Below are 57,671 nucleotides of genomic sequence, written 5' to 3' on the forward strand. Positions count from 1 at the left end.
GCTGAAAGCCACGCGGCAGCTTCAGTCCGCGTCGACCACGCTCCGCCTGGTAGTGGGTCAGGTCGGCGGGCTTGAGCGTCAGGTGGCGTTGACCGGCATGCAGCGTCAAGGGGGTGCCTGCGGGCAGCGCGGCCACGGCCACCACGAATTCGCTACGCTCTGCGCGCCGCGCCGTGGGTATGCCAATGATCTTGATGCCTTTGCCCTTGGCGAGTTGCGGTAGTTCGGCCAGCGGATGTAACAGCAGATGTCCTTCGCGTGTTACGGCGGCGACCCGGTCGCTTTGCAGGTCGGTGACGCGCGCAGGCGCCAGCACGGCTGCTCCCTTGGACGGGTTCAGTACCGCCTTGCCGCTCTTGTTTTTGCTGTAGAGGTCACCGAGCCTGGCAACGAAGCCATAGCCGGCATCGCTGGCAAGCAGGAAAAGATCGTCGGGATTCCCCAGCATGACCCCGGTGAAGGTCACGCCCGGTGGCGTTTGCAGCCGCCCGGTGAGCGGCTCGCCCTGACTGCGGGCCGAGGGCAGGGTGTGGGCGGGCAGGGTGTAGCAGCGGCCGCTTGCGTCCAGAAACACGGCAAGTTGGTTGCTGCGCCCGCGGGCCTCGGCCTGGAAGGCATCCCCGGCCTTGTAGCCCAGCTCGCGCGCATTGATGTCGTGGCCCTTGGCCGCCCGCACCCAGCCCTGAGTGGAAAGCACCACCGTCACGGGTTCAGTGGGGATCAGCTCGGTCTCGGCGATCGCCTGCGCCGCGGCACGTTCCACCAGTGGCGAGCGACGGGCATCGCCGTAGCGCTCGGCGCACTCTGTCAGTTCATTGCGGATGAGCGTTTTCAGACGCGTCTTGGAGGCCAGCGTCTTTTCCAGAGTACTGCGCTCGGTGGCGAGTTCTTTCTGTTCGGCCGTGATTTTGACCTCCTCCAGTTTGGCGAGGTGGCGTAACTTCAACTCCAGAATCGCCTCGGCCTGCGCGTCGCTCAGTTTGAAGCGCTTGATCAGTACCGGCTTGGGCTGGTCTTCACGGCGGATGATGGCGATGACCTCATCGATATTCAAAAACGCAATCAGCAGGCCGTCGAGCAGGTGCAGGCGCGCGAGTACCTTGTCGAGGCGGTATTGCAGGCGGCGACGCACCGTTGTGATGCGGAATTCCAGCCACTCCACCAGCACCGCGCGCAGATTTCTCAGGCCCGGGCGGTTGTCGAGGCCGATCATATTCATATTAACGCGGTAGCTGCGTTCAAGGTCGGTGGTGGCGAACAGGTGCGCCATCAGGGCTTCCACATCCACGCGATTGGAGCGGGGTGTAATCACCAGCCGGGTCGGATTTTCATGGTCGGATTCGTCGCGCAGGTCTTCTACCAAGGGCAATTTTTTGGCCAGCATCTGGCTGGCGATTTGCTCCAGTACCTTGGCGCCGGAGGCCTGGTAGGGCAGGGCAGAGATGATGATGTCGCTGCCTTCGATTTCATAGCGCGCACGCAACCGTACCGAGCCGGTGCCGGTTTCGTACAGGCGCAGGAGATCCGCGCGGGGGGTGATGATTTCGGCGTCGGTGGGGAAGTCGGGGGCCAGCACATGCTCGCACAGTTGCTGTACGGTCGCCTTGGGTTCATCCAGCAGACGTATGCAGGCCTGGGCCACCTCGCGGGCATTGTGCGGCGGGATGTCGGTGGCCATGCCGACAGCAATGCCGGTGGCGCCGTTCAGCAGCACATTGGGCAGACGTGCGGGCAGAAGCACGGGCTCATCAAGGGTGCCATCGAAATTCGGTACCCAGTCCACAGTGCCCTGCCCCAGCTCAGCCAGCAACAGCTCGGCGTAGGGCGCAAGACGAGCCTCGGTGTAGCGCATGGCGGCAAATGCGTGCGGGTCATCCAGCGAGCCCCAGTTGCCCTGGCCATCAATCAGTGGGTAGCGATAGGTGAACGGCTGTGCCATCAGGGCCATGGCTTCGTAACAGGCGGTATCGCCGTGCGGGTGGAATTTGCCCAATACATCACCCACGGTGCGGGCAGATTTCTTGTACTTGGCGGTGGCGGACAGCCCAAGTTCTGACATGGCGTAGACGATGCGCCGTTGCACCGGCTTCAGGCCGTCCGCGATGTGCGGCAGGGCACGATCGAGAATCACGTACATGGAATATTCCAGATACGCCTTCTCGGTAAAGGTGGCGAGCGGCAGGCGCTCGACGCCTTCGTAGTCCGGTGCGAGGGTTTTGGTCATGGTTTGCGGCGTCCTGTTTGGAATGGCTTATGCTTCGCTACACGGAAAAACAGGGTGGTATCACGTTTAGCGCAAGGATACAGCCGTGTACGGTAGGCAATCAACGTGCCTGCGGCCGGGCCTGCTGCCGTTACCGCTGGGAGGGTACCGCAAACCGCTGATCTGTGCGTGGGACGTGCCGGGGGCTGGAAAAAGAGGGGCGTGGTTACGGGTGGTAGCGCGCACTGAGTTCATGCACCGCAGCGATGAACGCTGCCGCATGTTCGGGGTTGACATGCTGATGAATGCCGTGGCCGAGGTTGAACACATGTCCGCTGCCACTGCCATAACTTGCCAGTATGGTCTCAACTTCGTCACGGATGCGTGTCGGCGCAGCGTACAGTACCGAAGGATCCATATTGCCCTGCAGGGCGACCTTGTCACCCACGCGCTTGCGGGCATCGGCGAGGTCGGTGGTCCAGTCCACGCCCAGGCCGTCGCAACCGGTGGCAGCCATCGCCTCCAGCCACTGACCGCCGTTCTTGGTGAACAGGATGACCGGTACCCGGCGGCCTTCATGTTCGCGTGTCAGGCCGCTTACAATCTGTTGCATGTAACGCAGCGAGAATTCCCTGTAGTCACGCGGCGTGAGTACCCCGCCCCAGGTATCGAATACCATGACCGCCTGTGCGCCCGCTGCAATCTGCGCGTTGAGATAGGCGGTGACGGCGCGGGCGAGCACGTCCAGTAACTGGTGCATGAGCTTTGGTTCATCGAACAGCATGCGCTTGACGTGGGCGAAGTCCTTGCTGCCTGAGCCTTCCACCATGTAAGTGGCGAGCGTCCACGGGCTGCCGGCGAAACCAATCAGCGGTACGCGACCATCCATCTCGCGGCGAATCAGACGTACCGCGTCCATCACATAACGCAGCTCGCCTTCCGGGTCAGGCACAGCCAGTGCAGCGATGTCCTCTGCTGTGCGTACCGGTTTTTTGAAGCGCGGGCCTTCGCCTTCGGAAAAATACAGACCCAGCCCCATCGCATCGGGAATGGTGAGGATGTCGGAAAACAGAATGGCGGCATCCAGCGGAAACCGGTCCAGGGGTTGCAGCGTGACTTCGCAGGCCAGCTCGGGGGTCTTGCACAGCGTCATGAAGTCGCCGGCCTTCTGGCGGGTGGCGCGATACTCGGGCAAGTATCTGCCGGCCTGGCGCATCATCCACACGGGGGTGACATCCACGGGCTGACGCAACAGGGCGCGCAGAAAACGATCGTTTTTGAGTTCAGTCATGAGCAGGGGGTGAGCGCCGTCGTTATACGTCGAGATAATCCAGTATCCCCTGGGCTGCTTCGCGGCCTTCGAACACCGCGGTCACGACCAGGTCCGAGCCGCGCACCATGTCACCGCCGGCAAAGATTTTGGGGTGGGTGGTCTGATGTTTGAAGGTTGCTTTGGCGGGGGCCTGGACGCGATCCTGTGCGTCCAGCTGGACGTTGAGGTCTGCGAGCCACGCTGCCGGGTTGGGACGAAAACCGAAGGCGATGATGACGCGGTCGGCAGGGATGATTTTCTCGCTGCCCGGTATCGGTTGAGGGGCGCGGCGTCCTCGTGCGTCGGCGGCGCCGAGTTCGGTAGTTACCACCTTCACGCCTTCCACTTTGCCCTTGCCCACGATCTCAACCGGCTGCCGGTTCCACAGGAATTGCACACCTTCTTCCTTGGCGTTGGCCACCTCACGGCGGGAGCCCGGCATGTTGGCTTCGTCGCGCCGGTAGGCGCAGGCAACGCTGGCCGCACCCTGCCGGATCGCGCTGCGGTTGCAGTCCATGGCCGTGTCGCCACCGCCCAGCACGACCACGCGCTGGTCTTTCATGTCGATGAAGTCGGCCGGGGTTTTTTCAAAACCCAGTGGCCGGTTGATGTTGGCGATGAGGTAGGGCAGCGCTTCATAGACGCCGGGCAGGGTCTCGCCCGGGAAACCGCCCTGCATGTATTTATAGGTGCCCATGCCGAGAAACACGGCGTCGTATTCATCGAGCAGTTGCTGGCAGGTAATGTCCTTGCCGATTTCAGTGTTGAGGCGGAATTCAACACCCATGCCTTCCAGCAGCATGCGCCGCGTCCGCACCACGTGCTTTTCCAGTTTGAATTCGGGAATGCCGAAGGTGAGCAGGCCGCCGATTTCGGGGTTGCGGTCATAGACCACGGCCTGTACGCCGTTACGCGTGAGGATGTCGGCGCAGCCGAGACCCGCCGGGCCTGCGCCGATGATGGCGACGCGTTTGCCGGTTTTTACGATGCCCGACATGTCGGGCCGCCAGCCCTGTTTCACGGCCTCGTCGGTAATGTATTTCTCGATCGAGCCGATGGTGACGGCGCCGAAGCCGTCGTTGAGGGTGCAGGCGCCTTCGCACAGGCGGTCCTGCGGGCACACGCGTCCGCATACCTCGGGCAGGGAGTTGGTCTTGTGTGACAGCTCTGCGGCTTCAAACAGGTTGCCTTCCTCAATCAGCTTCAGCCAATTCGGAATGTAGTTGTGTACCGGGCATTTCCATTCGCAATAGGGGTTGCCGCAGGCCAGGCAACGCCCGGCCTGTTCGCCCGCACCCTTGGCATCGAACTGGCCGTAGATTTCATTCGACTTGTGGATACGGATGACGGCAGGTGTCTTGGGCGGATCGGTGCGTGGAATGTCGAGAAACTGGAAGTGATTCGGCATGGTCAGTAGTCTTGTTTCAGTGGGCGTGTGAAACGGCCGCGCCGGTAGCGCGCACCGGACGTGCGTGGGCGCGGATCGGTGCATCGTGGATGGAGGCCGGGCGCGGCGCGAGCAGTGTGTCGAGCGCTGCGGCCTGGGCCTTGACCAGCCAGAACTTGTCGGCATATTCGGTAAAATTATCCAGCAGGCGCTGGCCCCAGGCGCTGTGGGTCTCGCTGACGAATGCCTCGATCAGTTGCCGTAAATGAGCGCAGTGTGCCTCCAGTGTGCTGATCCGGTGGGTGTCGATGAGTTCGGGGTTGTAGCGCACACTGAACTGGTCGTCGAGATCGAGCACATAGGCAAAGCCACCGGTCATGCCGGCGCCGAAATTGAGGCCGGTGGGGCCGAGCACGACGACTTCACCGCCGGTCATGTATTCGCAGCCGTGATCGCCTATGCCTTCCACCACGGCGCGAGCGCCGGAGTTGCGCACGGCGAAGCGTTCACCGGCCAGACCGGCGGCGTACAGCTTGCCGCCGGTGGCGCCATACAAACAGGTGTTGCCAATGATGGTCGTTTCATTGGACTTGAAGTGGCTGTTGCGCGGCGGATGAATCACAATCTTGCCGCCCGCCATGCCCTTGCCGACGTAGTCATTGGCGTCGCCTTCCAGTATCAGATGCAGTCCGCCGGCATTCCATACGCCGAGGCTCTGGCCCGCGCTGCCCGTCAGATGCAGGGTAATAGGGGCTTCATGCATGCCCTGGTTACCGTGACGACGTGCAATCTCGCCCGACAGGCGCGCGCCGATCGAGCGGTGGATGTTGCGTATCTTGTAGTTGAAGACGCCGCCGCGCTTGTGCTCAATGGCATCGAGTGTATCGCTGACCATGTGCTCGGCCAGCTCGCCCTTGTCGAACGGCTCATTGCGCTCTGTCAGGCAGTATTGCGGCGCCGTGTCGGGCACGCCGGCCTTGGACAACAGCGGTGTGAGGTCAAGCCGCTGTTGCTTGGGGGTGGTGCCGGGCAGGATGCGCAGCAGGTCGGTGCGACCTATGAGATCGGCCAGGCGACGCACACCGAGCCGTGCCAGCCACTCGCGTGTTTCGCGTGCAACAAAACGGAAATAATTTTCCACCATCTCGGGCAGGCCGATGAAGTGTTCCTTGCGCAGACCATCGTGTTGGGTGGCGATGCCGGTGGCGCAGGTGTTGAGATGACAGATGCGCAGATACTTGCAGCCCAGCGCGATCATCGGCGCAGTGCCGAAGCCGAAGCTTTCCGCGCCCAGCATGGCGGCCTTGACTACATCGAGACCGGTCTTGAGGCCGCCGTCGGTTTGCAGCCGCACCCGGTCGCGCAGGTTGTTGGCGCGCAGCACCTGATGGGTTTCCGACAGGCCGAGTTCCCACGGGCTGCCGGCGTACTTCACCGAGGTGAGCGGGCTGGCGCCGGTGCCACCATCGTAACCGGAAATGGTGATCAGGTCGGCATAGGCCTTGGCGACACCGGCGGCGATGGTGCCGACACCGGCCTCGGCGACCAGCTTCACCGACACCAGTGCGTCGGGATTGACCTGCTTCAGATCGAAGATGAGTTGCGCCAGGTCTTCGATGGAGTAGATGTCGTGGTGTGGCGGTGGCGAGATGAGTGCCACCCCGGGGCTTGAGTAACGCAGTTCGGCGATCATCTCGTTCACCTTGCCGCCTGGCAACTGGCCGCCCTCGCCGGGTTTGGCACCCTGCGCGATCTTGATCTGCAATACCTCGGCATGCACCAGATAGGTCGGTGTGACGCCGAAGCGGCCAGCGGCGACCTGCTTGATCTTGGAGGTCTTCTCGGTGCCGTAACGGCTTGGGTGCTCACCACCCTCACCGGAGTTGGAGCGACCGCCCAAGCGGTTCATGGCGATTGCCAGTGCTTCATGGGCCTCGGGCGAGAGCGCACCCAGCGACATGCCGGCGCTGTCGAAGCGCGGCAAGATGTCCTGTTCCGGTTCCACTTCGTTGATGGGGACGGGTGTGAGGTCGTCGCGCAATACCAGCAGGTCACGCAGGGCCGAGGCGGGACGCTCATTGACCAGCTGTGCGTACTCCTGGTATTTGGTGTAGTCGCCGCTCTTGACCGCAGCCTGCAGCGTGATAACCACGTCCGGATTGTAGGCGTGATATTCCCCGCCATAGATGAACTTGAGCAGCCCACCCTGGCTCAGGGTCTTGCGCGGATTCCAGGCGTATTTCGCCAGCCAGCGCTGGTCGGATTCGAGCTCGGAGAAATCGGTACCCTGCAGCCGGTTCACCGTGCCACGGAAGCAGAGTTCCACGACCTCGCTGTGGAGGCCGACGGCCTCGAACAGTTGCGCGCCGCGATAGCTGGCGATGGTGGCTATGCCCATCTTGGAGATGATCTTGTACAGCGCCTTGTTCACGCCCTTGCGGTAGGCGCCGAGTACCTTGTGGACGTCGGGGTTGGCAATCTCGCCGTGGCACATCATGTCACGCAGGCACTCATAGGCGAGATACGGGAATACGGCGGTGGCACCGTAGCCAATCAGTGCTGCGATGTGGTGCGGGTCACGTGCGGTGCCTGTTTCCACTATGATATTCGCGTCGCAACGCAAGCCGGCCCTGATCAAACGATGGTGTACAGCGCCGGTGGCGAGCAGGGCATGGATGGGCAGCGTATCCTTGCTTATGCTGCGGTCGGACAGTGCCAGTATGACCTTGCCGTTTTTTACTGCCTGCTCGGCTGCATCGCACACCTGCTCGATGGCCGCACGCAGGGTGTCGCTGACAGCGTAGTTGAGGTCGATGTACGCGACACCGTAGTCCGTATCGGTCAGACTGGTCAGCGCGGCGAACTGGCCTTCCGACAGCACCGGCGAGGCTACGCTAAGGCGACGGGCGTGTTCGGGCCGGGTCTCGAACAGATTGCGCTCGCGGCCGAAACAGGTCTGGAGCGACATCACGATCTGTTCGCGCAGGGGATCAATCGGCGGGTTGGTAACCTGTGCGAACTGCTGGCGGAAGTAGTCGTAGAGCGAGCGCACCTGCTGTGACAGCACAGCCATCGGCGTGTCATCACCCATGGAGCCGACGGCCTCCTGACCACTTTCCGCGAGCACGCGCAGTACCTGATCGCGCTCCTCGAAACTCACGTTAAACAGTTTCTGCTGAATGAGCACCGCGTCCTTGTCCAGCAATGGCTCGGGATTGTCGTCACGCGTCGTTGCCAGTACCTGTGCGAACTGCTGCAGCCAGGCGGCATAGGGATGGCGGTTTTTGAGCAGGGCATCGATGTCCGCCGGCAGCAGCAACTGCCCGGTGGCGGTATCGGCCGCGATCATCTGACCGGGCTTGAGGCGGCCCTTGGCCACCACGTCTTCCGGCGCATAGTTGTACACACCTACCTCGGAGGCCAGCGTGATGTGGCGGTCACGGGTGATCACATAGCGTGCCGGGCGCAGGCCGTTGCGATCCATGAGGCAGGCGGCGTAGCGCCCGTCGCTCATTACGATGCCGGCCGGGCCATCCCACGGCTCCATGTGCATGGCATGGTATTGGTAAAACGCGCGCAGCTCCGGATCCATGGTGTGGTCGTTTTCCCACGCTGGCGGAATCAGCAGCCGCATCGCGTGAAATAAATCCATGCCGCCCGCGATCAGTGCGTCCGCCATGTTGTCGAGACTGGAGGAGTCCGAGCCGGTCATGGAGACCAGCGGTCGCACTGCATCCATGTCGGGCAGCAGCGGGCTGCTGAATTTCATGCCACGCGCCACAGACCAGTTGCGGTTGCCCTGCACGGTGTTGATCTCGCCATTGTGGGCCAGGTAGCGGAACGGCTGGGCCAGCCGCCATTGCGGCCAGGTATTGGTAGAGAAGCGCTGGTGATAGACGGCGAGCGCGGACTCAAAGCGCTCGTCGCGCAGGTCGGTGTAAAACAGTGGCAGGTTGGCAGGCATCACCAGACCCTTGTAGGAAATCACCCGGCACGAGAGGCTGGGGATGTAAAAGGTGTCGTCGTCGCTGGTGGCCTTTTCGGCCCGGCGCCGGGCGATGTAGAGGTGGCGCTCGAAGCGTGCCTCGTCCCAGTCGTCGGGGGCGTTGACGAACACCTGCTCGATGTGTGGCAGGCTCTGCAGTGCTTCCGTGCCGCAGGCCTCGGCGTGGGTGGGTACGCGGCGCCAGCCGGCGATGCGCATGCCTTCTGTTCGCAAGGCCTGTGTCAGCGTGCTGCGCGCCGCCTCGGCACGGCTGTTGTCCTGATTCAGAAACACCATGCCCACGGCGTACTGCCGGGCGAGTGTCAGATTCAGTTCACCGGCCACGGTGCGGAAAAAGCGGTCGGGCTTTTTGATCAGCAGCCCGCAGCCGTCGCCGGTCTTGCCGTCGGGCGCGATGGCGCCCCGATGCGTGAGGCAGGCCAGCGAACCGATGGCCGTTTGTATCAGCCAGTGACTGGCCGTGCCGTCCATCTGGGCAATGAGACCAAAGCCACAGTTGTCGTGCTCAAATGCGGGGCGGTAGAGGCTGCTGTGGAGTGTGTCTTTAGTCTGCATGTCGTGTCGTTCAATGTCCGGCCCGGGTGATGCCGTAGGGGTCAAAGTGGCCCGCGACACGCAACCGGTCTGACAGTATAGCGCTGGCGGGGCCTCTGCTCAATGCAGGCTGTGGTTAGGGTGCCCTGTGGGCAGCAGGCAAATGCGTCTTGCGGTTAAGAGGACTCCGCGGGGTTGAACAGGCGATGGTATTCGGCAATGGCGTAGCGATCGGTCATGCCGGCAATATAATCCGCGACCGCGCGGGCGCGTCCGGCACTGCCGAGTGTGTGCTCCAGAGCCACCGCCTTGGCGGAAAATTCGGGCGGCAGCAGCCCGATGTCGGCCATCAAGGTCTCGAACAGTGCGCTCACGGTACGTGCGGCCTTGGTGGTCATGCGCGTGACGCGAAAGTGGCGATACAGCTGTTCACGCAGAAAGCGTTTCAGCTCCAGGCTGCGTTCACGCATGTCCGGGCTGAAGCCGATGAGGGGTTCGCCCTGCTGGCGTACCGCATGACTGTCGGCCGGTGCGGCTGCCTCCAGACGCTGGCGGCTGGTCTCGACCAGATCGACGATCTGGCGGTTGATCAATCGGCGTACCGTTTCGTGTATGGCGCGGCGCTCGGCCAGGGCGGGATGGGCGCGCAACACCTCAGTGTGTTGCGCGCGAAACAACTCGACGCTGTTGAGTTGTTCAAGCGTGATCAGCCCCGAACGCAGGCCGTCATCAACATCGTGGCTGTTGTAGGCAATCTCATCTGCGATATTGGCCAACTGGGCCTCCAGCCCCGGCTGGCGCTTGTGCAGAAAGCGCTCGCCGATCTCGCCCAGCTCACACGCCTTGGCGAGTGAGCAGTGCTTGAGTATGCCCTCGCGGGTTTCGAAGGTGAGATTCAGGCCGCAGAAATCGGCATAGCGCTCTTCCAGTTCGTCTACCACACGCAGTGATTGCAGATTGTGCTCAAAGCCGCCGTACTCGCGCATGCAGGCGTTGAGTGCGTCCTGTCCGGCGTGGCCAAATGGCGTGTGACCGAGGTCATGGGCCAGTGCAATGGCCTCGGCCAGGTCTTCGTTGAGCACCAGCGCCCGCGCCACCGAGCGCGCGATCTGCGCCACCTCGATGGAGTGGGTAAGGCGGGTACGAAACATGTCGCCTTCGTGATTGACGAACACCTGCGTCTTGTATTCAAGACGGCGGAAGGCGGCACTGTGGATGATGCGATCGCGGTCGCGCTGGTATTCGCTGCGGTAGGCAGGCGCGGCCTCCACATGCCGGCGACCGCGGGTTTGTTCCGGCTGCGCGGCGTAGGGGGCGAGCGTCATGCAGGTGCTGCGGCCAGCGGCTGCGCGGTGCGGCAGGTGTCGAGTGTTGCGTGCAGCAATTGCGGGTCAAAGTCGGCGCTGATGACGGCCTGACCGATGGCCCGTAGCAGTATCAGGTGCAATTTGCCGCCACTCACTTTTTTGTCGACGGCCATGAGCTCGAGCAGGCGCTCGCTGGTGAGTGCTGTGGGGGCCCGGGTCGGGAGCCGCGCCCGTTCCAACAGATCGACAGTACGTTGCTGGTCGGTGGCCGACAGCCAGCCCTGGCGGCGGGAGAGGTCGGCGGCCAGCGCCATGCCGGCGGCGATCGCCTCGCCGTGCAGCCAAGTACCATAGCCCAAGCCGGTTTCGATGGCATGGCCGAAGGTATGGCCGAGGTTGAGCAGTGCGCGCTCGCCGCTTTCGCGCTCGTCACGTACTACCACATCGGCCTTGTTGCGGCACGAGCGCTCGATGGCATAGGCCAGCGCGGCAGGGTCGCGTGCCAGTAGCGCTTCGATATTTCCCTCCAGCCAGGCGAAGAATTCAGCGTCGCGGATGAGGCCGTATTTGATGATCTCGGCGATGCCCGCGCCCAACTCGCGTTCTGGCAGCGTGCTGAGCGTCCCGGTATCGGCCAGTACCAGCCGTGGCTGGTAAAAGGCGCCGATCATGTTTTTCCCCAGCGGATGATTCACGCCGGTCTTGCCGCCGACCGAGGAATCGACCTGTGCCAGCAGCGTGGTGGGTACCTGGATGAAGTTTACGCCACGCTGATAGCTCGCGGCTGCAAAACCGGTGAGGTCGCCGATTACGCCGCCGCCGAGTGCAACCAGTGTCGTGCTGCGATCGTGGCGCTGGCTGAGCAGGGCGGTGAAAATTGTATTGAGGGTCTCCAGGGTCTTATACCGCTCACCATCGGGCAGCACCACGCTGTTGCACCGGAAATCTGTCAGCCCGGCCAGTGTCCGGTCAAGATAGAGTGGTGCCACGGTCTCGTTGCTCACCACCATCACCTGTTGCCCGGTAACGTAGGGTGCAATCGCATCCCGCTGGCCGAGCAGGTCAGATCCGATGCAGATCGGGTAACTGCGTGATCCGAGATCGAGATGCAGTGTGGGCATGGGTGTGTGTCTTGATGAGGGGCTTTATTTTACGTCATTCTGCTGCGGCTGTGGGCCGATGCGACGCAGGATTTCATTGACCACGCTCGGTGTCCGGCGGCGATGGGTTTCGATGACGAGATCAGCGACGTCACGGTACAGGGGGTCACGTTCCTGTATCAGCTGCTCAAGGCGCGCGCGCGGGTCTTCAGTGTGCAGGAGTGGCCGGTGGGTGTCCCTGCCGATGCGGCGGAGCAGGTGTTCGACCGGGGCGCGCAGGTAGATGACGGTGCCATGTGCGGCGAGCCCGGCGCGGTTGGCAGGGTCGAGTATGGCGCCGCCACCGGTGGCGAGCACCATGTGTTTCTGCTGCACCAGTTCGGCCAGCATGGCTTTTTCGCGGGCGCGAAATCCGGCCTCGCCTTCCAGTTCGAAGATGAGCGGTATGCTGGCGCCGGTGCGACGCTCGATCTCATGGTCGCTGTCATGGAAGCCGAGATGCAGGTGGCGTGCGAGTTCACGCCCGACGGTGGTCTTGCCAGCACCCATCGGCCCGACCAGGAACAGGTTGCCGCGCTTGAGTGGGGTGGCGTTCTGGGTCATGCGGCATCTTTGCCGGTATCGGCAGGGAAATCAAGCGCCCGCACCCCGGGCGCTTGCTGTTGCTGTGGGGCGGATTTATTACAGCCGCAGATTGTCCTCGAGGATTTTGGGTGTCACGAAGATCAATAATTCGTTTTTGTCGTTGGTATTGAGCTCCTGCCTGAACAAAAAGCCGATATAGGGCAGGTCGCCCAGGAACGGCACACGCTGCGTGTCTTTGCTGATGGTTTGTTCATACACGCCGCCCAGCACAATGGTTTCACCGTTGTCTACCAGCACCTGGGTGGAGACCTGCTTGGTGTTGATGGCGGGCACGGTGGAGCCGGCGAGGACAACAAGCTCGCCGCGCGAGTCCTTGTTCACCGTGAGGTCCATGATGATGTGGTTGTCGGGCGTGATCTGGGGCTTCACCGTGAGCGAGAGCACCGCCTTCTTGAAGGTAACTGTGGTGGCGCCGCTCGAGCTCGCCTCCAGGTACGGGATCTCCTCACCCTGTTCTATCCGTGCCTCTTTCTGGTTGGCCGTGACTACGCGTGGATTGGAGATGACCTCACCGCGCTTTTCCTTCTGCAGGGCGGAGAGCTCCAGATCCAGCAGGATACCATAGGGCAGGCGGGCGATGGCCAAGGCTATTGAGGGGGCTCCTGTGATGGGGAGATTCACGTTCAGGGGGCTGCCGCCTGCCAGTGCGCCGGAAAGCACGGAAGTGCTTACGGTGTTAGAGGCGCCGGGAACCGTGGATACGGTATCTGTCGTGGTACTGGTTGTTGATCGGCGAGTGGTGGGCAGTGTGCCTGAAATCACGGATTGGTAGCCACTCTGCGCGGCGGGGTTGGAAGTTCTACCGATGCCGAATTTCACGCCCAGATCCTTGCTGAAATTGTCGTCCGCGATCACCACCCGCGATTCAATCAGCACCTGGCGCTGGGGTATGTCCAGCGTGGCGACCAGTTTTCTGATCTCGGCCAGCTTGTCCGAGACATCCTGAATCAGCAAGGTGTTGGTGCGTTCGTCCACCGCGACATTGCCACGCGGCGAGAGCAGTGAATTTTCCGTGGCCTTGAGCAGGGCGGCAAGGTCCGAGGCCTTGGCGAAATTGACGCTGATAAATTCCGAGCGCAAGGGTGCGAGTTCCGCCACCTGCTTCTGTGACTCCAGCTCCAGCTTTTCCCGCGCAGCAATCTCCTCGCTGGGGGCGATCAGGAGCACATTGCCGTGCTGGCGCATGGCGAGGCCCTTGGTTCTCAGAATGATGTCAAGGGCCTGGTCCCACGGCACGTTTTTCAGGCGCAGGGTGAGGTTGCCCTGTACGGTATCGCTGGTGACCAGGTTGAGGCCGGTGAAGTCGGCAATCAGCTGCAGCACGGCGCGTACTTCGATATTCTGGAAATTGAGCGAAAGTTTTTCGCCGGTGTAGCCCTTTTCCTTTTTGGCGACGTCCTGCTGTTCCTTGGTGAGCGGCTTGACCTCGACGGTATAAATATCACCCGCCTGGTAGGCAAGGTGCTCGTACGCCCCCAGCGGCGTGATGGTCATGCGCACATTGTTGCCCTGTGCGGCGGTATCGATGGTCTGCACCGGGGTGGCGAAGTCAACCACATCCAGGCGGCGCTGCAGGTTTTCGGGCACGCTGCTGTTGAGGAAATCCACCAGTATCTTGCCGCCTTCCTCACGCAGGTCGACACCCGTGGACGGATCAGACAGCGTTATCAGGATGCGCCCCTCGCCCTTCTCGCCGCGGCGAAAATCAATGTTGGTGATGGCATGCCGCGCGCCGCCGGTGTTTGTCGCTGTCGTAGGCGCGGGCTTGCCGGATGTCGCAGCTGTGCTGGCCTGTGCCTGTGCAGCAGCGGGCGCAGCTTCGAGTGTGAGGTAGACGTCATTGCCCTCAATGCGTGTTTCATAGGTGGAAAGCCGTACCATGTTCAAGACCACGCGGGTGCGGCCCTTGGCCTCGGCGATGTTGATGCTCTTGGCCAGGCCGACATCAATGGGTTGGCTGTTTTTGCTCAGCGTATGTGTGGTGTGAGGGAAGTCGAGCACGATGCGTGCCGGGTTGTCGATGGTGAAGCTGATCGGTGGTGGCGGTGCGCTGTCCATGCGGAGCTTGAGCTGCACGCGGTTGCCGGACAGGGTGGTGACACTGATGTCTTGCAGGGTAGTGGTCGGTTCCGCTTCCGCAGCCTGCGCGGGAATGGAGGTCGCCAGACCGGCGCCAACGAAGAGGAGCATGAAACCATACGCCAGGAGAGGCAGCGCGCGACTTTCCCGGCTGCGGGTGTTCAGGGTGTTGTGCATGGTTGTCAGGGTCATTTTTTACCCCCCTCTGTTGTGTCGTCGCTGAGTGTCAACGAGGCCTGGCGTTCGATCCAGCCGCCCTGCCCGTCTTCGATGAGTTCGATCAGTTCGATGGCCTGATCGGTGACATGGATGATGTGGCCATCGTTCTGGCCCAGATAGTTACCCTTGCGCACACGGTGTACGGAACTGTCCGGTGCCTTGATGAGCGACCACGCCTCGCCAGCGCGTTCCAGATTGCCGACCAGGCGTAGTGTGTCCAGGGGGAAGTCTTCCAGCACCTCCTTGTGACGGTTCGGGTCTGGGCGCGGGCCGCTCCCGGAGGCAGCCATAGTCGACTCCAGCGTGGGGGTGAAGGGGTCGCGCAGGTCTGCCGGATAGACATAGGTTTCATAGGGCTTGATCTGGGGCAGGGGTTCGATCTTGCCCTGGGGGCGCGCCTTGACCTCTGCGATATGCCTGTGCAAGTCATCCATGTCTGCGCCGCAGCCGCTCAGCGCCATGCCGAGCACGACGAACGCAATGGGGTATGCGCGCCGCAGACTCATGGTGCGCCCTGTCCGGCTGTGGTCGCCGCCGGAGCCTCGTCGTCCGCGATATAGCGATAGGTCTTGGCCGTAATCGCCATGACCAGGCGCGCGTCCTTGTCGGATACGTGACTGATGGTGATGTCATGCAGGGTGACGATGCGCGGCAGTGCCGCGACACCGCTGACAAAGTTGCCAAATTTATGATAGTCACCCGTGACCTTGATCGTGATTGGAAGCTCGGCGTAGAAATCCTTGTGCAGTTCCGGCTCAGGCTTGAACAGCTCAAACTCCAGGCCGCTGGCAAGTCCGGTCTGGGAGATGTCTACCAGTAAGTCGGCGACCTCGGCCTTGCTGGGTAGTTGCCGCAGCAGGGCGCCGAAGGATTGTTTCATTTCCGCCAGCTGCTGTTTGTACGCATTGAGGTTCGCTGCCTTGGACTGCTTGAACTCGAACGTCTGTTTGAGTACAGTCTCTTCGGAACGCTCCTTCTGCAATATTTCCCATTGGTTGCTGGTGTCGAACCAGTAGCCTGCGCCCAGTACGGCGATAAATACCAGTGCGATGGCCAGGGTTTTCACAGGCTGGGGCCAATTACCCACATCCTGGAAGTCGAGAGTTTGCAGGTCGGAGAGGTTCACGGCTGCTTCCCGGCTTGCTGGTCGGTGTCTGCTGCACTGACAGCAGCTTTGCGCTGGCTGCCGGGTGTCTGGTGCGCGCGCAGGATAAAGCTCGGGCTGCGAACCCTGTCTTGGGCGCTGGTTTCAATGACATCCAGTGCCGGTTTTTCCAGCCAGGGTGAGCTTTCCATGTTGCGCATCAGGGTGGAGACGCGGGCATTGGACTGTGCAATGCCACCCACGGTGATCCCCTCCCCCTCGCGCTTGATGGCGGTATAATACACACCTTCCGGGAGGGTGGTGGCGAGCTCACTGAACAGGTGCACGACTTCCGGACGGCTTAGCTGCAAGTCCTGGATGACATCCATGCGCGCCAGCAAGTCTGACTTTTCTGCCTCCAGGGTCTTGATCTCGGCAATCGCTTTATCCAGTTCGGCAATCTCATGGGTGAGTACGGCGTTGCGCGCCTGCTGGGATTCGGCCATGTTGCCGATCTGGACATGGGCATACAAAACGACTACAGCGGCAAGCAGCGCCGCGCCACCCGCTATCGCGCCGAATTCGCGCTCACGCTCCTTGCGCCGTGCCTCGCGCCAGGGGAGTAGATTGATGTGCGCCATGACTAGTCGAAGCTCCGCAGCGCAAGCCCGCATGCAACCAGCAGTGCTGGCGCGTCATTGGCCAGGGCCTGGGCGTTGACGCCTGTGGCCAGGGTCATACCGACAAACGGATTGGCAATCGAGGTGGTGGCGCCAATCTCGGCTTCAATGAGTTTGGCAATGCCGGGAATGAGCGCGTTGCCGCCAGCGAGCAGGATGTGGTCTACGCTATTGTATTGGCTGGAGGAGAAGAAGAACTGTAGTGAGCGGGCAATCTGTTGTGCCATCGCCTGTTTGAAGGGGATGAGCACCTCGGTTTCATAGTCCTCGGGCAGTCCGCCCTGACGTTTGGCGCGTCCGGCCTCTTCATAGGACAAACCATAACGGCTCTGGATTTCCTCAGTGAGCTGTTTGCCACCAAAGCCCTGCTCGCGCGTGTATACGATTTTGAGCTGGTCGAGCACGGTCAGGCTGGTCATGGTGGCGCCGATGTCGAATATGACAATGACCGGGGCTGTCGACAGGCTTTTCATCTGCTGGGCCATCAGTGCCACGACGCTGCCTGCGGCGTAGGCCTCGACATCGACCACCTTGGCGGTCAGCCCGCCCAGTTCTACGGCGGAGACACGCATGTCCACGTTTTCCCGGCGCGAGGCGGCCAGCAGCACATCGACGACCCCGGGGTCACGCTCAGAGGGGCCAATGACCTCGAAATCAAGATTGACCTCTTCCAGCGGGTAGGGGATGTAGTGATCGGCCTCCAGTTCGATCTGGGTCGCCATGTCGTCATCATTCAGCGTGGCGGGCAGGGTGATGATTTTGGTAATCACGTTGGAGCCGGCGACGGCCACTGCGGCGTGCTTTGCGCTCGTGCGGGAGCGTCTTACCGCCTGCTGGATGGCCAAGCCTACAGCCTCGGGGCTGGCGATGCTCTTCTCTATTACCGCGCCCGTCGCAATCGGCTCCACGGCATAGCCTTCCACCCGGTAGTGGCCATTGTGCCTGCTCAACTCGAGGAGCTTGACCGAGGTCGAACTGATATCAAGTCCGACCAGCGGCTGGGGGCCGAAAAACTGTAGCACAAACTTTCCCCTTAGATTAGGCGTGGTTGCGCAGTATTCGTGGTTCAGCGCATCAAATACCAGCCAAAACTATAGATCAATAGTGTAAAAAATCAACATATTTCGTATTCTGTGGCGGCAAGTCTATACTGATCCGTATGTCGCTGGTGTGCACGTCTTGGGCCAGTGTCAGGTTCGAGTCATAAGGCTACAGCCGTATGTGCGCCCGACCTGTATGTGGCTTCGTTAAGGATGAGGAATACCCCTCCTCCTTGTTGAGAAACCCTTGGGTTATGTGCCCGCAGAGTTGTTGCGGGAAAGATCATAGATGAATCCACTCCTGAAGTTGTTCGGACTTACGCTGGCGGCGGTATTTGCGGGAATCACGCTGCTGGTTGCCGGGCTGCTGGCCCTCTACCTTTATATTGAGCCGCAAATACCGCCGGCCGACAGTCTGCGCGATGTGCGCCTGCAGGTGCCGTTGCGTGTCTATACCGGCGATGCCCGCCTGATTGGCGAGTTTGGAGAGATGCGGCGTTTGCCGCTGGAATTTCCCCAGATACCTGAGGCACTGGTGCAGGCGGTACTGGCGGCGGAGGATGACCGCTTCTATCAGCATCCCGGCGTCGACTATCAGGGGCTATTGCGCGCCGCAGTGGCGCTGCTGAAGACTGGCGAAAAGCGCCAGGGTGGCAGCACCATCACCATGCAGGTGGCGCGAAATTTCTTCCTCTCCAACGAAAAGACATTTTTGCGCAAGCTCAAGGAGATACTGCTTGCGCTGCGCATCGAGCGTGAATTCGGCAAGGACGAGATCCTCACGCTGTACCTCAACAAGATTTATTGCGGCAACCGTTCCTACGGTGTGGCGGCGGCAGCACAGTTTTATTACGGTACAACGGTAGATCAGCTGAGTGTGGCGCAGATGGCAATGATCGCCGGTCTGCCCAAGGCACCATCCAAATACAACCCCATTGTCAATCTGGCGCGCGCGACAGAGCGCCGCAATTATGTGCTGGAACGCATGCGCCATCTGGGATACCTGACGGACACGGAATATCAGGCGACACTGGCCGAGCCGGAAACGGCCCGGCGCCACGCCCTCGAGATCGAGATCGAGGCGCCCTATGTGGCGGAGATGGTGCGGGCGGAGATGGTAAACCGCTATGGCGAAGAGGCCTATACTGGTGGCTACAAGGTCTACACCACGCTCGATCCGGGCTTGCAGCTGGCGGCTGACCGGGCCTTGCGCAAAGGCCTGCTGGAATACGACAAGCGCCATGGTTACCGCGGTCCGGAGCGCCATATCGAACTCACGCCGCTGCTGACCCCCGAGGATTGGATCCGTACCTTGGAGGAAAGCCCGGAGGTGGGGGGCGTGCAGGCCGCACTGGTGCTCAAGGTCGGTACACAGGATGCGACCGTGTTTCATCCCGCACACGGCACGCTGGAGTTACCCTGGACGGGATTGTCCTGGGCACGTCCCTATATCGACGACAACCGCCGTGGCCCGGCGCCGAAGACGGCGCAGGAATTTTTAAAGCCCGGTGATATCGTGCGCATCGAGCCGATCGCGGATGCGCACTGGGGTTTGTCGCAGTTGCCAGCGGCGGAGGGGGCGCTGGTCGCGCTCAGACCGAATGATGGTGCGGTGGCTGCGCTGACTGGCGGATTCTATTTCTATCAAAGCAAATTCAATCGTGCGTTGCAGGCCCAGCGGCAGCCGGGCTCCAGCTTCAAGCCGTTTCTGTATTCGGCAGCGCTGGAGAAGGGCTTCACACCGGCCACCCTGGTGAATGATGCGCCAGTAGTGGTCGAGGGCGCGAACCTGGGCGAGGCCTGGCGGCCGGAGAATTTCGGGGGCAAATTCAATGGCCCGATGCGGTTGCGTGAGGCGCTGGCCCAGTCGCGCAATCTGGTTTCCATCCGTGTGCTGCGTGCCGTCGGTATCGACTATGCGATTGATTATGCAGCACGTTTTGGTTTTCGTCCGGAGCGATTGCCGAAGGGCCTGTCGCTGGCGCTGGGCAGTGGTGTGGCAACGCCTATGGAGATGGTGCGCGGGTTTTCCGTGTTCGCCAACGGCGGCTATCAGGTGGAGCCCTACTTTATCGAACGCATTGAGACGCTGGACGGGACTCCCGTGTATCAGGCCGATCCGCTCATCGCCTGCATGGCCTGCGCCGCTGTGCCGTCGGCGCTTGCCGCCGCACCCGGTCTTGAGGGGGAGGTGCAGGCCGACATTCAGGCCGAGCTGCGCCGTAATGAGGCAGTGGCGCCCGGCGCACGGGGCGTGCACGGGCGGCAGGCGCTACGGGTGATTACCCCGGAGAACAATTACCTGATGGTATCCATGATGCGTGACGTGATTCGCGTCGGTACCGCGCGCCGCGCCCGGGCGCTGGGGCGCAATGATCTGGCAGGCAAGACCGGCACCACCAATGACCAGCGCGATGCCTGGTTTTCGGGTTTTAATGCGACGCTGGCGGCAACCGCCTGGATCGGCTTTGACAAGCATTTGCCGCTGGGTGATCAGGAAACGGCGGGTCATGCGGCGTTGCCGATCTGGATGTACTTCATGGCGGCGGCCCTCAAGGACCAGCCGGACGTCCTGCCTGAGCCGCCGCCCGGCATTGTGACGCTGCGCATCGACCCTGTGACCGGTGCCCTGGCCCAGGAGGGCAGCGCCCGCGCCATCGACGAGGTATTCAGCAGCGAGCAGCCGCCCATGCCTGCGGCTGATGTGCAGACGCTGGACGCCGGTCTCGGGGCCGATGGCCCGCGCGGCGTCGAGCAGTTGTTTTAGTGACATGGTCGCGCATACCCCCCGTGACTCGCGCATGCGCCGAAGGATCGCGCTGGAAGCGGCGCACCTGATGGCCGAGCACGGTATCAGCGATTATTACACCGCCAAACGCAAGGCCGCGCACCAGATCGGGGCGCCGGATACCCGTAACATGCCGGACAACCAGGAGGTCGAACAGGCCTTGGGTGACTACCAGCGCCTGTTCCAGTCCGAGCACCACCCGCGCCAGCTGCGCAGGCTGCGGCAAGCGGCGGTCGAGGTAATGCGTCTCCTCACACCGTTCCAGCCACGCCTGGTGGGTTCGGTGCTGAGCGGTACAGCGTCTGCCCACGCCGATGTTAATGTGCACCTGTTTACGGATGCGCCGCAAGAGGTAGGGGTATTTCTGCTCGGACGCGACATTCCCTATGAAACCGACACCCGCCCCTTGCGCACGGGCCAGGACATGGCCCCCGAGCACTTCCCGCTGTACCGGTTTGTGGCTGGCGAGGTTGTGATCTGTCTGACGGTGTTTCCTGTCAGCGGGCTGCGGCAGGCACCGCGCAGCCCGGTTGATGGGCACGCCATGCGTCGGCTGCCGCTCGAGGGCCTGCTGCAACTTCTGGCACAAGACACTTGACTCTGTCGAAAGAGCGCTCTCGTGCGGGTTCCACGCCGTTTCAGGGCGAGCTTGTACACAGTCTAGCGCGACGCCTGGCGTGCCGGCCGCAAGCCAATAATGCGGATCCCCACCTATCTATATATCTTTATGATAATAAACATATTTTTTTGATCAGGTTAAATTGTGTCCATTTTGTTTCGAAACCCGTAACAGTGCGGTTAAAACTGGTTTTACCCCCACCCATCCACAAAGATATCCACAGATTTTGTGGATATCCTTAATCCCGATTTTGTACAAAAACTTAGCGAATCTTGCGAAAGCTGTGTGCGACCTTGAGAACCTGTTTGATTAAGAGGCCTGCCAGAGTCTAATGTCTACGCGGGTAGTACATATTGCCGTGCCTTCGCCGTTGCGCCGCAGCTTCGACTACCTGCCGCCACAGGGCGGCGAGACTGCGCAGCTCGTACCGGGGTGTCGGGTGCGGGTGCCGTTCGGTCGCGGACAGGCGGTGGGCGTGGTACTGGCGGTCGCCAGCCAAAGCCGGGTAGCGCAGACACGTCTCAAGCGCGTGCTGGAGGTGCTGGACATGGAGCCGCTGTTACCGGCGGAGCTGCTGTCGCTGCTCGTCTGGGCAAGCGCGTATTACCACCACCCGATCGGCGAAGTGGTGGCAGCGGCGTTGCCTGCCGCCCTGCGGCAGGGCCGGGTGCCGCGCAGACGGGCCGTGGCGGACGCCCCGCCTGCCATCAGCCTGATCGCGGAGACGCCGCCCATCCTGCACCCGCCACAGGCCGAGGCGGTGCAGGCCGTGGCGGACGCATCGGGGTTTCAGGCCTTTCTGCTTGAAGGCGTCACCGGCAGCGGCAAGACCGAGGTGTACCTGCGCCTCATTGAGCGGGTGATTGCGGCGGGCCAGCAGGTGCTGGTGCTGGTGCCGGAGATCGCGCTCACACCCCAGCTCATGGCGCGCTTCACCCAGCGTTTCAGCGTACCGGTGGCGCTGTTGCATTCTGGCCTGAGCGAGGGTGAGCGTTTGCATGCCTGGCGTGCGGCGCGCTCGGGGCAGGCGGCGATCGTGGTCGGCACGCGCTCGGCGGTGTTTACGCCGCTGGCGCAGTTGGGCCTGATTGTGGTCGACGAAGAGCACGACCTCTCGCTCAAGCAGCAGGAGGGTTTTCGCTACCATGCCCGCGATGTAGCCGTCATGCGCGCGCAGCGCGCCGCTGTGCCGGTACTGCTGGGTTCGGCCACACCTTCACTGGAGAGTCTCTGCAACGTCCGTGAGGGGCGTTACCGGCATTTACTGTTGCCGGAGCGGGCCGGACGCGCCACAGCGCCCCGCATTACCGTGCTCGACATGCGCAGCACGCCGGCGGAAGGCCGGGTATCGCGGCCCTTGTTGGTGCAGATGGCGGCTACCCTGCAGCGCTCGGAGCAGGCACTGGTGTTTCTGAACCGGCGCGGCTATGCGCCCACCCTGATTTGCAATGCCTGCCTCTGGGTGGCTACCTGTGAACGCTGCGACACGCGCATGGTGCTGTCGCAGCGGGCGCAACGCCTGACCTGTCACCACTGCGGCGCCAGCCGCGCGGCGGACACCCTCTGTCCGGTCTGTAATGGCACGACCTTGTATGCCCTGGGTCACGGTACCGAGCGGGTAGAGGAGACGCTGGCGCGGTATTTTCCGGGAACCACCGTGGCACGCATGGACCGTGATACCACGCGTGCCAAAGGCGCGCTGCACGCACTGATTGAAGACGTCCATGCCGGCCGCAGCCAGATACTGGTCGGTACCCAGATGCTGGCCAAAGGCCACCACTTCCCGAAAGTGACGCTGGTGGGTATCCTTGATGCCGATCAGGGTCTGTACGGAGTGGACTTCCGTGCGCCGGAGCGCATGGCGCAACTGATTGTACAGGTGATGGGACGTGCCGGGCGCGGGGAGGCGAGCGGACAGGTGGTGATTCAGACCCATCACCCGGAGCATCCGCTACTGCAGCTGTTGCTGGCGCGTGGCTATGGCGCCTTTGCCGAGGCCGCGCTGGCGGAACGTGCGGAGGCCAGCCTGCCTCCCTATAACGCCCTGGCGCTACTGCGTGCGGAGGCCGTGGATGTGCGTGTGCCGCAGGCCTTTCTGGAGGCGGCACGGGCCATTGCGGAAGAGGCCGCCGTGGCGGGTGTGCAGCTGCTCGGGCCGGTGAGTGCGCCAATGGAACGCCGAGCCGGCCGTACCCGCGCCCAGTTGCTGTTGCAGGCCACACAGCGCGCGCCCCTGCATCGTTTGCTGGAGCGCTGTCTGCCAGGTTGGGAAGGGCTCAAGCTCGCCCGCCGGGTACGCTGGTCGCTTGATGTCGATCCGATGGAAATGGATTGAGGCAGATACAAGAGAAAAGATACAAGAGAAAAGGTAGAATAAAAAACATTCCTGTTCCTCTAACTCAAGCCGCTTCTCGTTGCATGAAATCCCATTTGTGTGAGTTGCTCCATACGGCGCTGCAAAATCTGCAGGCGCAAGGGGTGTTGTCGGGCGAGCTGCCGGAGATCGGCATCGAGCACGCGCGCGACAAACAGCATGGCGACTTTGCCAGCAATATTGCGCTGGTGCTGGCTAAGGCGGCACAGCGCAAGCCGCGCGAGTTGGCAGAGCAGATCGTGGCGTACCTGCCGCCATCGGGCAAGGTCGAGCGGGTCGATATCGCCGGACCCGGATTCATCAATTTTCTGCTTACGTCGGCGGCCTGGCAGGGTGTGGTCAACACTGTTCTCGATGCCGGTGCGGTGTACGGCAGGGGCGTGCAGATCGAAGCCGCCCCGCTGCAGATAGAGTTTGTCTCGGCCAATCCCAATGGCCCGCTGCACGTCGGCCACGGTCGCGGGGCGGCGATAGGCAGCGCGTTGGCCAACCTGCTGGAGGTGGCGGGTTTCACGGTCAGCCGCGAATACTACGTGAACGATGCCGGCCGCCAGATGGACATCCTCGCCGCCAGCATATGGCTGCGTTATCTGGCGTTGTGCGGCGAGTCGGTGGTGTTCCCGGTTAACGGTTACAAGGGCGATTACGTGTCTGATATTGCGCGCGTCTTGCAGCAGACGCATGCCACCCGCTTGCACCACCCGTTGTCGGAAGTCATGTGCGATGTGCCGCCGGATCTGGCGGCCGATGGCAGCGGTGACAAGGAGGCGCACATCGACGCGCTCATCGCGCGCATGCAGACCCTGCTGGGCGCAGCGGACTATCGGGCAGTCTTTGATCTCGGTCTTGACACCATTCTTGCCGACATCCGCGATGACCTGGCCGCATTCGGCGTGCACTATGACCGCTGGTTTTCCGAGCGCTCGCTCACCGAATCGGGCAGCGTGCAACGCGCCATTGAGCGCTTGCAACAGACCGGGCATCTGTATGAGTCCGGCGGCGCAAGCTGGTTCCGCTCCACGGCCTTTGGCGATGAAAAGGATCGCGTGGTCGTACGCGAGAACGGGCAGCCGACCTATTTCGCCTCGGATATCGCCTATCATCTCGGCAAGTACGAGCGCGGTTTCAGTCGCATCATCAATGTCTGGGGTGCCGATCATCACGGTTACATCCCACGGGTCAAGGCCGCGCTCAGCGCGTTGGGTGCAGACCCGGCACGTCTGCACGTGGTGCTGGTGCAGTTCGCCATCCTGTTTCACGGCAAGCAGCGGGCCCAGATGTCCACCCGCGCGGGTGAGTTTGTCACCTTGCGCGAGCTGCGCGCGGAAGTCGGCAATGACGCCGCGCGCTTTTTTTACGTGATGCGCAAGAGCGACCAGCATCTCGATTTTGACCTGGAGCTGGCCACCTCGCAGAGCAATGAGAACCCGGTATACTATGTGCAGTATGCGCATGCACGTATCTGTAGTGTGCTGAAGCAGGCTGAGGAGCGGGGCTGGAGGTGGGACGCCGCACGCGGACGGGCGCATCTCGATCTGTTGCTCGAGCCTCATGAGCGCACACTACTGGCGACACTGGCACGTTACCCGGCCCTGATCGAATCGGCGGCCGCACTCTACGAGCCGCATCAAGTGGCGTATTATCTGGTGGAGCTGGCGACGGACTTTCACACCTATTACAACGCGCTGCCGTTTCTGGTGGAAGAGGACAAGCTGCGTGATGCGCGCCTGTGTCTGTTGGTCGCCACGCGGCAGGTGTTGCGCAACGGGTTGGCGGTGCTGGGCGTGAGCGCGCCCGAGTCCATGCAGCGGGAGGATATCGATGAATGCTAGCCGCGACACATCTTCGTCCACGCCGGGTTGGGTGTGGTTGCTGGCCGGGCTTGCGCTCGGCCTGTTCGTCGCGCTGCTGGTCTACATCAGTGGTCGCGCACCGGCAGAGCAACGTTCGACCGCCGCCGCATCGTCGTCGACAAGCACACCCGCTGTCACAGATGCCCGTGCCGTACGCAAAGCGCCCGCTGCCACTGCGGCCACAGTGCCGCCGCGGTTTGATTTTTACACCATCCTGCCCGAGATGGAGGTGGCCGTACCGTTACACGAAGCCCCCGGCAAGCGGACGGGTGAGGCCCTGCCTCCCAACGACAAGTTGGGCAGCTACCTGCTGCAGGCGGGTTCGTTCAGGAGCTTTGAGGAGGCGGATCGACTGAAGGCGAGCCTCGTGCTGTTGGGGCTGGAGGCAAGCATCCAGACCGTGACCGTAAACAACAAGGATACCTGGCACCGCGTGCACATCGGGCCATACAAGACACTGGCCGAAATCGATGCAGTCCGCGCCCGCCTCAAGGAAAACCGGATCGACACTATGGTGTTAAAGGTCAAGGGGTGAACGGCGTCGCTGCATGTACCAGAGCAGGGATGCAGGGTAAGGGGCCATTCCCAGGTCATTACCCTTTGTAGGGTGCCAGCTGGCGCGAAAGAAAAAGTTTCGGTGCAGTATCAAGGGGGGGCATCGTGGATCGACATACCAGCCAGATATTCAAACGCAACGCCCAGCTGCTGAAGTCGAAGGTAAGCCGCTATGCAATCTACGGTACGGCGATCGCACTCTGTGCCATTCTGCTGGCCACACTGCTTGTCGGCTACTATCAGTACGGTGAGTTGAGCCTCGATGCCTTGGTGAGTGCCCAGCAGGGCAATGTCGCGCTGTGGTTGCTCGATATCATGCCGTTTGTGTTTGCCTTCTGGGGCCAGTATGCCAGTTCCATGATGGCCTATGAGGCCAGCGCCATGGTGGTGGATCAGACCAGCGAACTACGTGCCCAGGCCGCGATGCTGGAGCATGACGCGCTCTATGGTGCCATGCATGACGCCCTGACCGATCTTCCCAACCGTGTGCAGTTGCGCGACTGCGTGGTGCAGGCGCTCGCAATTGCGCAGCGTGAAAATACGCGACTGGCGCTGTTGCTGATGGATCTGAACGAATTCAAGGAAGTCAATAATACTCTCGGCCATGCCAACGGTGACCGCCTGTTGGAGCAGGTGGCCGCACGGTTGCGGGGTGTGGTTTGTGGACCCGATACTGTGGCGCGCCTTGGCGGAGACGAGTTCGCCTTCCTGATGCCGCAGGTCGCCAGCGTGGAGAGCGCCATGGCAGTGGCGCGCGAGGCGCTGCGCGTGCTGGAGGCGCCATTTACCCTTGATACGCTTACACTCGGTATCCAGGCCAGCATCGGCATTACGCTGTTTCCTGAGCACGGCAGCAATGTGGACGTGTTGCTGCAGCGCGCCGACATCGCCATGTATGCCGCCAAGAGCGACAAGAGCGGGATCGTGGTGTATTCACCCAAGCTTGATCAGTTCAGCCCGCAGCGCCTTGCCCTGATGGGCGAGCTGCGTCAAGCCATCGAAAATAACGAGTTGGTGTTGCATTATCAGCCCAAGGTGGACGTGAAAACCAGCCACATCACTGAGGTCGAGGCCCTGGTGCGCTGGCAGCACCCGGGCCACGGACTCATGGAGCCGGATGATTTTATTCCGCTTGCCGAGCGTACCGGGCTCATCAAACCGCTTACTCAGTGGGTGTTGCGCGAAGCCCTGCGCCAGCACGCGGAGTGGAATCAGCATGGCCTTGATCTGGGTGTATGCGTGAACCTGTCGGTGTCCACGCTGCTTGATTCGAAGCTTGCCGATACCATCGCCAGCCTGCTGGCATCGTGCGGTGTGGCGCCGGAGCGGCTGGTTCTGGAGATCACGGAGAGCATGCTGATGAGCGATCCGCCGCGTGCGTTGCAGATGCTTAAGCGGCTGGCTGCGATCGGGATGCGTTTCTCCATCGATGACTTCGGGACGGGCTATTCGTCATTGCATTATTTGAGCAGATTGCCGGTGAGCGAAATCAAGATCGATAAGTCCTTCGTCGTGGACATGGTCGCCAATGACAATGACGCGATGATTGTACGTACCGCCATCGATCTGGGCCACAACCTCGGTCTCAAGGTGGTGGCAGAGGGCGTGGAGAGCGAGGAGATACTCACACGACTCAAGGCGTTGGGCTGCGATGCCGTACAGGGCTATCACATCTGCTATCCGCTCTCCGAGACGTATTTCTCCAGCTGGGTCAAGCAGACAAGTTGGTCAACATCCTGATTACTCAGAGCTGAACACAGACGTGCTGTCTGCGCGCCGTGCGCAGAGGATGCGCTTGAAAACATCCGGGTTCTTGGTATGCGTCATCTCTCCCTTGCGGGGAAAGTGCAGATCGTGCAGGCGTGACAGCCAGAAGCGCAAGGCCGCTGAACGCAGCAAAATCGGCCAGGCGTCAGCCTCGCCGGGCTGCAGCACACGCTTGCCGACATAGGCGGACAGCAGGGCGCTGAGTTGCGCGCTGTCGGGCGTGCCATCCTCACGGCTGCACCAGTCATTGACCGTTACCGCGAGATCATAGAGCAGGAAGTCATCACAGGCGTAATAGAAGTCGATCATCCCGGTGAGTGTGTCCCCCCGAAACAGCACGTTGTCGCGAAACAGGTCGGCGTGAATTACGCCGCGTGGCGCGCGGATGTCCGTGTAACATGACTGAAACTCAAGTTCATCGCGCAGCAGTGCGGCATCGTCGGCACTGAGGCGTGGAAGCAGCTTGGCGGCGGTCGCTGCGCGCCAGGCCGGGCCGCGGTCATTGTCGCGTTGGCCGGTGAATGCCTGGCCCACGGCATGCAGATGACCCAGTGCTGCGCCTACGGCGGCGCAGTGGGCTGTCGTGGGGTGCTCCACATTACTTCCCTCCAGCCGTCGCACCAATGCCGCCGGCCGTCCTTTCAGGTTGCGCAGATAATGCCCGGTGTTGTCCGCCAGCGGGTGCGCGCTCGGCACATCGTGCTCGGCGGTGAAGGCCATCAACTCCAGAAAGTAAGGCAGGTGCTCGGCGGGTGTGGATTCAAACAGGGTGAGAACAAATTTCCCGGAAGTGGTGGTGACAAAATAGTTGGTGTTTTCGATGCCTGCACTGATACCGGAGAACCCCACCAGGCTACCGAGGGTGTAATAGGTCAAATACTTCTCAAGCTCGCGTTGCTCAATGCGCGTGTAGACGGACATGGTGTTTCACTGGTCAATGGCGCCCCCTGCATGGACGCGCGCTGGCTTCAGGCGTTGTGACTCAGTCCCAACTGAAAATGACCCATTGCGGCACCTTGCTGGAGCGGATGTCGTTCTGGCGGGTCTCCATCTGGCCGTCGCCGTCGGTGTCGATGAGATAGTAGGGCGCTCCGGACGAGGGTGTGATCTTCACCATATACAGGCGGCCATTGAGGCGATATTCCTGCACGGTATCGGCGCCACGCTTGATGATGGTGACCTCCGGCTCCAGCGCCGCGCCGCTCTCCACGGCCTCGGGGATCACCGGCGGCTCGGGTGCGGGCACAAGCCCGTCATCCGGCGGGATGGTCGGTTCTGCAGCCTGCGCACCGGCACCAAGCATGAGGGCCGAGATGAGCAGGGTGCGGGTCAGTAGGGATGCGCACATGGTGTGGTCCTGGTTCTATCAAATGGTTGTGTGTCAGTTGGGATTACAGCAGGATACCCTGCTCCTCGGCCCCGGGCTGCATGCCGTGGTATTCATAGTAACTGAAGATAGCATCTACTACCTCATGCGGCTTGTCCAGTACCTGGAGCAGGTCGAGGTCTTCCGCCGCGATCATTCCTTCCGGCACCAGGGTATTGCGGAACCAGTCGAGCAGGCCGATCCAGAACGGCGAGTGCATCAGAACCACCGGGATACGGCGGATTTTATTGGTTTGCAGCAAGGTAAGGATTTCCGCCATTTCATCCAGAGTGCCGAATCCGCCTGGCAGGATGACATAGGCCGAGGCGTATTTTACAAACATCACCTTGCGCGAAAAGAAGTGGCGGAAATTGAGCGAGATATCCTGATACTCATTGGCGACCTGCTCGTGCGGCAGCATGATGTTGAGGCCCACGCTGGGCGATTTGCCCGCCAGCGCACCTTTGCTCGCCGCCTCCATGAGGCCGGGTCCGCCGCCGCTTATGATGGAGAAACCGGCATCGGAGAGCGCGCGCGCAACCTCTTCCCCCATCATGTAATACGGGTGTCCCGGCGCAATGCGCGCTGATCCGAAGATGCTGACCGACGGTTTGATCTGCGACAGCCTCTCAAAGCCTTCGATAAACTCGGCCATGATCTGGAAGATTTTCCACGACTCACGCGACAGTGACATGTCGTTGACGGGGCGGTGGGCGGTTTTGCGTTGATCGTTCATTAAGACTCCTCGCTGCACAGGTGGCCTGTCATTCATTCCGGGCTGCTGGTAAGAATGTATGGGTGATTGATGGTTCTGATTTTAAGCCTACCCGTGGAGGGGAGGGGGGTTTATTCATGCTCTTGCGGGGTTACCGGGAAAATATTTGTGGAATAGATCATCCGGGCTATAGCCAGGATGATCAGCCAGGCCAACAGCATGGTCACAAGGGTGTGGCTCAGGAAATGGTCCCCGATCAGCATTTTGTATGTACCGGTACTCCAGCCCAGGGTCATGGCTGCAGTCAGCCCCATGATTTTATGTCTTCTGGTTTTGAACAGGAAAAACAGCGCCAGCAGCGCGAACCCGCCGCTGGCGTGGGCAGCGGGAAAACAGCGCACGGCTTCTTTTGCTTCGAAATTCGCCGGGTAGGATTTCAGCAGGGTTACATAGGGGTAGCTGCCGTTATAGTGGGTAATATGCCTGGGGCAGGGTATGTTGGTGATGGATTTCAGGCCGCCAACCACCAGTGGCACGACCAGTGACGAGAGCAGCACAATCAGCAGCCCCTGCCGGTAAGCCTGGATGCGGGCATGGTTTCTGAAAAACACCAGTGCCACGACGAGCGCCACTGCAAACACGATGTAAACCCGCTTGATGCCGTCGTAAAAGATCAGTCGGGCTGTTTTCTGGTCTTTCTCAAGTATCCACTGCTGCAATTCGGCATTGTAAAAATGATCCTGTAGCCACAGGTCTATATCGAGTGCGTTGAACAAAAGCACAGTGAAGATCAGTGCCAAGGCCGTTAATGCCCACTGCCTAGTCATTGGTGTGCTGGATCAAGTCCATTTTTTTGTCGTAGGCGCTGGTGTACACCTCCATCAGGCTGAGCAGAGTATGAAAAATATTGTCGTGTGAGAATTGCTCATGCCTGCTCTTTTGCAGAGACTCAAGATTGATATCGTGCAGCAGGTTGTCGTTCAGCCACATAATGAAAGGCACATGCTTCTGGTTGTCGGGGGCGATCATGTAGGGCAGGCCATGCAGGTAGATGCCATTCTCACCCAGAGACTCACCATGGTCGCTGACATAGATAAGTGCTGATTCAAACTTTTCATTGTGGTGTGCCAGCAGCTCGATCGTTTTTGACAGAAAATAATCCGTATACAAGATGGCATTATCGTAGGCGTTGTTGATTTCTTCGCTGCTACAGTTTTCCAGCTGGTTTGTCTGGCAGGCGGGCTTGAACACCTCGAAATTTACGGGGTAGCGCTTGTAATAGGCGGGGCCGTGATTGCCCATTTGATGTAGCACGATGAAGATGTCGCCGGTGGGATGTGCGTCAATATAGGCCTGTAGATTTTCCAGCATGCCTTCATCCCTGCACTCCGTGTCGCAAACGGGGTTTTTCTCTGGCGTCCGATAATCCTCGAAGGGCACCCTCAGGGCGACGCCTTTGGAGTCCGAGTTGTTATCCAGCCACAGCACATTGACACCGGCATGCTGTAACACATCGAGCACATTCCCGGTATTGTCCACTGTCGTCTTATCAAACTGTGTGTGGTCATAAATGGAGAACAAGCAGGGCAACGAATGGGCGGTAGAGGTGCCGCAAGACCAGAAATTGGTAAAACTGATGACATTTTTATTTTTCAGGTAAGGGTTAGTCTCTCGAGTGTAGCCATTCAATGAAAAGTGGTCGGCGCGCGCGGTTTCGCCCACTACTAGAATAACCAACTCCCTGTGTACATCGGAAGCAGGAATGCGGGCGTCCTGGGCAATGGCTGTGAATTCAGTGGGTGCCAGTGTAATAAAGCTGCCTGCATACCTGGCCGTCGAGTAAATGTAATAGACAGGGTTTGCGTAATATCTGAGGGGTTTGTGTTCGCGAAAAAATGAGGCGTAGAAATTGCTGAAAATCAGTACGGTGGCGATTGCCAGTGCCAGTGTGGCCACAATCAACACGAGACGTGATGTTATGGCCTGTCTGAGCTGCCCATAATCGATGCGGGTCTTGCAGACCAGTACGGAGGGCAGAATACCCAGCAGCAGGAGATACAGAACGAGACGGAGGCTGAGCAGGTCAGACGCCTCAGCCGTGTTGGTTGCCAGGATGTTGCCAATCATGACGTCATCAATGACAACATTGTATGTGTCCATGAAATAGCCTGTGACGGACGATGCTACCAGTAGCGCTATGAGCACGGGTTTGAGTGTGTATCTGTAGCAGCTCAGCGCCAGCAGCAGGCTGGTTGCGCAGCCGAGGAGCACGGCCAGTGATATCAGAAAGCCGCTGTTGTGTATGCTGACGGGATAGACATCGGTTACATTAGAGAAGAAGGCGACGTTGCCAAAAACGACCAGAAAGGCAGAGGCCGCGATAATCAATCGGGTGCTGGAGAGGGATTTCATCGGATGCAAGCAGGCTTTACCTGTTGGACGTATCGCATCGAATGTGGATCTACGCACTCACTTTCAATGTCTGAAGGCGTGAGATGACAAAAAACAACCTGCTGCTGATGATTGACGGGTCATCGTACCTCTACCGCGCATTCCACGCCCTGCCGCCGCTCAACAATTCGCGCGGCGAGCCAACCGGCGCAGTGTATGGCGTCGTCAACATGGTGCGCAAGCTGCTGGACGAAGTAAACCCACAGTATGTCGCCGTGGTGTTTGATGCCAAGGGCAAGACCTTTCGTGATGACCTCTACACTGCCTACAAGGCGCAGCGGCCGTCCATGCCGGACGACCTCAGTACCCAGATTGCGCCCCTGCACGCCATTATACAGGCATTGGGATTGCCGCTGTTGATGATGGACGGCGTCGAGGCCGACGATGTGATTGCCACCCTGGCAGTGCAGGCGACCGCACAGGGAATACCAACGCTGATTGCCAGCTCCGACAAGGATCTGGCGCAACTGGTGGATGGGCAGGTCACGCTGGTAAACACCATGAGCAACCAGCGGCTTGACCCGGCGGGCGTGGTGGCGAAGTTCGGTGTACCACCGGAGCGCATTATTGACTATCTCGCGCTGGTGGGGGATGCCTCGGACAATATCCCTGGCGTGCCCAAGGTCGGCCCGGTGACGGCGGTTAAATGGCTGGGTCAGTATGGCACGCTCGATAATCTGGTGGCGCATGCCGATGACATCCGTGGCAAGGTCGGCGAGAGCCTGCGTGCGAATCTGGAGCAGATTCCGCTGGCGCGGTCACTGCTGACACTCAAGCGCGATGTGGCGTTGCCGGAACCGCTGAGTGATCTCGTGCGGCGTGCACCGAACGTGTCTGCCTTGCGTGCGCTGTATGCGCAGATGGAATTCAAGACCTGGCTGGAGCGGCTGGCGGAAGCCAGTCAGGAGTCGGCAGCCACTGCCTCGGTACCGGTCGGGCAGGCCGCAACCCGGCTTGCAGACGCGGCGGCTGTGCAGCAGTGGTTTGCAGCCCGTGCGCCGGAGGCCTCGCTGGCATTGGCACTGGAGGTGACGGGTACGGACTATATGCAGGCCGAGTTGCACGCTGTGGTGCTGATGACGGATACCCGCGTGGCCCGTGTGGTGCTGGCCGAGGCGGACGCCGACCTGCAGGCGGCATTGCGTACAGGTCTCGAAACGGCAGCGGTGCCCAAGCTCGGTCACGATCTCAAGTTCAGCATGAATGTGCTGGCCCGGCATGGCATTGCCCTCGCGGGCACGCAGTTTGATGTCATGCTGGAGTCTTATGTATTGAACAGCGTCGCCACCCGCCATGATTTGCCCGCGCTGTCGCAGTACTATCTGTCCGAAACATTGCCGGAGCCGCTGGACGCCGCGATGGCGGTGCAGACTTGCGCCCGCCTGCATGCTGCCCTGGCACCGCCCCTGGCCGACACAGGTCGATTGCAGCAACTGTACGATGACATCGAGCAGCCGCTGCTGGCTGTGTTGTCGCGCATCGAGCGTACCGGCGTGCGCGTCGATGCCGCGCTGCTGAATAAACAGAGCGCGGAACTGGGGGCGCGGCTGGGCGAGCTCGAACACGCCGCCCACGCCAGTGCCGGGCAGGCCTTTAATCTGGGCTCACCGCTGCAGATTCAGGAAATTCTCTACGGCAAGCTGCAACTGCCGGTGCTGAAAAAAACCCCCAAGGGCCAGCCGTCCACGGCAGAGGAGGTGTTGCAGGAACTGGCGCTGGACTACCCATTGCCCAAGCTCCTACTTGAACATCGCGCCCTGAGCAAATTGAAGTCGACTTACACCGACCGCCTGCCGGAGCAGATCAACCCGGATACCGGGCGGGTACACACCCGCTACCATCAGGCCGTGACGGCGACCGGGCGCTTGTCGTCCAGCGACCCCAACCTGCAAAACATCCCGGTGCGCAGCGAAGAGGGGCGCCGTATCCGGCAGGCGTTTGTCGCGCCGCCGGGCTATGTGCTGCTGGCGGCCGATTACTCGCAGATCGAGTTGCGCATCATGGCGCACCTGTCGGGTGACGCCGGCTTGTTGCGCGCCTTCAGCAGTGCGCAGGACATCCACCAGAGCACCGCCGCCGAGGTGTTGGGGCTGGCGCTGGAGCAGGTGACCAGTGAGCAGCGGCGGGCGGCCAAGGCCATCAACTTTGGTCTGATCTATGGCATGTCGGCCTATGGCCTGGCGCGTCAGCTCGGTGTAGACCGTGGCGCAGCGCAGGACTATATCGACCGCTATTTTGCCCGCTATCCTGGGGTGAAGACGTTTATGGACAACACGCGGGCGCAGGCGCACGCCGATGGCTACGTCGAGACCCTGCTGGGCAGGCGTTTGTACCTGCCCGAGATCAACGCGCGCAACATGAACCGGCGTCAGTACGCCGAGCGCACCGCCATCAACGCGCCGATGCAGGGCAGCGCCGCCGACGTCATCAAGCTCGCCATGCTGCGTATCGATGCCTGGCTGGCGGAAAGTGCGATCGACGCGCGCATGATCATGCAGGTGCATGACGAGCTGGTGTTTGAGGTGGCGGAGGGCGCTGTTGCCGCGGCCTGCGAGGCGGTGCGGGCCCACATGACCGGGGTACTGAGCCTGTCCGTGCCGCTGGCCGTGGCTATCGGCACAGGATCCAGCTGGGACGCGGCCCATTAACGGCAGAGAAAAGATACAAGAGAAAAGTCATAGTCTTGTTGGCAGAGTACAGGTCTATGTCGTTAATTTCATGAATATTTTTCTTTGCTCTTGTATCGTTTCTCTTTTCTCTGTTGCCAGGTGAACTTTCCCAAACCCACCCGGTCTCATGATACAGAGCGCACGCAATTGCGCTCCCCGTTCCCTCCCTGAACGGGTCTCCGTAGCCCGGCAAACCCCAAGCCGGGTGACACTTGCCCCGACTCTTCCCCCTTAGAGCCGGGGCTTTTTTTAGGTTGATGCACTATAATCACAGGCACGTTACAGCGACCCTTGTCCTCTGAGCCAACAATTTCTCCATGACGACGCACACCGGCCGCCGCACCACGGGCGCGATACTGCTAGATTTTCTGGGTTCCATGAATCTGGCAATTACCCTGTTGTCGGCCGTGGCAATAGCGTCGGTGATCGGCACCATACTGCAGCAAAACGAGCCCTACCAGAACTACATCCTCAAGTTCGGCCCCTTCTGGTTCGAGATATATAAATCCCTCGGGCTATTCTCTGTATACGGCGCTGGCTGGTTCATGGTGGTGATGACCTTTCTGGTGGTGTCCACCAGTGTGTGCGTCTACCGTAACGGCCCAAAAATGTTGCGCGATATGCGGGCGTACCGGGAAAACGCCACAGAAAACTCGCTGCGTACGTTTCGCCACAAGGCGGAGTGGAGTTTTGAGCTGCCGCCTGCCGCCGTACGCGAGGCAATTACAGGCCATCTGCAATCCCACGGTTACCGTGCGCGGATAAAAGAGCAGGCGGATCATACCGTCGTCGCCACCATGAAGGGCGCGGCCAATCGCCTGGGCTATCTGGCCACACACATCGGAGTCGTGGTGGTGTGCATCGGCGCCCTGCTCGATGGCAACCTGCCACTCAAGCTTGCCGAGCAAGCTGGCAAGGTGCGGATAGAGACGCGCGAAATGCCCGCCAACGAGGTACCGTCGATAAGCCGCTTGCCCGCAGACAATGCCTCCTATCGGGGGTTGGTCTCCATCCCCGAAGGCGCGAGGGTGAACTACATCGGCCTCAAGCTGCGTGATGGCTACCTGCTGCAGGAGTTACCGTTTGAGTTGCAGGTGAAGGATTTTCGTGTCGTGCATTATCCTGATGGCCAGCCCAAGTCGTTTGAAAGCGATCTGGTGATTTACGACCCGGAGGAATTCGCGCCACTGGAGCAGACCATCTCGGTCAACCATCCCTGGATTTACAAAGGCATTACCATTTATCTGGTGAGTTTCAGTGATGGCGGTTCGCAGTTGACGCTGAAGGCCTGGCCACTGACGGCGAGCGACTCTGTGCGGGATTTGCAAGGCGAGGTCGGCAAGAAACTGAAACTGGACAGTGCCAGCGGAGTACAGACGCTGGAGCTGGGTGATTTTAGTCTGTATAACGTGCAGCCAGCCAAGCCGGGCTCGGGCAAGCAGTTTCAGGATATCGGCCCCAAGTTCATCTTCAAGCTGCGTGACGCAAAGGGTACGGCGCTGGAGTATGAAAACTACATGTTGCCGCAGGAGCATGAAGGCCGCCAGTATCTGGTGAGTGGTGTGCGCGACAACCCGGATGACAAGTTTACCTATCTGCGCTTCCCGCTCGATGCCGGCGGCAGTCTGGAGCGCTTCATGCATTTTCGCGCCGCGCTGCACGATGAACAAAAGGTGCAGGCGGCGGTGCAGCAGACCGTGGCGCGCCAATTGGCGGCCGCGCCTAACCCGCGTATGCAACAGAGTTTGGCCGCACTGCTCGACGGGCTGCTGACCCAGTTCAATGCAGGGGGGTTTGATGCCGTGGCAACATTCATCCAGCAGAGTGTACCGCAGGCGCAGCGCGCACAGGCCTCCCAGCTTTATGTTGAGCTGCTGCACGAAACACTGCGCGCGTTGTATGCGGGCGTAGCGGCGGGCGAGGGGGGCAAGGTCGAGGATGCAGACCACAGCTTCTTTGACGATGCGGTGAACGTGTTGGGTGTGCTCAGCGCCTACGGCGCGCCCTATGTCCTGCAGTTGACGGATTTCCAGCATTTGCAGGCCTCTGTCCTGCAAATTACCCGCACGCCGGGCCAGGCTGTTGTCTATACGGGCTTTGGCCTGCTGCTGGTGGGTGTATTCATCATGTTTTATCTGCCACAACAGCGCATCTGGGCGGTACTGCGGCAGGAGGGCAATACCACCCGGGTGCTGGTTGCGGGCAGCAGCAACCGTGATCCGCTGGGCTTTGCCCAGCGCTTCCAGGCCATGAGCGAGGCGCTGGAGGCGCGGCTAAAGTCTTTGTGATATAACTGGCAGTATCAATGCAGTGGTGACACAGCGAGGAGATTCGTGATGGCCGTTACACGCGACAACATGACACAGGAATTTGACAAGCGTTCGTTGTGGGCGACCTTGTCTGGCTTGGACTGGGTGTTTGCAGCGCTGGTGATAGCCGGTGCGGGTTTTGTGTTGTACCGCTACGCGGCGGTGATGGACGTTTATGAGATTATTATTCTGTCCAGTGTGACGCCCGCGATAATCGCGCTGGGCTGGCACTGGAAAGCGGTGCGCGGCCTGCTGTTGGCGGTCACGGTGCTCAGTCTGGCGTCGGTGGGATTGTACGGTGACAGCCTGGCGCCGGCCGAGACCAGCTTCCTGCTCAAATTCCTGATATCGAGCCAGTCCGCCATCATGTGGATGAGCGCTCTGTTTGTGCTGGCGACCGTCACTTATTTCGCCGCCCTCTTTCTGCGCTCTGATTATGCGGGGCGGGTTGCGTCGGTCATGACCTGGTCAGCGGCGGTCATGGGCCTGACCGGCCTGATGGTACGGTGGCGTGAGTCGTATCTCGTGCATGCGGATTACGGCCACATCCCGATCAGCAACCTGTATGAAGTGTTCGTGTTGTTCTCCATCATTACGGCACTGCTGTATCTCTATTACGAAGGCCGCTACAAGACGCGCGCGCTGGGTGGTTTTGTGCTGCTCATTATCAGCGCCGCAGTGGGGTTCGTGCTCTGGTATATCTTCAAGCATGGCGGCACCGGCATTGCGCCACTGGTGCCTGCGCTGCAAAGCTACTGGATGAAGATACATGTGCCAGCCAACTTCATCGGCTATGGTTCATTCTCGCTCGCCGCGATGGTCGGCGTTGCTTACCTGTTGCGCGAGCGCGGCGAGCGCCGGAACCCCAATGGGTTGCTGGCCACGCGCCTGCCCGCGCTCGACGTGTTGGATGACGTGATGTACAAAGCAATCACGCTCGGCTTCAGTTTCTTTACGCTGGCCACCATCCTCGGTGCGCTATGGGCGGCGGAGGCGTGGGGCGGTTACTGGTCGTGGGATCCAAAGGAAACCTGGGCCTTGATTGTGCTGCTCAACTACGCGGCGTGGTTGCATATGCGCTTCAGTAAGGGCTGGCGCGGGCGGCCCATGGCGTGGTGGGCGATTGGCGGGTTATTCGTCACCCTGTTTGCGTTTATGGGTGTGAACCTGTTCCTGTCCGGCCTGCACTCCTACGGATCATTGTAGCGGACATACCGTTACGGACTATTTGGGTCCTGCGCCATAGATATAGCGCGAGAAGGTGGCGACATCCATGCTCATGCGCCGGATCAGATGGTCGAGACTGATGATGGCATGCTCGAGCAGGTTCACCGCGATGTAGGGGTGCTCGACGCGCAGGCGCTTGTACTTCACGCGGGTGAGCTTGAGTAGCTGCGTATCGGCGCTCATGGCGCGCATGCGCACCGAGCGCGGCGCGCGATCAAAGAACGACATCTCACCCATCAGTTCGCCTTCCTTCATGCGGCCCGCTTCAATTTCCTCGCCGCGCTCTTCATAAAACAGCGCGGCTTCACCCTTGACCACAAAGTAGAGTGCCTCGCCCACGTCACCGATGTCGGCAATGATGTCTTTCTTGTGAAAGCTTACCAGCTCGGTATAATCGAGCAAGGTATTGACCTCGTTGAGCGTGAGTGACTCGCACAAATACTGCTGATTGAGAAACTGGGTGAGACTGACTTTGTCCATGATGTTGGGCCCCGGCTGGCGTGACATTCGCTGTTACTCCATAGCATAAAAGATTCTTGGCCTCCTGTCTGCGCCCCGCTACGAGGGCACTTCTAATAAAAGTGGATGTTGACCGGGGCAGGGTGCAGCGCAGACGGGCAGCGGTCGCTCCCGTGTCCTGTGCCCGCGACATTCGTACCGCCTTGTGCGGCACAGTATTGGAGTAAAGGACGCATTTTCTAGGGGTACTCATGAAAGCCGCTGAACTACTGGTCAAATGCCTGGAAAATGAAGGAGTCGAATTCATTTTCGGCATTCCGGGCGAGGAAAATCTGCATGTGATGGACGCGCTGGCCGATTCGTCCATCCAGTTTGTGACCACGCGCCACGAGCAGGGTGCTGCATTCATGGCCGATGTCTATGGGCGTGTGACTGGGCGCCCCGGCGTGTGCCTGGCCACGCTCGGCCCCGGTGCCACCAATCTGGTCACCGGTGTGGCTGACGCCAACATGGACCACGCGCCGCTGGTCGCCATCGCGGGCCAGGCCAGCACCTCGCGCCTGCACAAGGAGTCGCACCAGGTGCTGGATTTGCAGGGCCTGTTCCGCCCCATTACCAAATATACCTCGCAACTGCTGGAGCCCGGCATCATCCCGGAGGTGGTGCGCAAGGCCTTCAAGCTGGCGCAGACGGAAAAGACCGGCGCCTGTTTTATTGATTTTCCGGAGAATATCGCCGCGCTCAGCATCGACGCCAGGCCGCTGCGGGTGCAGCAGCCCACGCCGCCGGAGCCGTCGCAGGATCGGGTGCGCGCCGCTGCCGAAACCATCAGCCGGGCGCAAAATCCGCTGATACTCGCCGGCAACGGTGTGGTGCGGGCGCAGGCCTGCCGGCAGTTGGCCGCGTTCGCCGAGCGGTTGCAGATTCCGGTGGCCAATACCTTTATGGCCAAGGGTGTGATCCCGTTCAAGCATCCGATGGCGCTGGGCAGCGCCGGCCTGCAGGCGCACGATTACACCAACTGCGGCTTTGACCGTGCGGATGTCATCATCTGCGTGGGTTACGATCTGGTCGAATATCACCCGTGCCTGTGGCACCCGAGCTGTGACCGCAAGATCATTCACATCGACATGTCGCCCGCCGAAGTGGACGCGAGCTACATTGTGGAGGTGGGCGTGGTCGGTGATATCGGCCTCAGCCTTGAGCGCATCGCGCAGGCGGCTACGCCGCACACACAGAAAACGCTACGCCCGCTGCGCGCGGCGCTGATGGACGACATGAATCGGCATCGCGACGACCAGTCGTATCCGCTCAAGCCGCAGAAAATCATCTGGGATCTGCGTACGGCGCTGGGGCTGGAAGACATTGTGGTATGCGATGTGGGGGCGCACAAGTTGTGGATGGCGCGCATGTTTCGCTGCGAACATCCCAACACCTGCGTCATTTCCAACGGCTTTGCCAGTATGGGCATTGCCGTACCGGGTGCGGTGGCAGCAAAACTCGCGTACCCGGAGCGCAAGGTGGTCGCGGTGACCGGTGATGCCGGATTTCTGATGAACTCGCAGGAGATCGAGACCGCGCTGCGCGTAGGCACGCCAATGGTAATATTGGTGTGGAACGACGGTGGCTACGGCCTTATTGAGTGGAAACAGAAAAACACCTTTGGCAGAAGCGCGCATGTGCGTTTCAACAACCCTGATCTGGTGAAGTACGCTGAATCATTCGGCGCCAAGGGTTACCGGGTCGAGCGTGCAGCTGACCTGATGCCGATACTGCAAGCCGCCATCGCGGATGATACGGTGAGCATCATCGACTGCCCGGTGGACTACAGCGAAAACCAGCGTCTGGCCGAAAAACTGGGCCCGATGATCTGCCCGCTGTAACCCGCCACTGCGAGATGTCGGCTCAAGTTTTGTTATCGTTAACCGATGACCTGCGGGCACCCCCGAGGTGCAAGGAGTAGGTATGGCCCAGGACGACGACACCAGGCGTTGGAAGCAGAAATACTACGATAACCTGGAACAGCTTGAGCGCCAGGAAAAGCAGTGGCGCGACGTAGAGAGTCTGTTGCGCCGTGGTATTGCGCGCCTCAGTCTTGCAGCGGGGGGTGCTGACCCGACGCTGGATCGTGAGTTGGAAACACTGCGCAATGCCCTGCGTGATGGTTGGGACAGCATGGCGTTGCGCAGCGTGGTTGAATCAGTGGGCGACAGCGTAGCCCGTCTTGACCGCCGTCGCCCGGTTGCGACCAGCCTGCCATCTGTGACCGACTCCCTGATACAGCTGCTGGATGAGTTGGGTTTGCCGCGCGGTATGGGACGCAAGGTCAAGGCCCTGCACAAAAAACTGCGGACCCACAGCCCTCAAGGCGACAGCATACCCCTGGTGCGCGAATTTGCCGCCTTGATCCAGGAGGCCCTGTCATTGCGCGCGACGCAGGACGCTCCCCTGTCGCAAGTTGCTGCCGCCATACCACAAACGGCTGCTGCTGCGCCCGGTGGCGAGGGGGGGATTCTGCGCCGGTTGTGGGGGGGTAGGCGTACGCCTGAATCTGCACCCGTGGTGGAAGAAATCATTGCGCCCCCTGCTGCAAAGGCGCCGCCACCTCCCGCAGCAGGCGGGGAAGAACTGCTACTGGCCCTCCTCGACAAATTGCCACTATCACAGGAGCGTGCTTTCCCGCTGCGGCGACGTGTTACGAATGATATGGCGCAGACGGAGCTCGGACGCCTGTTGGATGACATTGTCAGCGCGGTGCGTGCTACCTATAGTACGGCGCAGAGTGTGACGGAAGCGGCAGCAGCGCCTTTGCCGGCGCCGCCGGCCGCAGTCTCTGAGCTTCTGATTCAGCTTGTCGAGCTGCTGGATTTGCCGGAAGAGCTGGCTGAGAAATCAAATGAGGTCAGGCAGCGGCTCGAAGAAGGCCTGTGGGTCGGACAACCGGACAAGGCCCTGGAAGAGATTGCCTCGCTGGTCATAGAGGCGCGCTCGCGTGTGCAGAGAGAGAAGGATGAGATCGAGGCCTTTCTCGCACTGCTGACCGTGCGGCTGCAGGAGCTGGACGTACATCTGCAGAGCACGGAATCGTCACGTGTTGAGACGCGGCAGAACGGTGTGGCGCTGGATGTGGCAGTGCAGGCCCAGATCCATAGTATGGAAAGCGGTGTCCAGAGCGCCACCGAGATAGGTCAGTTGAAGCAGATCATCCAGTCACGCATTGATGCGATACGCACTCATCTGGAGCGGCACAGGCATGAAGAAGAAATGCGTAGTGCGCGTGTAGAGCAGCAGGTGCAGCAACTTACGCAGAAGCTGGAAGGGCTGGAGGCTGAAGCCGAGGTTCTACGTGCACGCATCGCGCACGAGCATGAACTGGCATTCAAGGACGGGCTGACTGAAATCCACAACCGTCTTGCATACCTGGAGCGTATCGCACAAGAGTATGAACACTGGAGGCGTTATCAGCACCCACTCGCCCTGTTGATATGGGATGTCGATCGCTTCAAGTTCGTTAATGATACCTATGGGCACAAGGCAGGTGACAAGGCACTAAAGACTATCGCAGATATCTTGCAGGACAATCTGCGCGCCACTGATTTTCTGGCCCGCTACGGCGGCGAAGAGTTTGTAATCGTGATGCCGAGCACGGCGCTGAGTGATGCTTTTCCGGTTGCGGAAAAATTGCGTGCGGCGATTGCGGCCAGCGATTTTCACTATCGTGAGCAGCTTGTCCCCATCACCATCTCCTGTGGCATGGCCGGGTTCAGGGCTGGCGATACCCCGGAGACAGTCTTTGGCCGCGCCGACAGTGCCTTATATCGGGCCAAGAAGGCAGGCGGCAACCAGTGCATCGCGGACCAGTGATGTGTTCGTGAAACTTCACGGCGCACGGGATGTCCTACGTTGACAGGCAGGGCGCAGCCACTATACTTTGACGATGGCAAAAGCAGGTAAATTGATTCACCTCTGGCTCGTCTTGCTGCTTGCGTTGGGGCCGAGTGTCGCCGCGCTGGCCGCAGTGCAGGCCGCTGCGCATGACCAGCAGCATGCGGTGGCTGCCCATGTGCAAGCCGAGGGTGGTCAGGCCGGTGGCGATCATCATGGTGCAGGGCACAATCACAATGTCTGTGGTGCGCAGTGTCTGGCGGCACTGCCTTCATTGCTGCTGCCAATGAGCAGCCTGTTCACAGGTACGCAATACTCCGCGCTTTCGGTGCCTGTTACGGGTACCGTAGTGGCGCCTGCCGCAAGACCCCCTCAAACCCCAATTGATTGGTAGTGTCAGACGATCGCCTGCATCAGCAGGTCGAGCAGCACGTCTGTTCAGTGCACCCGTGCGAAGCAGTGCGCAGGTATTCAACGAGCTTTTGCTGAAGGGGGTAAACCGTGTTTGAAATCATACCAAATTGGCATCCTGTATTTGTACATTTCACCGTGGCGCTGTGGTCATTGGCGGCATTCTTTTATTTGTCATTGCCGCTGATTAAGGCGCCCTCACTGCACGCCCAGTGGACGGTGCTGGCGCGCTGGAATCTGTGGCTGGGGACGGGGTTTTCCGTGGCGACGGCGATCTTTGGCCTGCTGGCCTACAACAGTGTGGCGCACGATACGCCGTCACATGATGCGATGACCGAGCACCGCAACTGGGCAGCGACCACCTTGCTGCTGTTTCTGCTGTTGACGGGCTGGTCGGTCTGGCGTTACCGCCGCAATATCACGGCCACCTCGGCGCCATTTCTGACGGTGTTGGCGCTTGCCGCTGTATTGCTGATGACGACGGCATGGCACGGCGCCGAGGTGGTGTATCGCTATGGCATTGGCGTCAAGTCCTTGCCGAAAGCAGAGGGCAAGACCTCCGGTGACGCGCACGATCATGCTCACGGGCATGCGGATATCGATATGGACATGGATATGAGCATGGAAGAGGACGTGATGCCAGCGCCCGGGTCTGAGGCTGGTCACGGACACGATGCATCCGACCCGCATTAATCCATGCGCTAACAGGCCGGTCGGTGCGGTGGCCAGCATGACGTGACAGGGGGGCCTCTGGCGGCTATCTGGCCCGCCAGAGGGCCTTGTATGCCGTTGTTTCTCGCGCTGACACGGGTCTGGCTGGTAGAATTCGCCTTCAGCATTCATGCGCCTGCCCGCTGGCGCCCCACCGTATCTCACCATCACCAAGGATTCCCTATGACGTTCAGTAGTTTGAAGCTGCATCCCGATCTTCTCAAGGCCATCAAGGAACTGGATTTCGTGCGCCCGACGCCGATCCAGGCCGACGCCATCCCGCCGGCGCTGGAGGGCCGAGATGTGCTGGCCTGCGCGATGACCGGCAGCGGCAAGACCGCAGCATTTCTATTGCCTATCCTGCACAAGCTCATCGACCAGCCGCGTGGCAAGACGCGCGCCCTCGTGCTCACGCCTACGCGCGAACTGGCGGCGCAAATCTACGAAGATCTGAACGAGTTGGCGGTGCATACCTCGCTCAGTGGCGCGGCGGTGTTTGGCGGGGTCGGCATGGGGCCGCAGGAGCATGCCTTCCGCCGTGGCGTAGATGTGCTCATCGCCACCCCCGGGCGCTTGCTCGATCACTTCAAGGCGCCGTATGCGAAGCTCGATGGGTTGCAGTATCTGGTGCTGGATGAGGCCGACCGCATGCTCGACATGGGTTTTCTGCCCGACATCCGTCGCGTGTTGAAGCATATCCCGCCGCGCCTGCAAACGCTGTTCTTCAGCGCCACCATGCCCGCACCCATCGCCACACTCACGCGCGAACTGTTACGTGATGCTGCTACCATCAACATCGAACGCCAGTCCACCCCGGCAGTAGGCATCACGCAGGCAGTCTATCCAGTGTTGCAGGAATTGAAGTCGGCGCTGTTGCTCGCGCTGCTGCAGCGCGGCGACATGAAGGAAGTGCTGGTGTTCACGCGCACCAAGCATCGGGCCAATCGGGTCGCAGAATATCTGGTTAAAAACGGTATCAACGCTGAGCGTATCCACGGCAATCGCTCCCAGACGCAGCGCACGGCAGCACTGGCCGGTTTCAAGAGCGGGAAATACCGCGTGCTGGTGGCGACCGACATCGCCGCCCGCGGTATAGACGTTGAAGCGCTGGGCCATGTGGTCAACTTTGATGTGCCGCTTGCGCCGGAAGATTATATTCACCGTATTGGCCGTACCGGGCGTGCCGAGTTGACCGGTGACGCCTTCACCTTTGTCTCGCCGCAGGAAGAGGGTGAGTTGAAAAGTATTGAGCGCGTGGTGGGTAAACGTCTGCCGCGTGTCACCGTGCCGGATTTTGACTACAACGCCAAAACAGAGGCACGCCTCGAGGTGCCGCTCGCTGAGCGCATCGCCGCCATCCGCGCCAAAAAGTCAGAAGATCGTGCACGCGGCAAGGCCAAGGCGGCGCGCAAGCCGGGCACCGCTGCAACAGCACAACAGCCCCGCCACAACGCGAATGCCTCACCCAGCACCCAACAGCCACGTCGTCAGCCGAATGCCGCCAGAACGCAGCGGCCTAAATCCGGCCCTGGACGGGTGAGCGACAACGCAGGCAACAGCTCGGGTAATCGCTCCGGCAATCGTTCTGGAGATCGCTCAGGTAACCGATGACAACCCCGTGACTGCAGCGGTATGAGCAGCTTTCGTTCTCGTACAGTGACCGTGCTGCGTCGTCTCAGCGGTGCATGCCTGCTGTTGCTCTGCATTGCGGGCACGACGGCGCAAGCCGAAGCAGTTGTTCCCAGGGCAGCGGCCATTGCCTCGGCCCATCCACTCGCCACACAAGCGGGCTACGACATACTGGCGCGGGGCGGTAACGCCTTTGATGCCGCCGTGGCGGTGGCTGCTGCGCTGGCAGTGGTAGAACCATACTCGTCCGGGTTGGGTGGCGGCGGCTTCTGGTTGTTGCACCGTGCGGCGGATGGTTTTGAAACCCTGCTGGACGGCCGTGAGACCGCACCCGGCGCTGCCAGTGCGGCACTCTATCAGGATAGCGCGGGGGAACTCATCCCCGGTGCCAGCCTGAATGGCGCCAAGGCCGCAGGCATTCCCGGTGTGCCGGCCGCGTTGGGTCACCTGGCGGAGCACTACGGCAAACTGCCGTTACGGGTAACGCTCGCATCCGCCATTCATCACGCCCGTCACGGATTTGCCGTCGATGCCCGTTACGCCTACATGGCGCAGTTGCGCGCCGAGATCTTGCGTGCCGATGCGCCTACCGCCCGTATATTTCTGGGCGGCGACAAATTACCGCAGGCGGGATACTGGTTGCGCCAACCGGCACTGGCCGCCACGCTTGAGACGCTGGCACAGCATGGCCGCCACGGGTTTTATCGCGGGGCAGTCGCGCGTGAGCTGGTTCGGTCGGTGCAGGCCGCAGGGGGCGTGTGGACATTGCAAGACCTGAAAAATTACCAGGTCGTAGAGCGTGCGCCCGTCAAATTCAGCTATCGGGGGGCAACCATCACGGCAGCGTCACTGCCATCCTCCGGTGGCGTCACGCTGGCGCAGAGCCTGAACATACTCGAGCGTATGCAGTGGGACACAGAAACGGACAAGGCGCATCTGGTGGTGGAAGCGATGCGGCGCGCCTACCATGACCGCGCGCGTTATCTGGGCGACCCTGATTTTGTCGCAGCACCGGTTGAGCAATTGGCGAGCAAGGACTACGCCGCCGAACGTGCCGCCAGCATCAAGTTGCAACAGGCCACGCCCAGCGCTGCACTGGCGGCGACTGATGCGGTGCAGCAAGGCGACAACACCACCCACTATTCCATCGTCGATGCCGCCGGTAACCGCGTGGCAGCCACACTCAGCATCAACATCCCGTTCGGCGCGGCACGAGTGGCCGGGAATACCGGCGTGCTGCTCAACGATGAGATGGATGATTTCGCCATGTCGGCCGGGGTCGCCAACATCTACGGCCTGGTACACGGCAGCGCAAACCTGATTCAGCCCGGCAAGCGTCCACTCTCCAGCATGACGCCCACCTTTGTCGAAGACGCCAAGGGGCTGCTCATACTCGGCACACCCGGCGGCTCGCGCATCATCAGCATGGTGTTGCTGACGATACTGGATTATCTGGAATCACCCGCACCGAACCTGCGGGCGCTGGTGTCGGCGCCGCGCTATCATCACCAGTATCTGCCCGATCACCTTGAGATCGAGCCGGATGCCTTTTCGGCGGAGTGGATCAAGGCGCTGGAGCAGCGCGGCCACACGCTGAAAACCGCCAACCGTCAGTGGGGCAACATGCAGGCGGTATGGGTGGACAAGGCAAGCGGGCGCAGTGTGGCGGCCAGTGATCCGCGCGGCGAAGACTTCGGCGGGTACTGATCAGGCCGGTTGACCGTTAGGCCCGTTGCCGGCCAACACCCCTGTCTCACCTTCCGAGCGCGCAATCACCACCGCGCCGCAGGAGTCACTGAAGACATTGACCGCCGTGCGACACATGTCCAGCACCCGGTCGACCGCCAGAATCAGCCCCACCGCTTCGAGCGGCAACCCGATGGCAGCCAGAATGATGCTGATGGCCACCAGGCTCGCCGACGGAATCCCGGCCACGCCGATAGAGGTCAACAGTGCCACCAGCACAATGGTGAACTGCTGAACAAAGCCCAGCTCGATGCCATAGGCCTGCGCGATGAACATGGCTGCCACACATTCGTATAGCGCCGTGCCATCCATGTTCACCGTAGCGCCGAGCGGCAGCACAAAACTGCTGGTGCGATTCGAGACCCCGGCGTTTTTCTCCACACACTCCATCGTGATCGGCAGCGTGGCCGACGAAGAACTGGTGGAAAAGGCCGTGAGCAGGGCAGGCGCCATGGCGCGATAGTGTCTGCGTGGGCTGACGCGGGCGACGAAAATCAGAATCAGCGGCAGGGCGATGAAAAAATGCAGCGCCAGTGCCGCGATCACGCTGATGAAAAACCACAGCAACGGTAAAAAGGCGGAGAACCCCGTGTCGGCAACCACTTTGGCGACCAGTCCAAACACGCCGAGCGGCGCGAACTTCATCACCAGGTCGGTGATCTTCATCATCACGTGGAACACGCCCTGCCAGAAGTTGTACATGCTTTCGGCGTAAGCATTCTGGATGCGCGTCATAAAGAAACCGAACAGCAGGCTGAAAAAAATCAACCCCAGCATCTGACCGTCGGCAGCAGCGGCGATGACGTTGGCGGGCACCATGCGCAGGAAGATATCCACCAGATCGCCAGCACCCTTGCCCTCCACCGAGGCGACGACCTCTTCTACACCTTCAGACAGGCCTACCAGATCCCTGGCCGGCTCGCCGTCTACTACACCGGGGGCAACAATATTCACCACCGCCAGTCCTATCAGGATAGCCAACAGGCTGGTGGAAAAGTAATATAACAGGGTCTTGCCACCCAGCCGGCCGAGCGCGTTGCCGGAGCCGATACCGGCGATGCCAACGATAATGGAAGACACCACCAAGGGCACGATCAGCATCTTGAGGGCGTTCAGGAACAGGTTGCCGATGAATGCGAACAGGTCATAAAAGCGCAGCCCCGCAATACCGCCCTCGGTACCTGCCAGCGAGCCTGCCAGTACCGCCAGCAGCAGGGCGATCAGGATTTGCCAGTGCAATTTGAGTTTCAGCATGCGTGATGACCCGTCGTCGAGGGTTTGAATGATTACAGCATTACGGGGATAGTAGGTGTATTGAGCAATGCAACGCAACCCCGGCCGGGGTGTGCAGCTTTACGGAGATGTAAATAATGGCACAGGATCCGGTATGTGGCATGACCGTAGCGGAAGACAGCAAGCTCCGTTACGTTTACGCAGGTACGACACATCTTTTTTGCAGCAGCGGCTGCTTGGCAAAATTCCAGGCAGCGCCGCAGCAGTATCTGAATCCCGCTGCCAGTGCGGCAGCCGCGCCCAAAACGGACAGTGCACCGCACACGCAGGGCAAGGCAGTGGAATACACCTGCCCCATGCATCCCGAGATCGTGCGCAATACGCCGGGGCCGTGCCCGATCTGCGGCATGGCCCTGGAGCCACGCGGCGTGACGATAGAGGAGGATACCACCGAGTTGGATGACATGACGCGCCGCTTCTGGGTCAGTGTCGTGTTGTCGACACCGGTCTTCGTGCTTGCCATGCTGGCCGATCTGGCGCCCGCGTGGTTGCCCGCTGCGTTGTCGATGCGCGGTGTGCAATGGATCGGGTTTGTGCTCGCTACGCCCGTGGTGCTGTGGGGCGGCTGGCCGTTCTTTGTGCGGGGCTGGGCCTCGGTAGTCAATCGCAACCTCAACATGTTTACCCTGATCGGGCTGGGTGTCTCCGTTGCCTGGGCCTATAGCGTGGTGGGCCTGTTGTTGCCGCAGTTATTTCCGCCGCTCATGCGACACGGGGGCAACGTGCCGGTGTACTTTGAGGCCGCCGCCGTTATCACCACGCTGGTGCTGCTGGGGCAGGTGCTGGAATTGCGCGCGCGCAGCCGCACCAATGCCGCTATCAAGCTGCTGCTGGGGCTGGCGCCCAAGACCGCGCGCATCGTGCGCGAGGGCGGCAAGGAAGAGGACATCCCGCTGGAACAGGTGCAGGTCGGCGATCATCTGCGCGTACGCCCCGGCGAAAAGATTCCTGTTGATGGTGTGGTGATAGAGGGCGCGAGTTCCGTTGATGAATCGATGGTGACGGGCGAGCCTATCCCGGTGGGAAAACACGCCGGTGAGCGGTTAATCGGCGCTACCGTAAACGGCACCGGTGCGCTGGTAATGCGTGCCGAGAAAGTGGGCAGTGATACCCTGCTCGCGCAAATCGTGCATATGGTGGCCGAGGCCCAGCGTTCGCGTGCGCCGATCCAGAAACTGGCCGATGTGGTGTCCGGCTATTTCGTGCCTGCCGTGGTGGTCATCGCCATACTCAGTTTTATTGTCTGGAACGGCTGGGGGCCGGAGCCGCAGCTCGCCCATGCCATCGTCAATGCCGTGGCCGTGCTGATTATCGCCTGCCCGTGTGCGCTCGGGCTGGCAACGCCGATCTCCATCATGGTGGGCACCGGGCGTGGTGCCATGGCCGGCGTGCTGATCAAGAATGCCGAAGCGCTGGAAATCATGGAGAAGGTCGATACTCTGGTGGTCGACAAGACCGGCACCCTCACCGAGGGCAAGCCACGGCTGGTGGCGGTATCGGCGGTGGCGGGTTTCAATGAAGATGACGTGCTGCGTCTGGCCGCGAGTCTGGAGCGCGGCAGCGAGCACCCGCTGGCGGAAGCCATCGTACGGGGTGCGGAAGAGAAGGGTGTGCAACTGGTGCAGACCAGTAATTTCCAATCCATCACCGGTAAAGGCGTGACGGGTGAGGTGGAAGGCCGCAAGCTCGCGCTGGGAAATATCAAACTGCTGCAAGACGCCGGTGTCGACGGCGGCGCACTGCCACAACAGGCCGAGGCGCTGCGCGCCGAAGGGCAGACCGTGATGTTTCTGGTGATCGACGGTACCGCCGCCGGGTTTATCGCCGTGGCCGATCCGATTAAGGAGAGCACGCCCGAGGCTATCCGTGATCTGCACGCAGAAGGTGTGCGCGTCGTCATGCTCACCGGTGACAGTCGCACCACTGCCGAGGCTGTCGCGCGGCATCTCGGTATTGATCAGGTGCATGCGGAAGTGCTGCCCGAGCAGAAGGCCGAAATCATCAAACAGTTGCAGGCCGAGGGCCGCATCGTCGCCATGGCGGGCGACGGCATCAATGACGCGCCGGCATTAGCGCAGGCCCAGGTCGGTATTGCCATGGGCACCGGCACTGACGTCGCCATGGAAAGCGCCGGGGTGACTCTGGTGAAAGGCGACCTGCGCGGCATTGTGCGCGCCCGCCGCTTGAGCCGTGCCACCATGCGCAACATCCGCCAGAACCTGTTCTTCGCCTTTATCTATAACGCGCTCGGTGTGCCCGTGGCTGCAGGCGTCCTATACCCGGTATTCGGGTTATTGTTGTCACCTATTATTGCCGCTGCCGCCATGAGTTTCAGTTCAGTGTCGGTGATCACCAACGCACTCAGGTTGAATCGGGTGAGGCTGTGAATAGGGGTTTTGTGTAAGTGAGATTTTTTAAAGAAGAACGTGATGGAGCATGACGAATCTACCGAGCACGGTGCACATTGTGCTCCACGGGGATACAACTGGATTCTCGTTGCCTTTCTGGCGATCGCCAGCTGCCTCTTGTTCACCGAACATCAGACGCGGCTGCGCCAGCGCGAGCTTTGAGAGGTACAGCCATGCCCTTCATCACCACGCCTGCACAGCAGCATTTCCCCTGGTACGTGCGGCTGTTCTTCTGGAATCAGCGCCGCAAGTACGGTGCCGTGCTCGAACCCGCGCGCCTGTGGGGCCGCAGCCCGCTGGTGTTCCTCGGCGTGGCCACGCTCTACGGCGCGCTCGACCGGCGCGCCTCACCGATCGAGCCGGTGCTGCGCTCGCTCGTCACGGTGCGGGTGTCGCAGATCAACTGGTGCCGCTTCTGCGTGGACATCAACTCGGCCCTGGTGCTTAAGCGCGGCGGTGACCTCGAACGGCTCGCCGCGCTCGAGCGCTTCGAGGAAAGCGCGCTGTTCAGCGAGCGCGAGAAGGCGGCGCTCGCCTATGCCGAGGCGGTCACATACCTGGAGCGGCAAGTGACGGCCGAGCATCTCGCGCGGCTGCGGCATCACTTCGACGACGACGCCATCATCGAGCTCACCGCGCTCGTCGCGTTTCAGAACCTGTCGAGCAAGTTCAACGCGGCCCTGGGCGTCGAGCCGCAGGGCTTCTGCCACGCAGCGCCGCAGCCCAAAGACGCGCACCTGGAGCAAGGCGGCTGATCGGTGCCGCCGATATCGTGCTGATGCGCAATGATCCGCGCGGCGTCACCACAGGAGAGAACCTATAAGACAGCTCTGGCTCGTGATACTGACCATTGCATTGGATGCGCCGGCTTGGGCCGAGGAGCCCAGCGGACGCGAGCTGGTGGCGCACGTCGAGCGGTTACTGTGGGGCAAGACGAACCAGGGACTCGCGGAGATGACGGTGGTCACGCCGCGCTGGACGCGCACGCCGCTATGCCGGTATCTATATTCAAGTGCGATTTCACGCCACTGCTGCGCACCGAGAACAACCTGATCGCCAACCTTGATGACGGCAGCCTCTTCTTCGCACCAAGTCTCATCTACTCGCTCACCGATAACTGGGATTGGGCCGCTGGTGTGCAACTTTTCCATGGCAACACCGGCAGCGAGTACGGACGATTTTACGACCTTTACTACACGTCCCTGCAATGGTATTTCTGATCCTGCGCGCTCCGGCAAACTGCGTTGCGTGTGCAGATTCTCTCCTACGCATCATGTCCGGACTTCTGCTACAGTAACCGAAGCTGCCGGGTTTCTTAAGCCTATATGTATTACGCATGCATAGCGCGTAGAGAAATAAAGTAGCCCTCGCCGGCTTGGGGGAGTAATGACGTAAGTGGGTCTGACTGAAAAATACGCGGGAGTGCACTATGAATGAATCGAATTCAACCACCCAACATCCACAGCACGCTGCTTCGGCAGCAGGTGGCCACGCCCGCCTGATTGTTCCCGGGATGGGGAGCGATCATTGCGCAGGTCTCGTCTCTGAGTCGATCAAACGTCTTTCCGGCATCTCCGATGTAAGCACAAACATCGCCAACCACAAGGTGGCGGTCCGCTTCGACCCCTCGGCGACGACGACGGACGAGATACGGTCTGCGGTAGAGCGAGCAGGCTACGATGTCGCTGCGGTGGAGGAAGGCACTATGCGTGGCCGCAGTGCAGAGTCCGGCGACGCCGAGGAACGTTATCTCACGCAGGCGTGGCAACGCCTGTGGATCGCCGCGATACCGACTACGCTCATCATGATTCTGATGGGCCTGCACATGTTCTGGCAGCCCATTCCAGGCTACCTGTCCCTTGTGGCGGTGCTGGCCTTCCCGGTGGTGTTCCTTTATGGCGGCTGGGCGACGCACCGCTCGGCCTGGCGTTCACTGACCAACCGCACGGCCAATATGGACGTGCTGATCTCAATGGGCAGCTTGCCGCCCTATTTGATCGGGCTGATCGGTTTCGTCTATCCGATGACCTCCTTCATCGAAATGGCGGCGACCATCATGAGCTTCCACATGCTGGGCCGTTATCTGGAGACGCGCGCCAAGGGGCGCGCTTCGCAGGCGATCAAGAAGCTGATCACACTTGGTGCCAAGACAGCGACAGTTATCAAGGACGGGCGCGAGGTCGAGGTGCCGGTGGCGGAGTTGGAGGTGGGGGATGTGATGGCGGTACGCCCGGGCGCCAAGATACCCACCGACGGCGAGATCGTGGAAGGCGCCGGCCATGTGGACGAGTCGATTGCGACCGGCGAGTCGGTGCCGGTCGAAAAGGGTCCGGGCGACGCCGTGCTGGGCGCCACGATTAACAAGGAAGGTTTCCTCAAGATCCGCGCTACGCGGGTTGGCGCCGATACCTTCCTCGCCCAGGTTATCCGGCTGGTCGAGGAGGCGCAGGGCTCGAAGGTGCCGATCCAGGAATTCGCCGACCGCGTCACGGGTCATTTCGTGCCGGCGGTGATCCTGATCAGCGTGGCGAGCTTCGTTATGTGGTTATTGATACCGGAAACGCTGTGGCCAATCCTCGAATGGGGCGCCAGCTTCCTGCCTTGGGTCGACCCGGAACTCACGCCGCTGATGACCGGCCTCCTCTCGGCGGTCGCGGTGCTGGTCATCGCCTGTCCCTGCGCCCTCGGCCTCGCCACACCCACGGCGATCATGGTCGGCTCGGGCCTCGGCGCCGAGCGGGGCGTGCTGATCCGTTCGGGCGAAGCGATCCAGACCTTGAAGGACATCAAGGCCGTCGTCCTCGACAAGACGGGAACGATTACCGAAGGCCGGCCGGCCCTCACCGATGTGGTGACGGCGAACGGTTTTTCGCAGGACGAGGTGCTCATGCTGGCCGCCTCGCTGGAGAAGGGGTCGGAACATCCCTTGGGCGAGGCCATCATCAAGGGTGCCGAGGCGAAAGGACTCACGTTGCAAGCGATAGAGGGTTTCGCTGCCATCCCAGGTCACGGGGTGAACGGCAAGGTGGGCGACCGCGATGTGTTGCTGGGCAACGCCAAGCTGATGCAGGAGCGCGACGTGGACAGCGCTGCGTTGCAAGGAGAATGGCAGCGTCTCGCCAGTGAAGGAAGGACACCCATGTTCGTGGCAGTAGACGGCCGGGCCGCCGGGTTGGTGGCGGTGGCAGACACTGTCAAAACAGACTCCAAGGTGGCCATCGCCGCGCTCATGGAGATGGGCATCCATGTGGTGATGATCACCGGCGACAACGAGCGTACAGCCAGGTACGTGGCATCCCAGGTGGGTATCGACGAAGTGCTGGCCGGGATACTGCCGGAGGGCAAAGTCGACGCAGTGCGCCAGCTTCAGGCGAAGTATGGCGACAAAGTCGCCATGGTCGGTGACGGTATCAATGACGCGCCGGCCTTGAAGCAGGCCAATGTCGGCATCGCCATTGGCGCCGGCGCGGACGTCGCCATCGAGGCGGCCGATGTCACCCTGGTCAAGGGGGAACTCAGCAAGGTGGTTGAGGCGATCCGCCTCTCAAGGGCCACGTTCCGCAAAATCATCGAGAACCTGTTTTGGGCCTGGTTCTACAACCTCGCCGCCATTCCCATCGCGGCAGTCGGTCTCTTGCACCCGATGATTGGCGTGATTGCGATGACTGTCAGCTCGCTCTCCGTGATCGGTAATTCGCTGCGCCTCAAGCAGGTCCGGCTCAAGGTAAGTTAAGGCATCTCTGATTTATTCAGAGTTTCCTTAATAAACAGCGCTTACGCCCCATCTATACTAAGCGCTTGAAAAGGGTGGCGGGAGGGTGTGACGAACCAGGCTGCTCGTCATTACTTCTCGTCGGTGTCGCACGGACATCGGCTGCGGCCGGGGCCAGCACTACTTCCCTCGCCCGAGACCGTCCGTGAACTGCATGCGGAAGACGTGCGCCATGAGCTTCGGCTCGGTGTCGGTGTGCGGCTGCGTACCGTCCGGCTGTGAGCCGGGAAAGCCGATGGATGTAAAATAATTGAGTAACTGAGGCAATGACAGCCGAACACATTGCGCAACTGGTAATCAAGGTGGATGCGGTGTCCGTTGCGGGGGCGTGGACCGTGCGGGGCATCGCCCAGATCGAGCAGCGCCTGGACAGCATTTCCTGGCCCGGTACTGGAGCGCTGGTGATCGACGCGGCGGCGATCACCGCGCTGGACACTGCGGGGGCGTGGCTGCTGCAGCGGACGGTGCGCGCGCTGGAGCAGCGCGGGCGGAGTGTCCGGATTAATGGGCTGCGGCCTGAGTTCAACGCCTTGCTGCAGTTGATTGCAGCGCGCGCCGTAACGCCGGAACACGCAGCTCCGGCCAGAGACGGCCTGCTGGCGAGTATCGGGCAGCACACCTGGCGCGGGCTGCTCGGCATGTCCGGCATGCTGGCGTTTATCGGGGAAAGCGCGACCGCCCTGCTGCGTTCGCTCGCCCAGCCGCGCCGCCTCCGCTGGCGCGCCATCCTCCATAATCTGCAGACGGCCGGGGTTGAGGCGCTACCCATCACCGGCCTGCTGGCGTTCCTGATGGGGGTGGTGATCGCGTATCAGGGTGCGGATCAGTTGCAACGCTTCGGCGCGAATATATTCATTGTCGATCTGGTGGGGCTTTCGATGCTGCGCGAGCTTTCGCCCCTGCTCACCGCCATCATCGTCGCGGGGCGGTCGGGTTCCGCTTATACGGCGCAAATCGGCACCATGAAGGTCACCGAGGAGATTGACGCGCTGCGTACCATTGGCGTCGGGCCGCAGGAACTGCTGGTGCTGCCCAAGATGCTGGCGCTGATCGTCGCGTTGCCTCTGCTCACGGTGTATACCGATGTGGCCGGTGTGCTCGGCGGTATGGTCATGGCGCGCTCCAAGCTCGGTGTCAGCTTCGAGGATTTCCTCGATCGCTTTGAAGACGCAATCAGCCTGTCTTCCTATCTGGTCGGTATCGGCAAGGCGCCGGTGTTCGCCGCGATCATCGCGCTGGTTGGATGCTACCGCGGGTTTCAGGTCAGCGGCAGCGCCGACAGCGTCGGGCGGCAGACGACGCTGAGCGTGGTGCAGTCCATCTTTCTGATCATCGTGGCCGATGCGCTGTTCTCCATCATCTTCAACTGGCTCGACATCTGAGCACTGCGATGGAACAATCGCAGAACAGCGATGCCGTAGTCGAAATCCGCGATCTGAACACGCGCTTCGGCAAGGCCGTGGTGCACGAGAACGTCAGCCTCACGGTGCGTCCGGGCGAGATTTTTGCGCTGGTGGGCGGCAGCGGCTGCGGCAAGTCCACCCTGCTGCGCGAGGTCATCCTGCTGCAGCCGCCGGTATCGGGTTCGATCCGGGTGTTCGGACGGGAAGTGCTCGGCTTGAGCGACGAGCAGGCACTGCCGCTGCGGCGCCGGTGGGGCGTCATGTTCGAGCGCGGCGCATTGTTCAGCTCGCTTACGGTGGCGGAGAATGTCGGCATGGTGCTGCGCGAGCATACGCAACTCAGCGACCAACTCATCGAGGAGATTGCTGCCATAAAAATCGCGCTTACCGGGTTGCCTGCTGATGCGGCCTCAAAATATCCGAATGAGCTGAGCGGCGGGATGCGCAAACGCGCTGCGCTGGCGCGCGCCATCGCCCTCGATCCCGAACTGCTTTTTCTCGACGAACCGACCGCAGGCCTCGACCCGCTCAGCGCAAGCGGCATTGACGAGCTGGTGGTGAGCTTGCGCGATGCGCTCGGATTGACCATTATGATGGTGACGCACGACCTCGACCTGCTGTGGCGGACGGCAGACCGCGTCGCAGTGCTGGGTGAGGGGCATATCCTGGGAGTCGGCACCATGGCGGAGCTCTCCCAGTCTGGGCATCCGCTGATCCGGGAATATTTCTATGGGCCGCGCGGACGCGCGGCACGCGAGCAGGCATGGAAGACAAAGTAAGGTTTGCCGCTGTCGGAATTTTCGTGCTGGCATTAAGCGCAGCGCTGATCGGCAGCGTGCTGTGGTTGAGCAGCGGGAATTCCTATCGCAAGGATTACGACATCTACCAGACGTACATGAAGGAGTCGGTGTCGGGGCTGAATCTCAATGCGCCGGTGCGTTACCACGGCGTCGAGGTCGGCCGCGTGCGGAAAATAGCGCTGGCGCCGGGAAATATCGAACAGGTGCAGCTGACGCTTGCCATCGAGCGCGGCACGCCGGTCAAAGAGGATACCGTGGCCGTACTCCAGACGCAGGGATTGACCGGTATCGCCTTTGTCGATCTGACGGGGGGTGGCCGCGATTCGCCTCCGCTGCAACAGCAGGCCGGCGAGAAATACCCGGTGATCAAGACCGGGCCTTCGCTCATGACGCGGCTCGATTCCGCGCTCACGGCGTTGCTCACCAATCTCAACCGCACCAGCGAGAACCTTAATGCCCTGATGGATGAAGATAACCGGCGCGCGGTCAAGACAACCCTGGCGGATCTCAGGGTTTTGTCGAGCACCCTTGCGGCACGCTCGGCCGCGATTGACTCCACCCTGACCAATGCGGCGCGCACCCTGGAAAACACCGCGCGCCTGAGTGAAGAACTGCCGCAACTCGCGCAGCGCGTACAACGCAGCGCGGATGCCTTCGACCGCATGGCCAGTGAGGTCGCCCGTGCCGGAACGAGCGCAAGCGGCGTGTTTGATGGCGCCCGCACCGATGTTCAACAGTTTACCGGCGGGACGCTGCCGGAAATGCACCAGTTGGTGACGGAATTGCGCGACTTGACCGGTTCGTTGCGGCGCTTCAGCGACCAACTGGAACAAAACCCAAGCACGTTATTGTACGGCAAGCCCGC

General features: G+C 61.0%; 40 protein-coding genes and 1 pseudogene (2 of these 41 cut by a window edge). 22 read left to right on the forward strand and 19 right to left on the reverse strand.

Annotation, left to right across the window (positions count from 1 at the left end):
* The 12 genes and pseudogenes from parC to Q8L89_07945 all read right to left on the reverse strand — a co-directional run.
* A protein-coding gene (gene parC / locus Q8L89_07890; GenBank protein MDP1708967.1) for a DNA topoisomerase IV subunit A crosses the window boundary here: on the reverse strand, window positions 1-2,224 show its 5' portion. 38 nt of this gene lie to the left of the window's left edge; only the first 2,224 of its 2,262 coding nucleotides appear in the window; the start codon lies at window positions 2,222-2,224; its stop codon lies off the left edge, out of view.
* 205 nt (window positions 2,225-2,429) lie between these two features.
* Window positions 2,430-3,494: a uroporphyrinogen decarboxylase gene (hemE, locus tag Q8L89_07895; GenBank protein ID MDP1708968.1), complete on the reverse strand. Its 1,065-nt coding sequence runs from the start codon at window positions 3,492-3,494 to the stop codon at window positions 2,430-2,432.
* Window positions 3,495-3,516: 22 nt separating this feature from the next.
* Window positions 3,517-4,923 carry an FAD-dependent oxidoreductase gene (locus Q8L89_07900; protein MDP1708969.1) on the reverse strand — a complete coding sequence of 469 codons (1,407 nt, stop codon included), beginning with the start codon at window positions 4,921-4,923 and terminating at the stop codon, window positions 3,517-3,519.
* A gap of 91 nt (window positions 4,924-5,014) precedes the next feature.
* Window positions 5,015-9,463 (reverse strand): annotated as a pseudogene (gene gltB / locus Q8L89_07905) (glutamate synthase large subunit).
* A gap of 155 nt (window positions 9,464-9,618) precedes the next feature.
* Window positions 9,619-10,767, reverse strand: coding sequence for a deoxyguanosinetriphosphate triphosphohydrolase (locus Q8L89_07910; GenBank protein MDP1708970.1), 1,149 nt, complete (start codon window positions 10,765-10,767; stop codon window positions 9,619-9,621).
* Window positions 10,764-11,870: a 3-dehydroquinate synthase gene (gene aroB / locus Q8L89_07915; protein ID MDP1708971.1), complete on the reverse strand. Its 1,107-nt coding sequence runs from the start codon at window positions 11,868-11,870 to the stop codon at window positions 10,764-10,766. Before aroB ends, Q8L89_07910 begins: the two co-directional genes overlap by 4 nt.
* Before the next feature lie 24 nt (window positions 11,871-11,894).
* On the reverse strand, window positions 11,895-12,452 hold the full coding sequence (gene aroK, locus Q8L89_07920; protein MDP1708972.1) for a shikimate kinase AroK: 558 nt from the start codon (window positions 12,450-12,452) through the stop codon (window positions 11,895-11,897).
* Between the two features lie 78 nt (window positions 12,453-12,530).
* Entirely contained in the window at window positions 12,531-14,765 is a 2,235-nt protein-coding gene (pilQ, locus tag Q8L89_07925; GenBank protein ID MDP1708973.1) for a type IV pilus secretin PilQ, read from the reverse strand.
* On the reverse strand, window positions 14,762-15,298 hold the full coding sequence (locus tag Q8L89_07930) for a pilus assembly protein PilP (GenBank protein MDP1708974.1): 537 nt from the start codon (window positions 15,296-15,298) through the stop codon (window positions 14,762-14,764). The genes pilQ and Q8L89_07930 overlap by 4 nt, the downstream gene beginning before the upstream one ends.
* Window positions 15,295-15,918 carry a type 4a pilus biogenesis protein PilO gene (locus tag Q8L89_07935; GenBank protein ID MDP1708975.1) on the reverse strand — a complete coding sequence of 208 codons (624 nt, stop codon included), beginning with the start codon at window positions 15,916-15,918 and terminating at the stop codon, window positions 15,295-15,297. The genes Q8L89_07930 and Q8L89_07935 overlap by 4 nt, the downstream gene beginning before the upstream one ends.
* Window positions 15,915-16,517, reverse strand: coding sequence for a PilN domain-containing protein (locus Q8L89_07940; protein MDP1708976.1), 603 nt, complete (start codon window positions 16,515-16,517; stop codon window positions 15,915-15,917). Before Q8L89_07940 ends, Q8L89_07935 begins: the two co-directional genes overlap by 4 nt.
* 2 nt (window positions 16,518-16,519) lie before the next feature.
* Window positions 16,520-17,578: a pilus assembly protein PilM gene (locus tag Q8L89_07945; GenBank protein ID MDP1708977.1), complete on the reverse strand. Its 1,059-nt coding sequence runs from the start codon at window positions 17,576-17,578 to the stop codon at window positions 16,520-16,522.
* A 307-nt stretch (window positions 17,579-17,885) separates the two neighbouring features.
* Here Q8L89_07945 and Q8L89_07950 point away from each other — a divergent pair, with 307 nt between their 5' ends.
* The 6 genes from Q8L89_07950 to Q8L89_07975 all read left to right on the forward strand — a co-directional run bounded on the left by Q8L89_07950 (window position 17,886) and on the right by Q8L89_07975 (window position 27,525).
* Window positions 17,886-20,363 carry a penicillin-binding protein 1A gene (locus tag Q8L89_07950; GenBank protein ID MDP1708978.1) on the forward strand — a complete coding sequence of 826 codons (2,478 nt, stop codon included), beginning with the start codon at window positions 17,886-17,888 and terminating at the stop codon, window positions 20,361-20,363.
* 34 nt (window positions 20,364-20,397) lie between these two features.
* Window positions 20,398-20,982: a hypothetical protein gene (locus Q8L89_07955; protein MDP1708979.1), complete on the forward strand. Its 585-nt coding sequence runs from the start codon at window positions 20,398-20,400 to the stop codon at window positions 20,980-20,982.
* 352 nt (window positions 20,983-21,334) lie between these two features.
* Window positions 21,335-23,338 carry a primosomal protein N' gene (locus Q8L89_07960; GenBank protein MDP1708980.1) on the forward strand — a complete coding sequence of 668 codons (2,004 nt, stop codon included), beginning with the start codon at window positions 21,335-21,337 and terminating at the stop codon, window positions 23,336-23,338.
* A gap of 83 nt (window positions 23,339-23,421) precedes the next feature.
* The gene (gene argS / locus Q8L89_07965; protein MDP1708981.1) at window positions 23,422-25,209 is read left to right on the forward strand and encodes an arginine--tRNA ligase; all 1,788 of its coding nucleotides are present in this window, start codon (window positions 23,422-23,424) and stop codon (window positions 25,207-25,209) included.
* Window positions 25,199-25,765, forward strand: a complete 567-nt coding sequence (locus tag Q8L89_07970; protein ID MDP1708982.1) for an SPOR domain-containing protein — start codon at window positions 25,199-25,201, stop codon at window positions 25,763-25,765. Before argS ends, Q8L89_07970 begins: the two co-directional genes overlap by 11 nt.
* Before the next feature lie 125 nt (window positions 25,766-25,890).
* Window positions 25,891-27,525: an EAL domain-containing protein gene (locus Q8L89_07975; GenBank protein ID MDP1708983.1), complete on the forward strand. Its 1,635-nt coding sequence runs from the start codon at window positions 25,891-25,893 to the stop codon at window positions 27,523-27,525.
* Here the strand turns inward: Q8L89_07975 and Q8L89_07980 are convergent, their stop codons facing one another.
* From Q8L89_07980 to Q8L89_08000, 5 genes are all read right to left on the reverse strand, one after another.
* The gene (locus Q8L89_07980; GenBank protein MDP1708984.1) at window positions 27,526-28,473 is read right to left on the reverse strand and encodes a homoserine kinase; all 948 of its coding nucleotides are present in this window, start codon (window positions 28,471-28,473) and stop codon (window positions 27,526-27,528) included.
* A gap of 61 nt (window positions 28,474-28,534) precedes the next feature.
* A complete protein-coding gene (locus Q8L89_07985) occupies window positions 28,535-28,855 on the reverse strand; it encodes a DUF2782 domain-containing protein (protein ID MDP1708985.1) in 321 nt (106 codons plus the stop codon).
* Between the two features lie 88 nt (window positions 28,856-28,943).
* Entirely contained in the window at window positions 28,944-29,654 is a 711-nt protein-coding gene (locus Q8L89_07990) for a TIGR00730 family Rossman fold protein (protein MDP1708986.1), read from the reverse strand.
* 110 nt (window positions 29,655-29,764) lie between these two features.
* Complete coding sequence (locus Q8L89_07995) at window positions 29,765-30,460, reverse strand: phosphatase PAP2 family protein (GenBank protein MDP1708987.1); 696 nt, start codon at window positions 30,458-30,460, stop codon at window positions 29,765-29,767.
* Entirely contained in the window at window positions 30,453-32,045 is a 1,593-nt protein-coding gene (locus tag Q8L89_08000) for a phosphoethanolamine--lipid A transferase (GenBank protein ID MDP1708988.1), read from the reverse strand. Before Q8L89_08000 ends, Q8L89_07995 begins: the two co-directional genes overlap by 8 nt.
* Before the next feature lie 83 nt (window positions 32,046-32,128).
* Here Q8L89_08000 and polA point away from each other — a divergent pair, with 83 nt between their 5' ends.
* The 3 genes from polA to ccsB all read left to right on the forward strand — a co-directional run bounded on the left by polA (window position 32,129) and on the right by ccsB (window position 38,268).
* On the forward strand, window positions 32,129-34,732 hold the full coding sequence (gene polA, locus Q8L89_08005; GenBank protein MDP1708989.1) for a DNA polymerase I: 2,604 nt from the start codon (window positions 32,129-32,131) through the stop codon (window positions 34,730-34,732).
* Between the two features lie 338 nt (window positions 34,733-35,070).
* Window positions 35,071-37,041 (forward strand): cytochrome c biogenesis protein ResB, encoded by a 1,971-nt coding sequence (locus Q8L89_08010; protein ID MDP1708990.1) that lies wholly within the window; start codon window positions 35,071-35,073, stop codon window positions 37,039-37,041.
* A 48-nt stretch (window positions 37,042-37,089) separates the two neighbouring features.
* On the forward strand, window positions 37,090-38,268 hold the full coding sequence (gene ccsB / locus Q8L89_08015; protein ID MDP1708991.1) for a c-type cytochrome biogenesis protein CcsB: 1,179 nt from the start codon (window positions 37,090-37,092) through the stop codon (window positions 38,266-38,268).
* Between the two features lie 18 nt (window positions 38,269-38,286).
* Here the strand turns inward: ccsB and Q8L89_08020 are convergent, their stop codons facing one another.
* Window positions 38,287-38,769, reverse strand: coding sequence for a cyclic nucleotide-binding domain-containing protein (locus tag Q8L89_08020; protein ID MDP1708992.1), 483 nt, complete (start codon window positions 38,767-38,769; stop codon window positions 38,287-38,289).
* A 230-nt stretch (window positions 38,770-38,999) separates the two neighbouring features.
* Between Q8L89_08020 and Q8L89_08025 the strand changes: the two genes are divergently transcribed.
* The 6 genes from Q8L89_08025 (at window position 39,000) to ggt (ending at window position 47,091) form a co-directional block, all read left to right on the forward strand.
* Window positions 39,000-40,631 carry an acetolactate synthase large subunit gene (locus tag Q8L89_08025; protein MDP1708993.1) on the forward strand — a complete coding sequence of 544 codons (1,632 nt, stop codon included), beginning with the start codon at window positions 39,000-39,002 and terminating at the stop codon, window positions 40,629-40,631.
* 82 nt (window positions 40,632-40,713) lie between these two features.
* Window positions 40,714-42,612, forward strand: coding sequence for a diguanylate cyclase (locus tag Q8L89_08030; protein MDP1708994.1), 1,899 nt, complete (start codon window positions 40,714-40,716; stop codon window positions 42,610-42,612).
* Between the two features lie 91 nt (window positions 42,613-42,703).
* On the forward strand, window positions 42,704-43,027 hold the full coding sequence (locus Q8L89_08035) for a hypothetical protein (protein ID MDP1708995.1): 324 nt from the start codon (window positions 42,704-42,706) through the stop codon (window positions 43,025-43,027).
* Window positions 43,028-43,134: 107 nt separating this feature from the next.
* A complete protein-coding gene (locus Q8L89_08040; protein MDP1708996.1) occupies window positions 43,135-43,737 on the forward strand; it encodes a DUF2231 domain-containing protein in 603 nt (200 codons plus the stop codon).
* A 201-nt stretch (window positions 43,738-43,938) separates the two neighbouring features.
* Window positions 43,939-45,366, forward strand: coding sequence for a DEAD/DEAH box helicase (locus Q8L89_08045; protein ID MDP1708997.1), 1,428 nt, complete (start codon window positions 43,939-43,941; stop codon window positions 45,364-45,366).
* A 21-nt stretch (window positions 45,367-45,387) separates the two neighbouring features.
* Window positions 45,388-47,091 (forward strand): gamma-glutamyltransferase, encoded by a 1,704-nt coding sequence (gene ggt / locus Q8L89_08050; GenBank protein ID MDP1708998.1) that lies wholly within the window; start codon window positions 45,388-45,390, stop codon window positions 47,089-47,091.
* On the opposite strand, the gene Q8L89_08055 is transcribed toward ggt, so the two are convergent.
* Complete coding sequence (locus tag Q8L89_08055; protein ID MDP1708999.1) at window positions 47,092-48,384, reverse strand: dicarboxylate/amino acid:cation symporter; 1,293 nt, start codon at window positions 48,382-48,384, stop codon at window positions 47,092-47,094. It abuts the gene before it with no gap.
* 116 nt (window positions 48,385-48,500) lie between these two features.
* Here Q8L89_08055 and Q8L89_08060 point away from each other — a divergent pair, with 116 nt between their 5' ends.
* From Q8L89_08060 to Q8L89_08090, 7 genes are all read left to right on the forward strand, one after another.
* Window positions 48,501-50,810, forward strand: a complete 2,310-nt coding sequence (locus Q8L89_08060) for a heavy metal translocating P-type ATPase (protein ID MDP1709000.1) — start codon at window positions 48,501-48,503, stop codon at window positions 50,808-50,810.
* Between the two features lie 194 nt (window positions 50,811-51,004).
* Window positions 51,005-51,586 (forward strand): carboxymuconolactone decarboxylase family protein, encoded by a 582-nt coding sequence (locus Q8L89_08065; protein MDP1709001.1) that lies wholly within the window; start codon window positions 51,005-51,007, stop codon window positions 51,584-51,586.
* Between the two features lie 168 nt (window positions 51,587-51,754).
* Complete coding sequence (locus Q8L89_08070; protein MDP1709002.1) at window positions 51,755-52,051, forward strand: hypothetical protein; 297 nt, start codon at window positions 51,755-51,757, stop codon at window positions 52,049-52,051.
* A 209-nt stretch (window positions 52,052-52,260) separates the two neighbouring features.
* Window positions 52,261-54,564, forward strand: a complete 2,304-nt coding sequence (locus tag Q8L89_08075) for a heavy metal translocating P-type ATPase (GenBank protein ID MDP1709003.1) — start codon at window positions 52,261-52,263, stop codon at window positions 54,562-54,564.
* Window positions 54,565-54,869: 305 nt separating this feature from the next.
* Entirely contained in the window at window positions 54,870-55,985 is a 1,116-nt protein-coding gene (locus Q8L89_08080; GenBank protein ID MDP1709004.1) for an MlaE family lipid ABC transporter permease subunit, read from the forward strand.
* Window positions 55,986-55,993: 8 nt separating this feature from the next.
* Window positions 55,994-56,785, forward strand: coding sequence for an ATP-binding cassette domain-containing protein (locus tag Q8L89_08085; GenBank protein ID MDP1709005.1), 792 nt, complete (start codon window positions 55,994-55,996; stop codon window positions 56,783-56,785).
* Window positions 56,770-57,671, forward strand: the 5' portion of a protein-coding gene (locus Q8L89_08090) for an MlaD family protein (GenBank protein MDP1709006.1). Its footprint extends 25 nt past the window's final position; only the first 902 of its 927 coding nucleotides appear in the window; the start codon lies at window positions 56,770-56,772; the stop codon falls past the right edge of the window. Before Q8L89_08085 ends, Q8L89_08090 begins: the two co-directional genes overlap by 16 nt.

The sequence above is a fragment of the Gammaproteobacteria bacterium genome, assembly GCA_030680605.1.
In the GTDB taxonomy this organism is placed as follows: Bacteria; Pseudomonadota; Gammaproteobacteria; order SURF-13; family SURF-13; genus JAQBXX01.

Coding starts and splice junctions, on each gene's coding strand:
- Q8L89_07990 (MDP1708986.1), bottom strand. CDS start 29,654: ATGAACGATCAACGCAAAACCGCCCACCGCCCCGTCAACGACATGTCA.
- Q8L89_08030 (MDP1708994.1), top strand. CDS start 40,714: ATGGCCCAGGACGACGACACCAGGCGTTGGAAGCAGAAATACTACGAT.
- Q8L89_07950 (MDP1708978.1), top strand. CDS start 17,886: ATGAATCCACTCCTGAAGTTGTTCGGACTTACGCTGGCGGCGGTATTT.
- Q8L89_07900 (MDP1708969.1), bottom strand. CDS start 4,923: ATGCCGAATCACTTCCAGTTTCTCGACATTCCACGCACCGATCCGCCC.
- Q8L89_08000 (MDP1708988.1), bottom strand. CDS start 32,045: ATGAAATCCCTCTCCAGCACCCGATTGATTATCGCGGCCTCTGCCTTT.
- aroK (MDP1708972.1), bottom strand. CDS start 12,452: ATGACCCAGAACGCCACCCCACTCAAGCGCGGCAACCTGTTCCTGGTC.
- aroB (MDP1708971.1), bottom strand. CDS start 11,870: ATGCCCACACTGCATCTCGATCTCGGATCACGCAGTTACCCGATCTGC.
- ggt (MDP1708998.1), top strand. CDS start 45,388: ATGAGCAGCTTTCGTTCTCGTACAGTGACCGTGCTGCGTCGTCTCAGC.
- Q8L89_08060 (MDP1709000.1), top strand. CDS start 48,501: ATGGCACAGGATCCGGTATGTGGCATGACCGTAGCGGAAGACAGCAAG.
- ccsB (MDP1708991.1), top strand. CDS start 37,090: ATGGCCGTTACACGCGACAACATGACACAGGAATTTGACAAGCGTTCG.
- Q8L89_08075 (MDP1709003.1), top strand. CDS start 52,261: ATGAATGAATCGAATTCAACCACCCAACATCCACAGCACGCTGCTTCG.
- hemE (MDP1708968.1), bottom strand. CDS start 3,494: ATGACTGAACTCAAAAACGATCGTTTTCTGCGCGCCCTGTTGCGTCAG.
- Q8L89_07985 (MDP1708985.1), bottom strand. CDS start 28,855: ATGCTTGGTGCCGGTGCGCAGGCTGCAGAACCGACCATCCCGCCGGAT.
- pilQ (MDP1708973.1), bottom strand. CDS start 14,765: ATGACCCTGACAACCATGCACAACACCCTGAACACCCGCAGCCGGGAA.
- Q8L89_08020 (MDP1708992.1), bottom strand. CDS start 38,769: ATGGACAAAGTCAGTCTCACCCAGTTTCTCAATCAGCAGTATTTGTGC.
- Q8L89_07980 (MDP1708984.1), bottom strand. CDS start 28,473: ATGTCCGTCTACACGCGCATTGAGCAACGCGAGCTTGAGAAGTATTTG.
- Q8L89_08055 (MDP1708999.1), bottom strand. CDS start 48,384: ATGCTGAAACTCAAATTGCACTGGCAAATCCTGATCGCCCTGCTGCTG.
- Q8L89_08085 (MDP1709005.1), top strand. CDS start 55,994: ATGGAACAATCGCAGAACAGCGATGCCGTAGTCGAAATCCGCGATCTG.
- argS (MDP1708981.1), top strand. CDS start 23,422: ATGAAATCCCATTTGTGTGAGTTGCTCCATACGGCGCTGCAAAATCTG.
- Q8L89_08065 (MDP1709001.1), top strand. CDS start 51,005: ATGCCCTTCATCACCACGCCTGCACAGCAGCATTTCCCCTGGTACGTG.
- Q8L89_07960 (MDP1708980.1), top strand. CDS start 21,335: ATGTCTACGCGGGTAGTACATATTGCCGTGCCTTCGCCGTTGCGCCGC.
- polA (MDP1708989.1), top strand. CDS start 32,129: ATGACAAAAAACAACCTGCTGCTGATGATTGACGGGTCATCGTACCTC.
- Q8L89_07995 (MDP1708987.1), bottom strand. CDS start 30,460: ATGACTAGGCAGTGGGCATTAACGGCCTTGGCACTGATCTTCACTGTG.
- Q8L89_07930 (MDP1708974.1), bottom strand. CDS start 15,298: ATGAGTCTGCGGCGCGCATACCCCATTGCGTTCGTCGTGCTCGGCATG.
- Q8L89_08080 (MDP1709004.1), top strand. CDS start 54,870: ATGACAGCCGAACACATTGCGCAACTGGTAATCAAGGTGGATGCGGTG.
- Q8L89_07955 (MDP1708979.1), top strand. CDS start 20,398: ATGCGCCGAAGGATCGCGCTGGAAGCGGCGCACCTGATGGCCGAGCAC.
- Q8L89_07910 (MDP1708970.1), bottom strand. CDS start 10,767: ATGACGCTCGCCCCCTACGCCGCGCAGCCGGAACAAACCCGCGGTCGC.
- Q8L89_08025 (MDP1708993.1), top strand. CDS start 39,000: ATGAAAGCCGCTGAACTACTGGTCAAATGCCTGGAAAATGAAGGAGTC.
- Q8L89_08010 (MDP1708990.1), top strand. CDS start 35,071: ATGACGACGCACACCGGCCGCCGCACCACGGGCGCGATACTGCTAGAT.
- Q8L89_07970 (MDP1708982.1), top strand. CDS start 25,199: ATGAATGCTAGCCGCGACACATCTTCGTCCACGCCGGGTTGGGTGTGG.
- Q8L89_08045 (MDP1708997.1), top strand. CDS start 43,939: ATGACGTTCAGTAGTTTGAAGCTGCATCCCGATCTTCTCAAGGCCATC.
- Q8L89_07940 (MDP1708976.1), bottom strand. CDS start 16,517: ATGGCGCACATCAATCTACTCCCCTGGCGCGAGGCACGGCGCAAGGAG.